Below are 57,671 nucleotides of genomic sequence, written 5' to 3' on the forward strand. Positions count from 1 at the left end.
CCCGTTGCTCCTGTGGCTCCTGTCGCTCCGGTTGCGCCTGTATCTCCTGTAGCACCGGTCGCTCCTGTTCCTGTGGCACCCGTGGCACCCGTATCTCCCGCAGCTGCTAACAATGTATAATCTGGAGACGTACCTGGCGTACCTGTTGGTGAAGCTGTATTCGCCACATACGTACTTCCATCAAATGTCACCACTTGACCTTCTGGATAGGTTGGGGCATCCGCTGGATCAAATGCCACGATACCGGTTAAACCTACACCGGTGGCGCCTGTTGCGCCCGTTGCTCCTGCTGGACCCGCTGGGCCAACTGGACCCACTGGACCCACTGGACCTGCCGGACCTGCTGGGCCTCTCCTTCCTCTTCCCCCTGGCGGTCCTTGAATGACACACACACAAGGATCTTTTCCACAGCATGGATTTTTTACTGGTTTCCTTGGTTTGTCTGATTTACCTTTCTTACAACTATCACATTCCCAGCCATCATCCTTATACGCATCATACCAGCTTCCTTTTTGGTAGTGGTCTGTCGAATGAGTTGGGTATATCTTTCCGCATTGTCTACATTTTCTCATAGAATCACCCCAATCCATCGTATTCATCATGATCGATAAAGGTGTATGTACAATTTTATTTTTATCAAAAAATTTGAAAGGCCTTGCACTCTACGTGCAAGGACCTCTCTCCATCGTTAAAATATCATCGTCATTTTTAAATCTTTTCCTACCATACTATATTCAATATTCGCTGGACGGATCGCCTTTTTTAGTTTTTTTACACCTTCTCCTTCAAAAAAAGTAGGTGCATCTTTCCCTCCAATCAACAAAGGTGCCATATAGATAACAGCTTCGTTCACAAGGGATGCTTCTAAAAATGAAGCACTCACACTGCCTCCTGCCTCTACAAGCACTGACATCACAGAGCGCTTCTTCAACATGCGTAACACATCTTGAATATCTGTCCGGTGTTCTCCGCTTGTGACAAATACTTGATGACCTTTTTGTATCAACTGTTGATACTTTTGATGATCATAATTTTGTGATGTACAAATCATGGTTTCTGCCATATGATCTGTTAAGCATTTGGCATGAAGCGGTATCCTTAATGTTGAATCTAAAATGACACGAATGGGCTGATGGTTCAATGAATCCTTTACAATTAAGCCGGCATCATCTTCAATAATCGTCTCCACTCCTGTCAGCACCGCATCTGCTTCTTGACGTAAGCGCTGCACTTCTGTTCTCGCTTCTATTCCAGTGATCCATTTGCTTTCTTGATCAGCCGTGGCAATTTTCCCATCTATTGAAATAGCTGATTTTAAAATGACATATGGAAGGTTCGTTTGCATTAAATGAAAAAAAGGAGCATTTAAACGATCTGCTTCCTGTTTGCATATTCCTTGCACTACTTCAATTCCAGCCTTTTTCAAAAAAGCAATTCCTTTACCTGCAACAACCGGATTCGGATCTTGGGTGGCAATCAGCACTTTCTTCACTCCACTTTTGATGATCGCTTCGGTGCAAGGGCCTGTTTTTCCGTGATGTGTACAAGGTTCGAGCGTTACATACATGTCTGCTCCCTTCGCCTTTTCTCCTGCCATTTGCAGCGCATGAATTTCAGCATGAGGCTCTCCCGCCTTCAGATGAGCACCTATTCCAACGATCTCACCGCTCTGAACAATTACTGCACCAACAAGCGGATTGGGTGAGGTTTGTCCTTTCATCGCCTTCGCGTTGGCAATCGCCAGCTTCATATAAAAAACATCGTCTTTCATCTCGGACTCCTTTCTTCTCTCAAGGGAAAGAACTCCTTCAGAAAATGAAGGAGTTCTATTCTCATGGGCTATATTTTCTCCATCCGTTTCTTTTCAGTTCGATCATAGTAAGGCAAGGAATAAAACAGTTTATATGATGCTCGTTGTTTACAAAAACAGCATTTGCGACATTCATATTTATTAATGAGGAGCACATGCGGACAATTGAGTACAGTTAGGCCTTTTTTCATATGTTCCTTGCAAACACTTATCATGAGAATCCCCCGCTTACATTCTTTTTCTTAATGAGAGATTACTTCTTTCGGAAATTGTTCAAATAAGCGCAGTACTTCTGTATGTGTACCATCTTCTCGAATATGATAAATACCACCGTCATATGAACTTGCATACACATCATTTCCTAGTTGCCTAATGGCACTAATACCATTCTTAGCAATTCGAATCGGACCAGTATTGACATCTAGCTCTGGATTCCATGCCACAATATACCCCCAATAGTCTCCGCTCACGATATAGCCAGAGTCTGTCACAGTGATGGATTTAATGGAATATTGATGCTCGTTGTGCTGATTTAAAATTCTGCCTGTATGCAAATCAAACAATCGGACGTTTTTATCACGGCTGACAATGGCAATACGATCTCTTTTGCTATCAATAAATACATCATTTAACAGCTCTGTCGCCCCGATATATTCTGCTGTTAAGGACAAGCTCTTTTTATCAAGAAGACAGATGGTTCCTTCAACTGCCGCTGTGATGATATGATCCCCTTCTACCTTTAATGCTTTGACCGCGCAATCATGTGCTTTAGAACGGCCGATTTCCTTTAAGTGTTCTGTCGAAATGACATGCACATAACCGCCATAAGTGCCGATATAAAATTGACGATCCTCTTCATGAAAATACACACTATTGACAGGACCTGTGTTGAGATCAAAAGAGACCATTTGCTGCAATGACTCGTGTACAATATGCACCTGACTCGCATGATCGCCCCATGCATAATAGCTTCCATCCCGAGCAACAGCCACTCCATTTGTGAGAACACCTGTTGATTTTGCGATTTCGATTCCATTTTTTCTGAATTTTCCGTCATCTGATGCAGTAATAATATCACCCGCTTCAGTCAACGCAATATCATTAATAGAAGGTGTCGCCAATTCCTGCTCATCAGAGATCACTTTTCCTTCTTGAATGGACCATTCACAATACGTTTTCCCAAAGCTGGCGCCTAAAATGGCCTGCTCATCTTCTGTCCAAACAAGCGAGCGCTCCCATTGATATTTATGAGGCAGCAGTGTATCAATTAAATCACCGGTTTCATAATTCCAGAGCTTAATTAAATGGTCATATCCCGCTGTGAGCAAGTAGTTACCGCTCGGTGAAAAATTCACACGTTTCACGCCTTGTAAATGAGCTTTGATGATTTTTTTCTCCTGTAATGTAGCGGCATCATAAATGATGACCGTGCCATCGTCTCTGCCGAGGGCGAATACTTCTTTTTGATTGCTTCCGCTGATGGTATCCAGCTCATAATCAAACGGGCCAATTTCACCTACAATTTCTCCTGTTTCATAGAGCCATACAAGGACATAGCCATCGTCACCAGTTGTATAAGCTTTATCCTCATGAATCCATACAGCTAATACATCCTTGCTATGTCCATGAAATTCTCTTAAAATGGCTCCCGTTTCAATATCCCAAACTAAGCATCTTCTATCTCTGGACACCGATACAAGAAGCGTATCCTGCTTCGCAAATGCGACAGCTTCCACATCATCCGCATGACCATATAGCGTACGAATTCTTGTATGGGTGGCAGTATCATATAATTGAATGGTATAGTCTGACGATGCACTCGCTAAATACGTTCCATTTTCCGAAAGGGATAAAGAGTTGATGATATGCTCGTGACTGCCAATGAATGTTCCTTCTCCCGTGGCACGGTCCCATTTATAAATACAGCGGTCATAGCCACCTGTGTAGACAATTTGGTCATGCTGAGTTGATAAAACGGATGTAATCGGTCCTCTATGCATGGTTTTACACTCCCACCTTTATATGTTGTTTTTGACGAGTAACTAAACGAAAACCAGTAAATCGAAAAACAGGGTCTGGGTGTTTCCCGTGTCTTCTTGCGACTCTGCATAAATCTCCGCCTCTTGCGAAGGAGCCACCTTTTAAAATGTAGTAATCACTGCCGAGTGTCTCGGTTAAATCATCTACAACCTCAATCCCGCCTTCATATATGTGATACTTGGTGTTGACCCATTCTTCGACATTGCCACCCATATCATATAGTCCAAATAGAGATCTTCCTTTTTCGTAATGACGGACAGGTGTCGTTTTTTCAATATTTGATTCGTGCGTATTACAGTAAGAGGGATCAAACTCATCTCCCCAAGGATATTGATGTCTCGTATTGCCCCGGGCAGCATATTCCCATTCTTCCTCAGTAGGGATCGATACCTCATATCCAAGCTTCCCGCTCAGCCACTGACAAAATGAGAAAGCTTCCTCGATGTCCATGCCCCAAGCTGGATGGTCTTTTCCCCCGCCAAGTTCTAGGTTCGTCAAGCTCTCTGGATAAGGCTTTCCTGTCTCGTCGCAATAGCTTTGATACCATTCATTGGTGACGACCGTATCTGAGATGAAAAATTCACTCATATACGGCTGATAAGATGGAAATTCTTTGTACAGCCATTTTTGAAATTTTTTCTCACGGCCATAGGCTGGATTCAGAAGTTTGTCCTTCCAAAATTCTGATGCCTTTTTCATATCTTCTTCATTACTTCCAATCGTCGCATAGCCGCTTGGGATTTGAATCCAATTGATATCAGGTTTCACGCTTTTCTCCCGCCTTCTTTAAATAAACTCATCTACTGATTAATTAATTTCTTCTCATCGACCATATGCCCTGATGCTGCTTTTGCCTTTAAATACGCCTCATTATAGAGAGAGGCTTCTACCGTATGATCAAACCGTAAAACCGGAAGACCGTAAGCAGCAATGGAATCGACTTTATCTGGATTATTGGTTAAGAGATGCAATGGTTTCCCTTTGTTTAAATAGTGCAAGACAGCCGCTGCTTCCTCGTAATGCCGATCATCATCTCCGCAGCCGATCAACCTGTTCGCCTCAAATGTATCCAGTTTCATTTCCTGTAATTTATACGTGAAGGCTTTGGCCATTAGCCCAATAGAGCGCCCTTCTTGATTGGCCATATACACAAGCATGCCTTTTCCGTAATCGGTGATTTTTTTTAGCGATGATGCAAGCTGTGGACCGCAATCACATTTCAGTGACCCAAACACATCCCCTGTTTGGCAGACACTATGAATTCGCACAAGCGGCGGCACTTCATTTTCAAAGTCGCCAAAAAGGAGACAAGAGGAAAATGTTTGCTGCTCGGTACTCATTTGTACAATAGACTCAACCGTTGGCGTTGTATCAGCTTCTACAGACGCAAAGGCATACCATGTAAACTGCACTTCTTCATGTTCAATAGAGATCGGCAGGTTCACTGGCCCCACGAGCAAATAGTGTTTTTCTTGAAATGTAAAATGATGAATCATTGATTGTAGTTCAGCTACAAACTTGTTCATTTGTCTCCCCCTATTCATCACTGCACCCCATTGAACTCTCTCAGCGCAGTGATGGCGTGATGAATATGTGTATGCACTCCCTTTGCATCCTGAGCACCGGTTCCAGCTAGAATCATGGCTCAGGAGAAATTTCCTGTCATACTGGCTGAATAGATGTGCGATGCCAATCATCCATCAGTACCTTTCATAAAGACTCTTTTTAGACTGTCACTTGTCCAGTACAAAGGAGCAGAAATCGAGCTTCATACGCTGTATTCTCTGTAAGAGAGCAACACCATTGGATGATTCTTGAATGGAAACTGACATGCTCTTTCTCTAAAAGAATATCTCTGCTAGCTTCGAGCTGCTTTCTCCTTTACTAGAAGCTCTGGTTCTTCAAATGCACGTCATCCGGTTGTACCCTTTGATTGGATGAATAGTCCGTACTTCAATTCAGCTACATTGATTGAAGCATGACACCCGCCTAGGTATGCACCAAGAACCATCACATCAAACATCGCGTTTATCCTCCTTTGCACTAGATTTTGACAGCAATGACATGATGCTGGCTGATCCCAGCCTTCGCTTGTAATGGTGTAATCGAAACGAGCTCAAGTCCTGATGTACAAATCTTTTCTCCAAGCTGAGTATCTGAGAATGAAAAATGGAAGCGTCCATCTTCTCCGATTAAGCCTGTTTTCCACTCTTCTCCCCATACAACAAGGGAAAACACACCACCTTCATGAAGCAGCGAGGAAATCTGCTTTAAGTATCGTTCGTGGTCATCAGGGTGCTGATGGTGAAAGCAGCCATGATCTAAAATCAGATCAAACGTCAGCTCGCGCCCTTGATTCATCGACCAGGACATAAAATCTTGATGATAAAAATGGACAGGAACCTCTTTTCTCTTCTTTAATCCTTGCCATTCCTCATGCTCATAAAGATCAATGCCGGTATATGCCGACAGTCCTTGTAAATGTTCAAGAACCCTGCCGTTCCCGCAGCCGATATCCAGCACAGAAGCAAGTGCATCCTTTTCCCTGGAACGCCATGCCTTCAGAGACATCACAGCAGCATCTGTTAACGATGGATCAGTGGACCACATATCTGTTCTTTGCTCATAGTGTTCTTGAAAAGCCATACGCATTTTTTCTAAATACAACCCGCTGTCTTCATGATACAAAGCCTTTTTCATCACGTGACCTCCTTCAATTCACAATCACCTTTCCTAACAAAGGTGGTTTTCAAGCAAAAAGCCTTATGATAAAATGAAAGATGGATTTTTTAGGAAATCTGTTTTCTGAAAAAGGAGAGAAGCATCCCACATGTCACTCTTCTTTTTCAGCACTCATCTTCACATACAACCACAGCCATTCAACTGTTACAGCGCCTCAGTTTGTTATACATTTTCTTCATATGGGTTCACCTCCTTAACATCGTTTAGAAAGCGCTTTCTTTATGATGATCCTCTGAATACCTTGAACAATATTATTGAGAAATAGGCATAGTAGAAAGACGAATCTACTATTCTAAGCTATCTTTCATCTATTCTTTTTTGTCTAATAGATATTTCTTCCGTATCGCTTTGCCCCAGAAGTGCTCTTCCTTAGGTCTTAATGCATCATCATTTACAGAATTGATCCTGAAATCCACCTATCAAAAATTTAACAACTACTTCCATAATGACTTGATTAAGCCAAATATATTGTTTTTAGATTATTTTGTCAACAAATTATTTCCTAAACATTAGAATGATTTTCTAATTGAAAATACAGGTATATTTCGTGGTTTTTTGACCTTAAAACACTTATTTCTACACAAGAATACAACTTAAACCAATAGAACTAAGAAATTTATCTACTAAATTACACAAGATTTTTATTTCATTTTGAGATAAAAATAAAGATATCATAATTATTTCCCGAATGGTTTTTTGTGATATTTTCACTACTTTTTTCATTTTTTTGATGGTATCCTTTGATGTTTCTATATTTTCAATTAGACATTTTACTGTTTATCCCAATTTTTCAACCTTTCTTATTATAGTGAAAAAGACAGATGGTAGATTTTAATTATCGCAGCATGAAAAAAAGCCCCTTACAAAAGTAAGAGGCTTTCAGCGTGTAGACAAACCCTCGCATTCTTTGTCAGTCCTGCGTGCTGGTGCTCACGAATGTGAAATTCGCTCCGCGTCAGTACTCGTCCTTCCTAGACTGCAAAGATTTTCTATCACGCTGAAAAGAAGACAAAGGACTAAAATCAAGTTCATTTTAGCCCTTTGTCAAAAATCTGAAAAAAGCCCCTTACAAAAGTAAGAGGCTTTTTACGATGGCGTTTATGCCCAATTTTTCACTTTTTCATGGTCAGTCACAAAGAGAAGAACTTTTCCTTCGTCTAAATGTTCTTCGAATGTCTCAGCTTCTTCTTTTGAGAAACCAATTTCGTGAATCTTATTGCGGAGTTCATCTCCCTTTTTGCTAAAGATGTTTCCAACCGCATGCTTGAGTCCAACTTCTTTTGGACCTATCGTATTGGCATCTGCGTTGCTTGCAATACGCTCAGTTCGATCATCGTCATGGGACAGAACATAAATGTCCTCTCTTGCAACACCGAGTTGTTTTAATTGCTCCACATCTCTTTGAAGTGTTTCATCATTTGAATACTCTCTTACAACAGGTTTCATTTATTATTCCTCCTTTAACGTCTTACGAATCTTTTACCCGTCACTTTTGTCATTAAACCTTCCTCCAGCACATCCATTTTTACTCTGTGAACTTAATGCGTCTATGGACTTATTTTTGACAAAAAGACTGCGAATATGACTAAATTTTCTGAAAAATTGTATGCTTTCCTTGTCATTTGTTGTACAATTCTTATACTGGAGGCTAGAAATGGGGTGGAGCTGATGTATTATTTTTCAGCTGAGCAGCAGTTTAATGCATGGGTTGTCAGTGATTTGGTGAAACAGCTTTTTCAAAAATGGAATCCTGAAGAATCAAAAGCAAAGCCGCTTACTTTGTTTGCTGAACAGCACTTTCACATCTGCATCGATTATCTCTTTTCTATTATTATTAACATTGGAGATATCGAGTCAATCGAACAAGATCCACAAGACCTGTTGTCCTCATATTTAAATATCCTTTTTCCTTTTGTGACGCACGATATGATGAAAGCCTCCATGCAAAATGCAAATGAATATTTGTTAAAAGAACGTGATGCGGATGAGTATCAACTGTTTGGTTGTCTCCCGCCGCTCCTTTCTGTCTCTCTTCAAAAAAAGTAGTCCCCTTCTTTTAGATGGTGGCTGCTTTTTTGTATGTGCTTGGAAAAGACCGTATGTTTTGAACGAAAAGAAGCATCATGTTAATGTAAATCTAGGTTGCAAGTGAAAGGGAGGATTTGACATGAGTCAACAAAAACAAATTCAATTAGCAAAACGTCCAAAAGGGTTACCTACTAAAGATGTTTTTCATTTTGAAACAGTTGATATACCAACGCCGCAAGATGGCGAAGTCTTGATTCAAACGAAATATGTGTCTGTAGATCCTTACATGAGAGGAAGAATGCAAGATACAAAATCCTATACACCTCCGTTTAAACTCAATGAAGTGATCCAGGGTGGTGTGGTCGGAGAAGTCGTCGAGTCCAAATCTCCTCAATTTGAGAAAGGTGATTTTGTACTTGGATTCCTTGGCTGGCAGGAATATTCTACTGCCAAAGCAGAGTCTCTGACAAAAATTGATCCATCCATTGCGCCGTTATCTTATTACTTAGGGATTTTGGGCATGCCAGGACAAACCGCCTATTTTGGACTTCTTGCGATTGGTCAGCCAAAAGAAGGCGAAACGGTTGTCATTTCTGGAGCCGCAGGTGCCGTTGGTTCTGTTGTCGGACAGATTGCTAAAATCAAAGGTGCCCACGTCGTTGGAATTGCCGGATCTGATGATAAGCTGGCTTATTTAAAAGAACTGGGCTTTGATGAAACCATTAATTATAAAACAACAAATGATTTAGATGACGCCATTGCAAAAGCCTGTCCAAACGGTGTCGATGTGTATTTTGACAATGTGGGCGGCGACATCTCTGATGCTGTGATGAATCATTTGAACCGTTTTGCACGTATTCCAGTCTGCGGCGCCATTTCTTCTTATAACATTAGTGCAAGCGAAGACATTGGCCCTCGTGTGCAAACAAAACTCATTAAAACAAGTGCATTAATGCAGGGCTTCATTGTTGCCAACTACTCTGATCGTTTTGAAGAGGCGGCAAAAGATCTCGCACAATGGGTAAAAGAAGACAAACTCACATATAAAGAAACAATCATTGAAGGCTTTGACAACATTCCTGATGCATTCCTTGGACTATTCAAAGGGGAAAATGTCGGAAAACAACTTGTCAAAATTTCATAACAAAAAAGGACCCTGCCAATTATGGAGGGTCCTTTTCTTATGCCTGCTTGGGCGCAAGGTGCAGCTGGCCTTGCTTATACACAATTTCTTCAAGCGAAAGATTCAGCTTTTTCGCCATTTTTTTCAGCATTGATTGCTCTTGAGGTGTGACAAGACTGATGACTGCGCCTTCTTTTCCTGCGCGTCCGGTTCTACCTGAACGGTGGATGTAGCCCTCTTCATTTGGCATATCTGCATGAATCACATATGGCAGATCATCAATATCGATTCCTCTTGCTGCAATATCTGTTGCAAGGAGGAGCGGGAATTCACGTTGTTCAAATGCCTTTAAGATGACAGCACGCTCTGCTTTTTTCGCTTCACTGTGAAGCACACCAAGGTCGACATGGTGATACGCTAATTTTTCTGCATAAATGCTCAAATTCGTAATATCTCGCACAAAGACAAGTGCCTGCATGTCCTCAAGCCGTGATAGCTTTTGCAGTAATTTCACCTTGTCGCGCTGATCACATAACAGGTAATAATGCCCTACCTTCTGCGCTTCTTCTTGGCTTCTGCTAATTCTCAATACCTCTGGTTCAGATGCAATGTCTTTGATCAGTTGAACGGTTTCCTCTTTCAACGTCGCAGAGAAACAAAGGATTTGTCTTTCTTTTAATGTGGATTTAATGATCGCTTGGATCGTTTTCATATGCTCTGGGACAAGAAGCTGGTCTGCCTCATCTAACACGATCGTTTTCACTTCATGCATTTTCAGTTTCTTGATTTTAATTAACTCTTGTACGCGACCCGGTGTCGCCACCACGATATTCGGGTGTTTTTTTAGCTTTTCCTGCTGCTTCTTGATGTTTGCCCCGCCTATTAAGGAAATAGCTTTGATGTCTGAACCTTGTTTGAATTCTTGCACGACATCAAAAATTTGCATCACAAGCTCTCTTGAAGGTGCCAAGATTAAGACTTGCGGGTGTTTGATAGTCACATCAATTTTATTTAAAAGCGGCAGAACATACGCAAGTGTCTTCCCTGTTCCAGTCGGTGATTCTGCGATCACATCGCGTTTTTCCGTAATCCACTCTGCTGTTTGTTCTTGTATCGCTGTTGGCTTCTCAAAGCCAGCCGCTTCAAAGTTCTTTTGAATAAATGGCTTTGCTTCTTTCAAAAATGCCCAATTTTCCGTCATGTTGATCTCCTTTATCCTCATTCAATCTATCCTTAAGTATCTCAAAATCAGCTTTGAAACGCAATTTTTCTTTTGATGCTTTTATCGAGCCGGACAGTTCGATATAATCATGAGAGGCACTAGCCGTTTTGAATCTATTTGAGGTGTAAAAAATGATATTATCTGTTAAAGATTTAAGTCATGGCTTTGGCGACAGAGCCATTTTCCACGAAGTCTCCTTCCGGTTATTAAAAGGCGAGCATGTCGGCTTGATCGGCGCCAACGGTGAAGGAAAGTCAACGTTTATGAATATTATTACTGGCAAGCTTGAGCCAGATGCAGGAAAAGTCGAATGGGCAAAAAATGTCCGTGTCGGCTACCTCGATCAGCATACCGTGCTTGAAAAAGGAAGAACCATTCGTGAAGTCCTTCAAGATGCATTCCATTATTTATTCTCGATGGAAGCCTCAATGAATGACATTTACGAAAAAATGGGTGAAGCAGATCCTGATGAGCTAGAAAAGCTTTTAGAAGAAGTAGGCGTCATTCAGGATGCCCTGACGAACAATGATTTTTATATCATTGATTCCAAGGTAGAGGAAATTGCAAGAGGTCTTGGGTTGACAGATCTCGGGCTCGATCGTGATGTGACAGAGCTGAGCGGCGGACAGCGTACAAAAGTACTGCTTGCGAAATTGCTGTTAGAGAAGCCTGAAATTCTTCTTCTTGACGAGCCGACCAACTATTTAGATGAACAGCATATTGAGTGGCTGAAGCGCTATTTGCAGGAATATGAAAATGCGTTTATCCTCATTTCACATGATATTCCGTTCCTAAACAGTGTCATTAACTTGATTTATCATGTCGAAAATCAAGAACTCACGCGCTACGTTGGTGATTATGATCAATTTAAACAAGTGTACGAAGTGAAAAAGCAGCAACTAGAGGCAGCGTATAAAAGGCAGCAGCAAGAAGTGGCTGAATTAAAGGATTTTGTCGCGAGAAACAAAGCACGTGTCAGCACTCGAAATATGGCGATGTCTCGTCAAAAGAAACTGGATAAGATGGATATGATTGAACTGGCGGCCGAAAAGCCAAAACCAGAATTCCACTTTAAACCGGCACGTACGTCTGGGAAACTGATTTTTGAAACGAAAGATTTAGTCATCGGTTATGATGAACCGCTCTCCCGCCCATTGAATTTGAAAATGGAACGCGGTCAAAAAATTGCGTTATACGGTGCCAACGGTATCGGAAAAACGACACTGCTCCGAAGCCTGCTTGGAGAAATCTCCCCCATTTCTGGTGAGGTGGAACGCGGAGAATTCCTGCATATTGGCTACTTTGAGCAAGAAGTAAAAGAGCAAAACAGCAATACTTGTATCGAAGAGGTGTGGAGCACCTTCCCATCGTACACACAATATGAAGTCAGAGCCGCCCTTGCCAAATGCGGTTTAACGACAAAACATATTGAAAGCCGTGTGTCTGTTTTAAGTGGTGGTGAAAAAGCGAAGGTCCGCCTTTGTAAGCTGATCAATGAAGAAACCAACCTACTTGTTCTCGACGAGCCGACAAACCACTTGGATGTCGATGCCAAAGAAGAATTAAAGCGCGCATTAAAAGAATATAAAGGCAGCGTCCTATTGATTTCCCACGAACCTGAATTTTATCAAGATGTGGCCACTGAAACTTGGAATTGCGAATCTTGGACAACAAAAGTATTATAACGACAAAAAAGCCTTATATCGTTTGCAGATATAAGGCTTTTTTCTATTAATGACCTGCCTGGATATTCACCAAATGCTTACGGCCAAGAAGCAGGATGACCATTCCTAAGAGAACAACAGCCGCCCCTACATAATAAGGGGTACTTGCTGTGTAAGTTTCAGCGAGAACTCCCGCAATCCAAGGAGCAATCGCACCACCAATAAATCGTACAGCACTGTATGAGGATGATGCAATTGAACGCTCAACAGGAGCTGATCCCATCACAGCCGTCGTCAGCACCGTATTGATCATGCCTAGAATTCCCCCAGCAATCACAATACCGCAAATGACCACGACCACATGTGATGTCCATATTCCAATGCCGAATAAAATCACAGCAAACGAAGCAAAGAGAACAACAAGAGCTATTAATGTACCCAATTTGCGATGAATGACCGGCGCTGAGAAGACAGATGTCACAGCCAAAAATAATCCCCATCCAAAAAAGACGTAGCCAAGACCATGCTCATCAAGATGAAGCACAAATGGCGAATAAGCTAGAAGAACAAAGAATCCAAAGTTATATAAGAAAGCAGCAGATGCCATCGTTAAAAGCCCCTTATATTTCAAGGCTCCAACAGCTTCAAATAACTTCACCTTTTTCTGCGGCTTTTGTATAGGTGGAAGCATAAAAATAATAGCTAAAAGAGCAACGAGCATTAACACTGCCACACCAAAGAATGGCCCGCGCCAAGAGATCGTTCCAAGCTCACCGCCAAGGAGCGGCCCAACAGAAATCCCAAGACCTAGTGCCGCCTCATATAAAATGATGGCTTTCGCACTTCCTCCAACAGACACACCGACAATCACTGATAATGCCGTTGAAATAAATAAGGCATTCCCAATGCCCCATCCGCCTCTAAAACCAATTAATTCATTAATGGTTGAAGAAGTACCGCCTAAAGCAGAAAAGACAATAATAAAGATGAGTCCTAATAATAACGTCCATTTGGCACCAATACGACTAGAAATAAAACCGGTAAAAAACATCACAAAGCCAGTCACAAGTAAGTAGCTCGTAAACAAAAGAGACACCTGACTTGGAGATGCATGTAATTGTGATGCAATGGCTGGCAAAATCGGGTCTACAAGCCCTATGCCCATAAATGAAATCACACAAGCAAAGGCCACCGCCCAGACGGCCTTCGGCTGTCTAAGCAGACTCGTACGCTGTTTCAAAACTTCTTCTTCCTTCATTCCATCAGAACCTTTCCTACAGTTGTTTAACAAAATAAAATAAACACGCTGAGGTGTTTATTTTATTTTGTTGACAAAGAGCTAAAATGAACTTTATTTTAGCTCTTTGTCTTCTTTTTCAGCGTGATAGAAAACCTTTGCAGTCTAGGAAGGACGAGTACTGGAGCGGAGCGAATTTGACATTCGTGAGCACCAGCACGCAGGACTGACAAAGAATGCGAGGGTTTGTCTACACGCTGAAATAAACACGCTGAGGTGTTTATTTTTGTAATTGCTCAATGGCATGAGCCGCTCTTTCTTTCATCATTTCAAGATCCTTTTTAAAGGATTGAATCGTTTCTAGCTTTTTTGTAATCAATTGATGCTGCACAGTCAGCTGCGCATCAATATCTAACAGTTTCTCTAATCGTTCCTTCGGGTCAAGAGATAACAGGTAGCCTTCTTTATTCAGCTCAAGCTGTTTTCCTATTTCCATAAACGACTGAAGCTCTTGTAAAGAAAAGCCAAGTACTTCTTTGGCCTGCATCACTTTCTCCAGTTCTTCCATGTCGTCCTCTGAGTAAAGTCTGACACCGCCCTCTGTCCGCTTTGGTGCTGATAATAAACCAATCTCTTCATAGAAACGAATGGTCCGTTTCGTCAGACCGCTTCTTTTCGCCACTTGATCAATTTTCATCCATTCCATCACCAGTGCCTCCTGCTCATCAATTCATGTTTTATTATACACCTTTGTGACCTTAACGTAAACGTTAATGTTTGATCACTTGATTTCTATTGTGGTTTGATGCAGAATAAATAGGAATCATTACGTTTTAAAGGAGGTACCCTATGTGTTCATTTCCATCCAAAAAAGAACGACACGCACAATTCGGTTCTGTCCCGCCAAGCGCTAGAACAAAACCTTGTCAAAAAGAGGACATGATAGACATCCAACAAACCGAACAGGACTTTTATTTTGATCTGGAACAGGTCGGAATTTGCCGTGTGTCGTACCCTGTACATATTTTGTCTAAAACGGCTCCACAGCACCAAACCGCTTCCGCTGATTTTACGCTGAGTACATATTTGCCAGCTCATCAAAAAGGCATTCATATGAGCCGTCTCACCGAGCAGCTTCACTCATTTTATGAGAGCGGAAAGCCGGTTGATGTGGATTCCTTAAAAGAATTGACAGCACAGCTTGCCAAGCATATGAATCAGCCATCTGCCTCGATTCAAGTTTCCTTTCCGTGGTACATGGAAAAAAAGAGTCCCATCAGCGGAAAGTCCGGTTTGATGCATGCAGACGTGCAATACGACATCCACTTTCATGAAGAAAACGGATGGATTTGTCATATTGGCTGCACTGCTCAGGTGACAACGTTATGTCCTTGTTCAAAAGAAATCAGTGAATACGGCGCACATAATCAGCGCGGCACTGTATCGATTCAGGTAGAGCTGTTTGAACAAGGTCAACTCCCTGATGACATGAAAGCAGATCTACTGCAGATCATCGAGTCTAATGCGAGTGCGCCTCTTTACCCTGTACTCAAAAGACCAGATGAAAAACAAGTGACAGAAGAGGCCTATGAAAATCCACGTTTTGTAGAGGATGTTGCGAGATTAATTGCAGCAGAGCTATATGAACAAAACTGGATCAAAGGCTTTCAAATTGAGTGTCGAAATGAAGAATCCATTCATCAGCACGATGCTTATGCCAAATGTTCTTATCAAAAAAAACTGTAGATCGTCTCTACAGTTTTTTTGCTAACCTTTATTTTTCATTACTTTCTAATTCTTCAATCATCATCGACAGTTCTGTCCAGCGATCCATCGCTTGTTCTAATTCTTCAGCGACGGCTTTTTGCTTGTCCATCAGCTCTTGAATTTTCCCAAAATCACTGCCAGCCTCTGCAATGCTGGCTTCGAGCTGTTGGTGTTTGTCCTCTAAAGCTTGTATCCGATCTTCAATGCCATCCCATTCAAGCTGGTCCTTATAGGATAGTTTTTTCCTCTTTTTCGGTGCAGCTTCTACTTGTTTTTCTGCAGGTTTTGTCTCTGTTCGCTTCTGTTCTTTTTCTTGTTCCATGTAATCGCTGTAAGCACCTTGGAAGTGTGAAATACGTCCATTCCCTTCAAACACAAGCAGACGATGGACGACTCGATCTAAGAAATAACGATCATGCGACACGGTGATGACTACGCCTGGGAACTGCTCCAAATAATCCTCTAAAATGCTCAGTGTCTCTGTATCCAAGTCGTTCGTCGGCTCATCTAAAAAGAGAACATTCGGCTCTTCCATCAACACCTTCAATAAATACAATCTGCGGCGCTCTCCGCCTGACAGCTTGCGAATAAACGTGCGCTGCATGGATCTAGGGAATAAAAATCGCTCCAACATCTGCTCTGCTGTCACAATGACGCCATCTGCCGTTTTGACAATTTCAGCTGTTTCTTTGATGTAATCAATGATATTCAGCTCTTCATTCATTTCGTTATGGTCCTGCGTGTAATAGCCAATGCGGACTGTTTGTCCAATGGTCAATTGTCCGTTCGTCGGTTCTATTTTACCCGCTAGGCAATTGAGTAAAGTTGTTTTGCCCACTCCATTTGGTCCGATAAATCCGATGCGATCACCTGGCACGACTAAATCGCTGAACTGATCCACAAGGGTTTGACCAGCAAATGTGATGCTGATCTCTTCTGCCTCAATCACTTGTTTTCCAAGCCGGTGAGAACCGATCGCAAAATCAAGCTCTCCCTTTGCATCAGGTCCCTTTTGATCCTTCAGCTCTTCCACTCTGCCGATACGCGCTTTTTGCTTTGTCGTTCGAGCCTTTGCCCCTCTTCTCAGCCATGCAAGCTCACGTCTAAGCAAATTTTGACGTTTCGTTTCTTTTACTTGAGCTTCCGCTTCTCGTTCCGCTCTTTTTTCTAAAAAGACTTCATAATTTCCTTTATATGTGTAAAGCTGCCCCTGATTTAATTCATAAATCCGATTGGCGACACGGTTTAAGAAATAACGATCATGGGTGACAAGAATGACAGCCCCGCTGTATTGACTCAAATATCCTTCAAGCCATTCAATGGTTGCGTTGTCTAGATGGTTTGTCGGCTCATCTAAAATCAGCAAACCCGCAGGCTGGATTAAGTTTTTGGCGATCGCCACACGCTTTTTCTGTCCGCCTGATAACGCATGAACAGATCGGCTCACATCTTTGACGCCAAGCTTTGTCAAAATCGTTTTCGCCGAAAGGTTCGCATCCCATGCGTCGTCCTGATCCATTTTATTTTGCATACGCATAAGCGCTTCTTGTTTTGCCTCGTTTTGTGGATCATGCTCTAAATCAGCCAGCGCCTTTTCATAGGCTTTCATCGTTTGAATCATTGGTGCTGTTCCTGAAAAAATATAGTCGAGAATCGTTTCATCCCCGCTCATTTCAGGATCTTGCTCGAGAAATTCGATATCAAGTGTCCCTGCCTTTGTGATGTCGCCTTCCTCAAATGATTCAAGTCCTGCAATGACTTTTAAAAGCGTTGACTTCCCTGTTCCATTCGGTCCAATTAACCCGATGCGTTCCTTTGGTTCTATATGAAAAGAGATATGATCAAACAGCGTTTTTTCGCCATAGGTTTTATATAATCCTTCTACATTCAATAAACTCATTTTATCAGCCCTTACATAGATTCTTCCTTTATTTTAAATCAGCCAGTAGCAGAAAACTAGTTTTAAAAAAACCCGCTGCTGAAAAGAATGTTTCCTTTTGATGCTCGATACACTATGAAGAGGTGATCTAAAGATGATAACCATTAGTTTATGTATGATTGTGAAAAATGAAGAGGAGGTTTTGGCTGACTGCCTATCTTCTGTTCAAGACATTGTAGATGAGATGATCATTGTTGATACAGGATCAACGGATCAAACAAAGGACATTGCTCACTCCTTTTCAGCAAAGGTGCTCGACTTTGAATGGGTCCAGCATTTTGCAAAAGCACGCAATTTCGCTTTTTCCCATGCGACTAAAGAGTATATCTTATGGCTGGATGCCGACGATGTCCTACTTGAAGAGGACCGGCAAAAACTGCTTCAGCTCAAACAGACGCTAGATCCCGCAGTAGATGCCGTCTCGATGTTTTACCACGTTGGATTTAGCGAGGACGGTCAGGTGAATTTTAAATATAGAAGAAATCGGCTCGTCAAGCGTGCCTTGAACTTTCAGTGGTATGGGGCCGTTCATGAATTCCTTCAAGTGTATGGCAACATTTTTCCCGCTGATATCGCCGTCACCCATCAAAAGCGTAAGAAAACAACCGCCGGAGAGCCCGGACGCAATCTGCGCATTTATGAAAACATGCTTGCAAAAGGCGAAGAGATGACGCCTCGTGATCTCTTTTACTTCGCTAATGAATTACGAGATAACAAGCAGCATGTGAAGGCGATTCGCTTTTATCACAAATTTTTAGCCACAAAACAATGCTGGATTGAGGATGAAATTCGCACATGCCAAAATTTAGCTGACTGCTATTATGCAGTCGGATTTGAGGAAGCCGCCTTATCCTCCTTACTGCGATCCTTCTTATATGATCAGCCCCGTCCAGAATTTTGCTGCCGGATTGGGGATCATTTCAAAACACAAAATAAATACAAAGCGGCCATCTATTGGTATGAGCAGGCACTGAAGGCACCTGAAATCGAAACAGCCTTTACACTGACACAATATAAAACATGGTATCCTCACCTTCAGCTTTGCTATTGTTATTATCAGCTCGGTGATTTGGCTCAAGCCAAAACCCATCATCTTGCATCCTCAGCCCATTACCCAACCCATCCGAGTGTGCTGTACAATGAAAAAATATTTGCTGAAGAAACGTAAATCTCCTGTTATCACATCCGCCTGTCACATGACGGCGGATGTCTTTTGATACACATTAGACTTTTGTGACATTTAATACTTTAGTGATTTAAAGCGTTTTTCAACCAATTGACTAAATTGTCATTTACGCATATACTAACATTCGTCTTACGAAAAGATTTATCCATTAGGAGGTCAACATGAGTTCTTTATTTAGAAAAAAGTCTCTCGACCAGCTCATGCTTGAAAGTCAAACGAAGCGGCTGAGCCGTTCTTTGAATACATTTGATTTAATCTTGCTTGGCATTGGCTGTGTGGTCGGGACTGGAATTTTTGTGATAACGGGGGTTGCGGCTGCGAAAGATGCGGGACCTGCGATTATTATATCTTTTATTTTGGCTGCGATCGCATGCGCCCTTGCTGCTTTTTGCTACGCTGAATTTTCCTCGTCCATTCCAGTGTCAGGAAGTGTCTATACGTATTCTTACGCAACACTTGGAGAATTCCTCGCCTTTTTAATGGGCTGGGATTTAATGCTTGAATATGTTGTTGCGCTCTCTGCTGTGGCAAGCGGATGGTCATCCTATTTTCAATCACTGCTCAGTGGATTTGGTCTGCACATACCGAAGGCTTTATCGGCTGCACCCGGAGCCGCTGATGGGGCCATCTTCAACCTGCCAGGCGCACTCATTATTTTACTCATTACCTTTATTGTCTCAAGAGGCGTAAAAGAGAGCACGAAGCTGAATAACATCATTGTGCTCATCAAAATTGCCATTGTCCTCCTCTTTATCATTTCAGGCTTTGCTTACGTTAAACCTGAAAATTGGACACCTTTTATGCCAATGGGCTTCCATGGCGTGATTGCAGGAGCGGCAACTGTCTTTTTTGCTTACCTTGGATTTGATGCAATCGCTAATGCATCAGAAGAAGTCAAAAACCCGCAAAAAGCGATGCCAATCGGAATTATTGGCGCGCTCGGTGTTTGTACAATTTTATACATCGGGGTGTCCTTTGTCTTAACCGGCATGGTTCACTATACGAAACTGAATGTCAGTGACCCTGTCGCTTTTGCTTTACAAGTGGTTGGACTGAATAGTGTCGCTGGTATTATATCGGCAGGTGCTATTATTGGGATTACGACCGTGTTAATTGCACTTGTCTACGCTCAGGTTCGTTTAACCTTTGCCATGAGCCGAGATGGACTCATGCCAAAAATCTTTTCAAACGTTCATCCAAAATCGAAGACACCGGTTGCCAACACTTGGCTGACAGGCGCTGTTGCGGCATGTATCGTTGGTTTCGTCAACTTATCAACACTTGCTAATTTAGTCAGCATCGGTACACTTGCGGCCTTTACGGTGATCTCGATCGCTGTGATCATACTCCGGAAAAAACATCCGAATATGAAAACAGCGTTTAAAGTACCCTTTGTTCCTGTTCTTCCCATCATTAGTGCGGTCATTTGTATGATCTTGGCTGCCACACTGAAATGGGAGACATGGCGAGCCTTCCTCATCTGGGTAGCCATTGGTGTCGTTGTGTATTTTACCTATGCAAGACGCAAAAGCCACTTGAATCAAACACAATAGAAAAGAGACACGGGGAATCCCGGTCTCTTTTTTGTTTAAATCACACTGTTTTTCACTGAATTCGAGTCCACCATATCTGGATCGAGAACGCTTGAAATTGGAATGACAAGCGGTGAACAATCTCCATTGTCCTCACCAAAACCCTGGTTCAATTTCATCGAGAGAAAATAATCGATCTGCTGATAAGGTCCTAGCGTCAGTGATGCCCCCCGATCCATTGCATTGATTTTAAAAGCACCGACATTGACGACTGAGGGTGAGAATAACATCACACATCACTTCCTTGGAATAGGTTTAGCTGCTGGCGAAAAAGAGGCAGGTGAGTCCACTTGATCTCGATCATCTACATGGCTCTTTGTTCCGACAAAACCGCTGGCATCTCCAAAATTCTGTCCGTACCCCTGATTTTTTTTATCTGAGTTTTGCCACTCTGCTAACAAATTTTGTCCGACATTCACCGCCGACGCATTTTCAAAGGAATTAATTTTTAACATGAAAATATTAATATTGATATACGGAGTTGGTTGAACCACAGATAAACCTCCTTTTTATAGGTATATGCGAGCACCCATCAAGTATGTTAACAGGAGGTCTTCACATGGACTTCGAAAAAATGAAGCAGTGGATGGACATTGCCCAGCAAATGCATGGAGATGATTTTTGGAAAATGATATTCGATGATGAGCAAAGATCTCCCTTTATGGCAAATGGTCCGTCTCCATTTACATTCTCGCAGCAAGATCAGCGAGGAACAGATGCATCGTTTCCACCAGTCGACATTGTGGAAACCCCTACTGAATTTCAGTACTTAATTTATCTGCCTGGCTACCGGAAGGAAGATGTTCAGGTGCTGTCATATGGTGAATATTTAGTTGTAAAAGGACAGCGTTTTTCCTTTTTTAACGAACAGGATTTTCGCCAAAAACAAGGAAAGTATGGTCCGTTTGAAAGAAAAATTCGGCTCCCAGATATGATTCTTGGTCAAATGAATGCGGCCTTTAAAGACGGCGTGCTATACATTCGCCTGCAAAAAGATGAAGGTAAAGCAACTGCGATTATCATAGATGACGAATATTGATACTGACTGCGTCTATTAGATCACGATCATCAATCGTTTCAATCGGCAAGATCGTGATCACGCCATCGGCATTTTGTTCACCAAAACCATTGTTTCTTTTGATCGTCGAGCAGTGATTTCGTACGATCGTTGAGCCGAATGTCATCGAGGACCCTGTACCAATCGTATTCGTCTTCATATGGGTAATCTGAATGCGTGTAGGCAGCATGCCCTTCTCCCCTTTCATGTATCTCTATAAGTATATACCGGGCAGCTTTTCCATAGACTAGAGCAAGGCGAAAGAAAAGGTTGTGGTCCACTTGAAACATTTCATTCAATCACTCTTAAAAAAAACCGAAGCCAGTCCATCCCCCTCTGTCGTCGAGCTGGAAAAAAGACTCACCGCTCTTGAGCAGAAAATGTCTGCACCTGCTCCGCCTGTCTCTGAGGATACGCACATTCACATTGAATCACTGCATGTGGACAAAATTGATTACCATTTAGAGTTTGGTGAGCTTTCCATCGACCAGCTTCAAGGCAGACTTAATATTGGGGCCACCTATTACACACCAAAGAACACACATCTCAAAAAGTCCACCCCAGTACCGAAGCCAAAAGAAACAAAAACACCAAAAGTCTCCATTCGATCAAAGTCTTCATCTCAGCACGACCGGCAGCCAGAAATAAACCGCAAGCACAATCGCTACAATACTGATCACATTTAGCCAAAAGCCAGCCTTGACCATATCAGATATTTTCAGCACATCTGCACTAAAGACAGCCGCATTTGGCGGTGTGGAGATTGGCAGCATAAACGCACATGAGGAAGCTAACGCAGCCGCAGCCATTAAGCCGTACGGCTCCATGCCAATTGCAAGTCCAAGCCCTACTGTAATCGGAATGATCATGTTCGCAACTGCTGTATTAGACATAATTTCGGTCATAAATAAAATTGAAGCCGTTAAAATAATCAGCAGCATGAGGTAAGACAGCCCATTTAAATGCTGTAAATTTTCCCCGATCCATCCTGTTAGATTCGTTTCCGCAAATCCTGTAGCGAGCGAAAGCCCGCCTCCAAACAAAAGCAAAAGCCCCCATGGCAGCTGCTTCATATCCTGCCATTCTAGTATTCTCTCTCCATTTGTCGCTGGAATAAGAAATAACAGCATCGCCCCAAAGATTGCGATCGACGTATCCGAGACAGGAAGCCCGCCAAACAAAAAAATTTTAAAGATCCATAAAAAAGCCGTCATAAGAAAAATAGCAAAAACCCATTTTTCTTCTTGTTTCATTTTGCCTAAATCCTCTAAACCCTTCCGTATAAACGCTGCTCCCATTTCCCCTGTGTGCTCTACCTTGAACTGTATCTTGGTCAAATACAGAAATAAGAGAATAAGCAGAACAGCCGCCACCGGAAAACCAAACAAAAACCATTCAAAAAACATAATTTCTCGATCTAACAGCTTTTTTGACATCGCCGCAAAAACAGCATTTGGCACAGACCCAACGAGTGTCGCCAGTCCGCCAATTGAGGCTGAATAAGCGACCGATAATAGGATGCTTTTACTGAATCGGTCAAGAGATGCACCTGACAAAATATCGTTCGCCTTCACCTCTTTAATCACAGCCAGTGCCACAGGCAGCATCATCAGTGCTGTGGCTGCATTTGAAATCCACATAGATAAAAAAGCCGTTGCTATCATAACCCCTAATACAATGCGGTCACTTCTTGTGCCAATGATGTTTAAAATATGTAAAGCCATTCTTCTATGTAAATTCCATTTTTCAATGGCAATGGCAATCATAAATCCACCCATGTACATAAAAACAATCGGGTCTCCATAAGCTCTTGATGTTTGCTCCATCGATAGCCCGCCAAGTGTAGGCAAAAGGATGATGGGCAATAAAGAGGTCGCCGGTATAGGCAAAGCTTCTGTGACCCACCATGTCGCAGTCCATGCTGTAATGCCAAGTACCACTCTCGCTGCATAGGTCAATTCACTTTCTGGAATGAGCAAAAAAATAAGCAAAAAGAAGATTGGTCCAAGAACAAGTCCAGTTAGATTCACTTTTTTATAAACGATCTCAATTCCTCCTTCATGAAAACGCTTTTAATTTTTTCTAATTTTTCACATTCGATGATCACATAAAAAATCCTTTAAATCATAAGAAAAAATGAAGAGATTCTTCAGCAGCAACTGTGTCTTGATTCATATTTCCACTTCATGTCTTGGTCTATTTTCATAGGAGAAACTATACAAATCCTACACAGTAACTGTAAACTATAGAGGATCTAATCAAAAATTGAGGTGTTTTCATTGTATACAGATCAACGAAAATCATTTTGGAAACAGAAAAAAGTCATCATTCCCCTTCTTAGCATCATCGTGATTGCTGCTGCTCTCTTTTTCTTAAAAGATTCGCTTTTCTCAAAAGAAAAAGAGGCGCTGAAAGCCGCTGAATCCTTTACGAAACATCTGGAGAAAAAAGAATTCACGAAACTGGCAGATGAGGTCACAAGTGGCTCTCTGAAAGCCAGTGACTTTTCTAAAAAACAACTTGCCGAAAAATACGATAAGATCTTTAGCGGCATTGGTGCAAGTGATCTAAACGTCTCAAACGTCAACGTAGAAAAACAGGACAAAGGAAATGGGTATCAATTCACCTATGAAGTCACGATGAAAACGTCACTTGGAAAACTGAACAAACTCTCTTACAAGGGCGTTCTCTCCGAAGAGGATAACAAGTGGAAAGTAGATTGGAAACCAAATCTCATCTTCCCGCAAATGGAAACGGGTGACACCATCAAAGTGACAACGGATCCTGCGGTACGCGGAAATATTGTAGATCGAAAAGGGCGCACGTTAGCAGAAACAACTGGTGGACACGCACTTGGCATCATCCCTGGAAAGCTCGGGACAGGTACGGAAAAAGAAAGCAACATCAAAAAAATCAGCAGCGCTTTTGATATAGATGAAGAGCTGATTCAAAATCAGCTGAAACAAGCATGGGTCACAGATGACACATTTGTCCCGCTAAAGTCTATGTTAGAGCAAAAGCCGATTCCAAAAGACATAAATGGCGTCACCTATCAAACGAAGGAAATGCGCTACTATCCATATAACGAAGCCGCTGCTCACCTGACAGGCTATGTGGGAAAAGCAAATGCGGATGATATCAAAAGAAATCCAGCTTTAAAGGCGGACCAAATCATCGGCAAAACCGGCCTTGAATTCACATTTGACAAGAACTTAAGAGGACAAGATGGCGGAAGCATCCTCATTATCCATGATGAAACAGGTATTGAAGAAACATTGCAAAAAACAGACCGAAAAGACGGAAAAACAGTCAAGCTGACCATTGATGCATCTTTACAGAAAAAAGCCTATCAACAGCTGAAAGGTGAAAAAGGGGCTGTCACCATTATGAACCCATCATCAGGTGATTTATTAGCGCTTGTTAGCACCCCTTCTTACGATGTCAATTTAATGACCAACGGGATCACGCCTAAACAATATCAAGCATACAGTGAAAATCCTGATCTCCCATTCCAAGCTCGATATGCGAGCAGATATGCACCAGGATCTACATTCAAAACCATTACAGCAGCGATTGGACTGGAAACAGGTGTCACAAAGCCTAATAAAGTACGCACCATTCATGGACTGAAATGGCAGAAGGATCAATCTTGGGGAAATTATCGCATTACACGGGTTCATGACAAAGAACAAGTCAATATGGTCGATGCCCTCGTGTACTCAGATAATATTTATTTTGGACAGGAAGCCCTTGAAATCGGCAAAGATACTTACGAGAAAAAAGTGAAAACATTTGGGTTTGGTGATGATTTAAACATGCCGTTTACAATGAAACCGGCACAAGTGTCTAACGACGGAATCAAATCAGACATCTTACTTGCCGACTCAGCATATGGCCAAGGAGAATTACTCATGTCACCAATTGAACAAGTACATGCCTATTCTCCATTTGCAACAGGAGGAAAGCTTGTGTACCCTCGAGTCATTCAGGATGAAAAAACAGCATCACCAAAACAGATCATCAAAGAAGATACAGCAAATACGGTGAAGGACGCACTCACTCAAGTCGTCACCAATTCAAACGGAACCGCTCACTCGTTGCAAATAAAAGGGGCTGATATAGCCGCTAAAACGGGAACAGCGGAACTAAAGAGCAAACAAGGTGCGACAGACGGTACTGAAAATGGATTTTTACTTGCTTTTAATCCTAAAAAAGAAGATTATGTCCTCGTCGGTATGATTGAAGGTGTGAAAAACCGTGGAGGCAGTGGACTTGTCATTCAAAAAATGAAGCCTGTCATCGCTTCTTTCTATAAATAACCCTTTAGAGACACACGCTCCATCAAGCGCATGTGTCTCTTTTTTTCTAAATCATGACAATTTGCTATTGTTTTATAGTTCACCTTATGAATAAAATGAGGAGAATGAAAAAAGAAACAAGTTGAATGAAAGGAGGAAGTCTCATTGGCTATTGCTGCTCAAACAAAGGATAAACCTCAAAAAGCGGTCACCGGTTCAACGGTTTATCCTATTTTATTGATTATTGGTATTTGCCATATGCTCAACGACACATTGCAAGCCGTGATTCCTGCCATGTTCCCTATTTTAGAACGCTCAATGGGGCTGACCTTTACTCAATTAGGGCTAATCGCCTTTACATTAAATATGGTCTCCTCTGTCATGCAGCCTGCGATCGGGTGGTACACAGATAAACGGCCGATGCCCTATGCACTGCCTATCGCATTATTTTCAAGTGCTGTCGGCATTTTCGGCCTTGCGTTTGCGCCATCATTTGCGACCATCCTGCTGTGCGTCGTCTTTATTGGACTCGGCTCTGCGATTTTCCATCCAGAAGGCTCACGGGTTGCCAACATGGCAGCTGGTCCTAGACGCGGTCTTGCTCAATCCATCTATCAAGTCGGTGGAAATACAGGTCAAGCCTTTGCTCCGCTAATCGCTGCATTCATGCTCGTCCCTCTCGGTCAGCCAGGTGTGGCTTGGTTTACGATTGTTGGAATGATTGCTGTCGGTTTCCTTCTTTATATTTCGAGATGGTACGCAGGAAGACTTCAAACCATTCGAGCACAAGCGAAAAAAGCGCCTGCAAAAGCAGCAAGATCTGAACTTCACCGCAAATCAGCGCTCACAGCACTTGGCATTATCGTCTTTCTTATTTTCGCACGTTCTTGGTATGGAAATGCGATCTCGAATTTCTATGCGTTTTATGCGATTGAGCAATATGGTTTGACGATTAAAGAATCACAAACTTATATTTTCTTATTTCTTATATTAGGTGCGATTGGGACATTTTTAGGCGGGCCGCTTGCAGACCGCTTCGGCAAGAAAACCGTCATTTTAATTTCTTTATTAGCATCCTTTCCGCTTGCCCTGCTTCTCCCATTTGCCGGACCAGTTGTTGCTTATGTTTTACTTGGACTTATTGGGGTCATTCTGACTTCAAGCTTCTCTGTCACCGTGGTCTATGCCCAAGAACTATTTCCCGGGAAAATTGGCACAATGTCTGGTTTAACTGTTGGACTTGCGTTTGGTATGGGAGCGATTGGATCCGTTGCCCTCGGCTCATTAATTGATGCAGTCGGTTTAACGCCTACCATGATCGGTGTCGCCTTTTTACCGATATTAGGCATCCTAGCCTTCTTACTGCCAAGCGATCAGACCATAGCGAAATGGAATGAATCGTAAAATGAAGAACCGCTCATTTACTGAGCGGTTTTTTTCATATCTCATAAAAATGTGTGTCGGGAACATGTTTCTTTGCTATAAACCCCTGTTGAAAGTCTGGAAAGACCTTTTGCACCTGTTTAATTTTCAGATGAATCAAATCCGCATACGGAATATACAAATGATCCACAAGAGTGTGTTCTGTCATATAGTAATACCAATTCAGATTAAAGTTCTTTTCATCAATGATCGTAAAGGCAGAAAAATGATAGAACAGCAGTGGACATTCGTCGAGATACATATCTCCTTTCACAACGGAAAGCTTATAGTTTTCAATATTCCAAATTGCTGCATTGGCACCTTTAGATGCCACCACATGGACACCCTCAAAATCATCGACCCATCTTTCAACATACCGCTGATCACCATATGTCTTTTTTTCCGTATCCATTTCTACTGTACAGTGCGCAATGCAGTTCTCTTTCCACTGCGTGACTGCCTGTTTGGCAATATCTGTGTTACGACAGCCTACAAACCCAGTATTAAAGCGGCCAGACAACTCGTAATAACGATAGAATCGCTTGGAATTCATATGATCTGTCAAAAATACATGAGCGAGTGGATTTTCTGCAAATATCGCCTCTGGATCATGATAAAAATACAAATCCGTATCCAAATGAGCGAGATAATCTGCATCAGAGGACTCAAGAATTTTGAGTAGAAACGCAGGCTTAAGCGTCCAGCAATACTCATGGAACGTACGATCCGCCTTTGCTTTTCGCAGCGAATCATCTTCCACATCTTCAAGCTGTTCATATTGGACATGTGGATGAGGAAACTGACTTAACACCTTGTAAGCCAAAGGATCAGCACATAAGACAGAAAGTTTGTATGATTGAGCCGTCTGCTCAAGTGAATGAATCAGCGCCAGCAGCTTAAATACATGGGTATTCGACACAATGGTTGTGAAATGATAGGATGCCATCTACAACACATCCACTTGGAACAAGTCAACATGCAGCAGCTCTTTTGTGAGCCCTTGAATGGCTTCTACCAGCACCGTGCATCCATGTTCCTGCTTGGCAAGCTGGGCCGCCTCTGACAGCTTTTTCAAAGGGAAATGCTTTGCCGTCAGCACGTCCTTTTGATCACGTTTAATGCCCACATTCCGCTCTGTGATCATATGAAGCAGCTCCAAAAAATAAGCAAGCAGATCATCATATGCTGCATTCTTACGCAGCTGGCGAATGTCTTTCACGATATCATTTGTCACGGTATGAGAAAACGGACCAGAGAAAGCCAAATGAACATCAATCGAATCAATATTGTTGTACTTCTCGCACATATACAAAATGTTATATTTGATGTCATCGAATGACGTTAAATTACTTGGATGTTCCTGATGCACACTTAAAATATCCTCACGCAACTCAAATGAGAGGCCAAGCTGATGCAGACGAATGCCTAAATCATAATCCTCAAACCCGTATCGAACGATTTTTTCATCAAACATCCCTAGTTCCATGACATGCTTTCGCTTGACGGAAGAGTTATTTGTGATAAAAAATCGCCACGGCAATTGATAAGAACTTAAATCATAGTCGTACGTGTTTAAAATGTCTTTCAGAATATCAATAAATTCGGACTGCAAGTCGAAGCTTCTCTCTAGAAATGCTCCGTTTTTTATTTCCTCCATCGACACAAGAGACGTTTTGTCTTTCATTTTCCGCTGATACAGCCCTTGTTTTTTTAATCGTTTCACATGATCTTTATCAAAACCGGTGTAAAAATAACGGTAGATTCGCTTCCAGCATACACCGCAAATGACACGGTCCTCATGATCAGCATGTGCCTCTGCGTGCTTTTGAATAAATTGGGGCTCTGCCAACATATCGCTGTCATGGAATATTAAGAGGTCTCCCTCTGCCTCACGAATGGCATGATTGCGCCCCTTGGCAATTCCTTGATTGACAGGAATACGCACCTTTTTGAATGGAAAGTTCACCTCAATGTTTTCGAGCATTTCCATCGTGCCGTCCGTTGACCCATTATCAGCAACAATGACCTCAAATGGAATATCGGTTTCCTGAAGCGTTAAGGAAAAGAGGCTCCCTTCTAAACGCTCTTTCGCATTATAACTCGGAATAATGACGCTGACCTTCGGCTTTTCATTCATGCGCCATCCTCCTCCAGTTTGGCATAGCCGTTAAACATCGGATTGACTTGTTCTACCGATTCAATCACATGACGCAGCACTTCTCGATAGGCTTCTTGGAAAAATGGCAAATCATCTCTTCCTTTTTCATGGATTTGCTGCATATCATCTTTGCTTAAGATCCGAAAACCACTGAAATGATAGCAAATGAGTGGGCTTCCATCCTCAAGCAAAATACGTCCATTCTCTTCCTGATAAGAATGCTGGCCATAATTCCAGTGACCAATATTCACACCCTTTGTTTGAATATCTTCTACTTTTTCAAACAGCATCGGCATATGATCCAAATACCCTTGATCGCCAAATTTTCCTTCTCCAGGCGCATTTTTGCATTCCTTTAGACATTCTTCTTTCCACCAGCTAAGGCACTTTCGGCCGGCTTCATCTCCTTTAAAATGCAGGAAGCCTGAGTTATAACGCCCTAAAAGCTTCTGAAGCATCTTCACTTCCTCTGGATCAAAGCTTGGAATGACAATATCCCCTCTTGATAGCAGCACAGACGCATCAGGCTGATTTTGAAAAATCACTTGTGGACGCTCATAAAAGAACAAATCCGCATCAAGATACGTCACTTCCTCCGCCTGGCCCTGCTTAAATAGCCACTCAATCCAAATCGGTTTTAATGTCCAGCAATATTCCGAATCATTTCGTTCCTTTTTGATCTCTAGAAGCTCCGGCGTTTCAAGCTCACGCACATGAACAAGATCGACATGCTTGAAATTCATTTGATGAAGCAAATCAAATGCAGCATCATCCATACATAACGTCTTGATGACAGCATCATCTTCTACTTGCTTCAACGATAAGAAAAACGCAATGGCTTGATAAAGTCTTCCACTTGATAGAACCGTACAATATATGCTGTTCATCTGTATACACCTCTATTTTTGAAAGAATTCGCGATACCATTCAATTGTCTTTTCTAACCCTTCATCAATGGAGTAATCAGGCTTCCAATCAAGCAGCTTTCTCGCCTTTTCTGCTGATAAATATTGATGCTTAATCTCATGCGTTCCTTGATTCAAAATACACGGCTTCAGTTCACTGCCCATCGCCTTTAAGATTTTATCAACGAGCTCAAGCACGGTCAGCTGAATTTCATTACTAAAGTTAAATGCTTCTCCTGCAAGCCCTTTTTCCTCCATTTTTTCAGCTAGCAGTAAATAAGCCTTGACCGCATCTTCAATATAGAAATAATCACGGATAAAGGTTCCGTCACTTCTAATTTCTGGCGCCTTTCCCTCTAACACAAGCTGGATGGTTTGCGGAATGATTCGGTTAAAATTCAAATCCCCGCCTCCATATAAATTACCGCAGCGCGTAATACAAACCGGAAGACCATATGTGTTGTAGTACGTGTGAGAAATTAAATCTGCACAGCTTTTTGACACATCATATGGATGCTTGCCGTTAAGCGGCATGTCTTCATCATAAGGAAGCTGCTCTTGATCCCCGTATGCTTTATCACTCGATGCCACAATCACTCGTTTGATAAGCGGCTGCCTTCTGCATGCCTCCAGCACATTCCATGTTCCTAAAATATTGGCTTCAAATGTAGAGACCGGGTGACGATTTGCGACCCCAACAATCGCTTGGGCGGCCAAATGAAAGACCGTATCAATCTCATATTCTCCTAACGCACGTTCTATCGTTTGCATGTCCTCAAGTGCGCCTTGGACGACATTCATCTTTTCAAATTGACTGCCTTGATATAAGTTCGATCTTGGCACCTGATCACGTACAAGCCCTGTTACGTTTGCTCCTTGATCTATCAATTCCTTGACGAGGTAACTCCCTAACAATCCCGTACACCCGGTCACAAATACGTTTTTCCCATTCCAAAATCCGCTCATGCTGTCACCAAACCTTCCATGGTTGTTTTCCTTCAGTCCACATGCCGTTGATTTCTTTCAAGTTTTTATACGTATCAATTGCTGTCCAAAATCCGTGGTGCTCATAGACTGCAAGCTCGCCATCATTCGCCAAGTTCTGAAGAGGCTCTGCTTCAAAGACGCACTGATCATCATCTGTTAAATAATCAAAAACCTTTGGAGACAACACAAAAAATCCTCCATTGATCATCCCGATACTGTCTGTCTTCTCAGAGAAGGATTGTGCCATCCCGTTATACACCTTCAGCGTGCCGTACTGTGATTTCTTTTCAATTCCTGTGACAGTGGCAGCTGCTCCAAGCTCTTGATGGCGCTTGAGCAAATGAAACATATTGATATTGGCAAGTCCGTCACCGTACGTCATCATAAATGTCTCATCACCAATATAATCCTGTACCTGCTTTAACCGCCCGCCTGTCATCGTATTCTCACCCGTATCTAAAAAGGTGATTTTCCAATTCTCCGAATTCCCTAAAAGCTTCATTTCCCCTGTCGACATATCCAGCTGCATGCTGTGATGCCGCCAGTCGTAGTTGAGAAAATACTCTTTGATTTTCTCTCCTTTATATCCAAGCAATAAGATAAACTCGTCTACACCGTAATACTGATAGATTTTCATAATATGCCATAGAATAGGCCGATCTCCGATCATAGCAAGTGGTTTAGGAAGCGCTTGTGTGACCTCACTCATTCTCGTTCCCTTTCCTCCGCAGAGAATGACTGCTTTCATCTTCTCCCCTCATCTCTCTATGAAAATTTTTGATTGAAAACCCTATCTTCATGCGGAAAATCAGTACATGTACCCTTATACTTTGTCCGACATCAGGTTTTGAATCTACTCTATTCATATGTTGGAATAAGAGAGGGTGCCACCTAGCATTTAACTATTTTTACAAACAAAAAAGAGCGAGATTTGCATTCTCGCTCTTTCAAAGTTTAAATTGTATATTTTCAGGGTAGATGGTATGATAAACATGTGCATATACAGCACAAACAGCCTCTTTCAATAAAGAGACTACTAGATTGAATGAACTCAAGTGGCAGCTTGCTTCATTCTTAATATGAATCACGGAGGTGAATTCCCATGGCACAAAATGTACTTTGTGAAGTGAACTCTTGCCGTTTTTGGGCTGACAACAGCTGTACAGCCTCTACAATTAAAATTGGTAAAAGCACAATGACTGACGTGACTCGCAATGCTGAAACAGATTGCGAAACATTTGAAACAAAATAATACATGATTTTCTGAGATGAAGGAACTGGCAGGTTCCTTCTTTTCTTTTATCATTCTATCAAGAATGATAATTATTATCAAGCGTTTTTCACGAAACATTTCTCGGGAAATAATGACACGATATTTCTCCATTCGTTGACGATTTTCACTCCTTTTTCTATACTCAACATATCCAAAGAAGAAAAAGTGGTGACCAATCAGTGGATTTTACGATACGTTTCCTATCATTCTATGTGGTTGAAGTAGAAGGCAAAGAGGAACAAGCAAATAAACGGTTTAAACATTACCAAACATTAAACCAAGAAGAATTTGAACATAGTGAGCTGAAGGACTTTCTAGACGGTGAGCTAAAAAAAATCGTCAAACGAAAAGTGGACAGACACCCTAAGTCTGAGCAAGTACCGACTAAAATCGGACGTTTCATTGTCGAACCCGGCCATGAACTCGATTCAAATCCAAACTACAATTTATTTCATCAGACGAGATTTGCAGATACAAAAGAAATATTTAACGAATGCAGTGAACAATTTGTTCGTACCTATTTAGATACAAGTGCTGTCAGAGGCGGCGTGTTTTTGGTTGCATCTGCGGTTCCTAAAAAGTATTTCGATGACTCTTTTGTCTTTATCATGAAATGCGATTTTGAACAGAAAGTCGCTTCTATTGCTGATACATCTACCTTGATCAAAAAAGTAGAAATGGCGATTACAACAAAAAACATGAAATCGATTCAATACCCGTTTATGCCAGAAGAAGGTATGACAGAGGAAGCTGAAGTGAAAATTCACCAATCCTCCCACGCTCGTTATTTTGAAGACTTTCTAAAATTCGTCGAATACGGAGAATCAATGCCTGAAATCATGAAATCACAGGTCATGAATATGGTGCAGGAACACGTATTTGAAACATTACAGGATGAAAGTGAAGAATTAAAACAATTTGAAGAGGACCTTGAAATATGGGAAGCAAGTGAAAAGCGGGAGATTCGGGAAACACTAGATACAGAACAGGTCACACTAGCGGCTTCACATATTGTGGAACAAACCCCTGATATCACAATGAAGATGCGTCTAGGCGAAACAGAAATCAAAGGGCTTTTAGCCGACTTCGGCCACTCGATTCATATTGCAAAGGTCAACAATCGATATGTCGTGCTCGTTGAAGCAGATCAAATTGTATTTGAAAAAGGAAGCACACCTGTTGAATTCCATAAACCCAATGGATTGAAAGAGGTCGTCAGCCAACTCACGCAAAAAGCCTATGATTCAGACTTAGAATAAGAGAATATGACTGCCTCCTGCGATTAGCTGCATGAGGCAGTTTTTTATATAACGCTTTATTTTTTACACTGCACTAGAAGAAACATGCTGCCCGCTTCTTATCCACATGCTGACGAGCATTAAGCTTATGATAAGCATCAGCCAAAAGACGCTGTTTGTTCCGAAAAACTGGATCAACGTATACCCACACAAAGGTCCTAAAGCAGCCCCCATATCTTGAACAAAAGAATAGCTGGCGAGAAAGCGGTTCTTATCTGTTTGAGCAGAAGCTTTTTGAAAGGCAAGTGTATCGGTGAACGTTGTGACAATTGTTGCCATTAGTTGAATCAAAAGCAGCATCAATAGGAACCAGCCGCTTACCTTCAGCATGATCACAAGAAAACTGAGCCCTCCAAATGAAAGAAGCATCCAGCATAACATTCGTTCCTTCATCACAAGACGATCAAACCATTTGCCCGTTCTCGGTGCGAGAAATGGTTCCCATCCCCACCTGAGTGCTTGAATAACACCGCTTAAAGCCGAAGCTCCGATGACAAAGCCAAACAGAGTCAATTCATCTTGGGCAATCTTTGCTTCAATGACATGACTCAGCGTGGATGCGAATAAACCTTGGATGATCAGTGCGATCAGCATGCCTGTTATCAGTACTTTTACCACATCTCGTGTCAACCACTTCTGTTTGATGCCGTGATACACCTGCGTGCCTTCTCTCTTTTCAATTTCATCCAACGATACATAAAAAATGCAGCCCATTAATGTGAGTAAGCCAAAGACAAGCGTCATGGACTGAAAACCGATCAAGCTGGCAAGGATTCCACCAAATAACATGCCAAATAAACTGCCAAGCCGGTAAAGCCCATTATAAAGACCCGTCAAATGTCCTTGTGAGCCTTCGTCCATTTCAGCCAAGACCCTCATCCCACTCATACGGAGTAACGTCCAAGCGAGACCCCATGCACAGCGGCAAATCAATAGCAGCCAAAATCCACTCATACCATATAATATTGTGGTCACTGACGCGATCATAATTGCGATCAGTACACCGGTCTTCATTGGAATATATCGATAAAGCCACCATACGACAGGTGCTAGCGGGATACGAATGAATCGGTTGATAGACAGCAGTAACCCCACCTCCCAAATGGATGATAAACCAATCTCTTTCCAATAGACCGGGAGAACAATATAGAGCATTGAATCCCCAATAAGGGCAAATGCTGTGATGAGCGCAATTGACACCACTTGCTTTTGACGACGATCCATTTTTTTCTTCCCCCTTCGCTACCTTTACGATAAGGGATACCTTATAATAAATCTAATGAATGTTTTTGATTGAATCATCAAAATAATTGATAGGCGGTGCAAAGATGAATTTACATGCCCTCCGTATTTTTGCAAAGGTAGCCGAAACAAAAAGTGTCACACAAACGGCAGACGTGCTGTCTTTGACGCAGCCGGCTGTGACGGCACAATTACGAAGCATTGAACGAGAGATCGGCTTTCGTCTTTTCAAACGAAACGGCCGGGGGATTACACTGACAGAGATGGGAAAAATCCTGTATCCATATGCCCGGCAAGTATTCGAGGCGGAAAAAGAAGTAGAATATCAGATCACCCTTCTGCAAAACGGAAAAAAAGGAAGACTTAGAATTGCTTCTACCTACGTACCACTTAACTTTTTACTGCCTGATTGGCTTGCCTCTTTTAAAACGGCATCGCCACAGACAGACATTGAATTAAAAAGCGGAAACTCCGCTCAAGTGATCGAAAGCCTGCTTCAATATCAATCAGATGTGACAATCGCCGTAATAGAGGACCTGCACCACGAAGATCTTCACACCTCTCACTTAACTGATTTAAGTTATGACTTTATCGTGCCTGTGGATCACCCGTTAAATGGACAAACCGTCCCCCTAGAACGCCTAAGCCATGAACCTTTTTTAATGCGAGAAGAAGGCAGTTCGACGAGAGACAAACTTTTTTCCCTTTTTACCGCTAAAGGAATTAAAAAACCGACCGTTGATTTACAATTCAGTGGTGTCCACGAAGCCATTCAAATGATCAAAGCTGGCTATGGCATTACCCTTGTTCCTCGTGACGCCGTTCAGCGAAGCTTAGAACGCGGAGAAATTGGGCGCGTGTATATCGAAGGAATAGACATTATCAGACCTGTTGTGGTCTGCAAACGGGCGAATGACCTTGAGGAAAATAGGACGGTGAATGCTTTTCTGCAAATGAAAGACATCGGACCCTTTATAGCACCTGACTCCAATTAAAAAAGTGCCTGCTACAGCAACAGGCACTTTTTCTATTCGGATGGCTGAACAAGATCAAATGGGACCGCTTTTGAGGCTTTTACTAGTTGTTCTGGGGTCATGAGGATTTCATTTCCCCATTCTCCCGCTCCAACGCCTAATATCTCTTCTTCTAATAGCGATGCTTCGATAATCGTGCGGAACCCTTCAGGCTGCCAACAAAATGGCGGAATCGAGCCAATCCGATAGCCCGTCACTTCAAGCACTGTGTCTGGTGAAGCCATTTTGATATTGCGAGAGCCTGCGGCTTTCTTTAGTTTCCCTGATTTGATGTGCTGGTCAGCACCCACCATTACAAGCAGCTGCTCCCCTTCCCCTGTTTCAAAGATCAATGTCTTGATCATTTGTCTTTCTCTAAAACCAAGAGCAGCCGCTACATTCGCTGCGCCCTTCTCTGTGTCGGCAGAAAATGTTTTGATGTCATACGGGATGCCATACTTGTCCAAAAAGTCATGTGCTGGTAATTTTTTCAATGGATTGAACCCCTTTCCTTACGATGTTCTTTCATTTAGCTTATCACAATCCTCTCATCCTTAAGATGTATTTTTCAATGGAAAACCTCTGCACACTTCGCCAACATGCTATACTGAACTTGTTTTTGAAAAGGAGTCGGTTGGATATGGGAAATAAGTTTTGGTTTTATACAGGCAGTAAAAGCCTTCTCATGCTAAGTGATATTCTATTTTTGATGACAGTCACATTGGTTATTTATCAAGATACACAATCTGTCGCCTATGCGGCTGTATTTCCGCTCATAAGAACACTATGTCAGCTATTGGCTGGGCTCCTCTCTCCTGTTTTGACAGAACTCTTTCAAGCCAAGCGTCTATTGAAATGGGTCCCTCTTTTACGTATTGGAATGCTCGTCGTATTCACGACCCAATTTGATTTCTTTCAGCAGCACCTGATCTGGCTGTTTAGTGCGTTCGTATTGATTTCCATCACAGGCGGGTTCATCAGCCCTTTATTACAGGCCATCATGCCGATGCTTGTATCAGCAAATCAGCTTGTGAAAGCGAACAGTACAGCCTCCGTTTTTTATCAATCTGTTCAAATCGCCGGCTATTCGTTTACTGGAATGCTCGTCCTGTTGATTGGTCCATTTTATTTAATGTGGGCCTCTTGTTTCATGATTGTGTTGTCCTATCTATTGATCATCCCTGTTTTTCCTCTACTCAAGCAAGAAGACACGGTTCAAAAAGAAAATAAGATGAACGGGTTCAAGGATGGCTGGAAGATCATTTGGACAAACAAAACGGTTCGCATCCTGACTTTCATGGATGTTAGTGAAAATATTGCAGGTGCTTTGTGGGTCGGACCGGTTACGCTTGCCTTTGTCACACTTGTTTTAAATGAAGGTGCGGAATGGTGGGGATATATCAATGCCGCATATTATATAGGTGCCATTATAGGCGGACTCATGGCCGCATGGCTAAGTCAGTTTATTCAAAAACAACTTCTCCTCTTTATGGCAGCGGGCTCTTTTATTTATGCAGTGCTGACGATCCTATTTTCGCTAAACAGCCTGCCATGGCTTGCATTGCTGCTCTGTATTTTAATGGGGCCTGCCTATCAAATTCGGGATGTTTCGCAGCAAACCATCCTCCAAACGGAAACGCCAGTCCATGAGTTATCAAAGGTGTATTCGGCTCAATACGTTCTCTCTTCTATGTCTGTCAGTTTATCTATTTTCTTTGTTGGATTAATTGCGGATACATTCGGAGCGAGATTTGTGTATTTGTTAGGCGGACTGTTTGTACTCATCTGCTCAAGCATTGCCATCACCACTTTCATGATGCAGAAAAAAAGAGCCGCTGTTTAAGGCAGCGACTCTTTTACTTTTCTTTTAACATCGCAAACATGTCACGCGCCATTGCTTCTAGGATATAGACAACGGGTGTCTGTGTAGTAATGTTGGCTCTATGGACTCGTTCGTCTGTAACGTAATAAGCAATATTTAAGTCAGAAATACGAGAAATTGTACAGTGCTGATTGTTTGTAATACTAATGATCGTGCTGCCTTCTCTTTTTAGTTTCGAAATATGATCAATCGTAATACTGTTCTCTCCTGATACCGACAGCACAATGGTGACACTATTGTCTAAATACTGCATATTCATCGGGAAAAACGGATCGTTGATGTAAAACGAAAATTTCTCCAGACTTGAAAAGTACCTTGCCCCATACTGCGCCAAAATACCAGAACTGCCCGTCCCAATAAACAGCACATTCTTTGCATCCGCAATGAGCTTCGCTGCCTCTTTAATCTTTTCCTCAAAATCTCCTTTAAGTGTCCGTTCGATAAATTCATACAGGAAATGCTGCGTGCTTTTCAAAGAAGGTGTTTGTTCTGCTTCTAAATACATTTTGAGCTTCACCTTAAATTCTGAAAAGCCTTCACAATTCACTTTTCGACAAAAGCGAAGGACAGATGAGGTCGATATATGTGCGGCATCTGCCAAATCACGAATTCTCATATAGACGACTTTTTCACTGTTTTCCATAATGTATCGGTATAAAGCGCTTTCTAGTTCATTAAAGCTGGAAATGACCTCACTTGAAAACATCTGACTTCCCCTTTCTCCAACAACATGACACAACACGTTTCTTTTATGTAACAAATCTCTAAATAGGGCACCCTTGCCTAAAGACGCTGAAACCGTTTACGCACAAGGTACTCTCACGATAAGCTATAGATGTACAAACAAATGATAAAAGATTGATTCACTCTATTATAACATTGTGCGTTACATTATTCGGAGGTGCAGAACATGGCAAAAGGATTAAAGGTTGTCACAATCGGCGGAGGATCAAGCTATACACCAGAACTTGTCGAAGGATTCATTAAACGGTACGAGGAATTTCCAATTAGCGAACTTTGGCTCGTCGATATCGAAGCAGGTAAAGAAAAGCTTGAGATCGTCGGAAATCTTGCAAAACGCATGGTGAAAAAAGCGGGACTTCCAATCGAGGTTCATTTAACTTTAGATCGCCGGAAAGCACTGGTAGACGCTGATTTCGTCACAACACAATTCCGCGTCGGATTACTGGAAGCACGTATGAAGGATGAACGTATTCCTTTAAAATATGATGTCATTGGTCAAGAAACAAACGGTCCAGGCGGTCTATTCAAGGGTCTGCGCACCATCCCTGTCATTCTTGAGATTGTGAAAGATATTGAAGAATTATGCCCGGATGCTTGGCTTGTGAATTTCACAAATCCAGCTGGTATGGTCACAGAAGCCGTACTTCGCTATTCAAACCACCGCAAAGTCGTCGGCTTATGTAACGTACCAATCGGCATTCGCATGGGCATCGCCAAAGGACTTGATGTCGACGCAAGCAGAGTCGAAGTCAGCTTTGCTGGATTAAACCATATGGTCTTTGGACTGAATGTGTTCTTAGATGGCAAAAGCATCATGGATCAAGTGATCGAAGACATGGCAGATCCAAACTCCACCATGTCCATGAACAACATTCAAGCGATTCCGTGGGATGCAGATTTCTTAAAAGGGCTTGGTGTGATTCCTTGTCCATACCACCGCTACTATTACAAAACAAGTGATATGCTGGCTGAAGAGAAGAAAGCAGCAGAAAATGAAGGAACTCGTGCAGAAGTCGTCCGTGCACTAGAAAATGACCTGTTCGAACTTTACAAAGATCCTGATCTTGATATTAAGCCGCCACAGCTTGAAAAACGAGGCGGTGCTTATTACAGTGATGCAGCATGTAACTTAATCGCATCCATTTATAACGACAAGCACGACATTCAGCCTGTAAACACAATCAACAATGGCGCCATCAGTGACATTCCAAATGATTCTGCCGTTGAACTGAACTGTGTCATCACAAAAGACGGCCCAAAACCAATCGCTGTTGGTGAAATGCCGGTTGCTGTCAAAGGACTTATTTCTCAAATTAAATCCTTTGAACGTGTAGCCGCTGAAGCAGCTGTAACAGGTGACTACAACACAGCCCTTGTTGCCATGACCATCAATCCGCTCGTCCCATCAGATGCCATTGCAAAAAGCATCCTAGATGAAATGCTAGAAGCACACAAAGACTACTTACCACAGTTTTTCAATAAAGTTGAAGCATAAAAAGAAGCCGCACTTGTCAAAAGTGCGGTTTTTCTTATTTCCCGGCAAACAACTGATCCATCTGAGCACGGTCATAGTCTAATAGCCAGTGCTTTAAACCTTCATAAACTGGACGCAGATGTTCTGGATCTGCCGCAATAAGATCACAGCCTCGATCATCATATAAGTGGAAAATCATCTGTTTTGAGAGATTGATGAGATAAATGTCATAACCAAGCTTTCCTTTCAAGATTTGATTCGGTTTGTAGAAATCCTCTTCGCATATGGCTTGTAGAAGCGGGCGCAATCGAATATCTTGCAGCTGACACTTGAGTGTAAATCTCTCTATTTTCATTGTTTCTTCTTGTTTTGGTTGTATATAGGTCAAACGCTCGTGACGCAATCGGTGACGCACTTGTCGGTCGGCATATTTTTGATAAACAAGGAGCTTTTGCCTCGTTAATTCATGTTCATGCTGCGTATAGACATCCGTGACAAGTAGAATATCGTCTTCTGGATCAAAAGCATATCTAACGATTTTCAAAGCCCGATTGCCTGCTTTTTCTAATACAACCGATTCTTCTCCTAATGACCAATCTGCCACTTCAAAGCGAAGACCAAAAGGCCACTTATAAAAAAGAGGCGGTGTGAGGACAAGTTCAGGAAAATGACTTTTTAAAAAACGATTGGTTTGATCGCTCATCTCATGTCCTTCCATTGGTTTTATTTCTTATTTTACCGTTGAAACTAATGGAAATTCAATTGGAAATAAACTGTCATTTCTTATATGATAGAAAGAGATGGAGGTGTGGCCAATTGAAAAAATGGTTTTTACAGGTGTTCCTCACCGCATTGATCACGATGTGGATACAGACTGGACTTGATCAGGCGAACATCATTCAAATCACCAATGTATGGGTCGATGTCAGTAGCTGGATCCTAATCTTCTTTGTCATCTACGCACTTTTTGAATGGACTGCTCACGTCTTAGCAAAACGGAAAATCGCTCATCGCTGAACATCTCTTTTTACAGAGATGTTTTTTGTTGAAACTCTTCCTGCACAAGTTCATGAATCACGCCCATTCCTGCCTGACTTCCGGCTGCTGCTGCAAGAACAAGCTGAGCAGGCCCGCCTAAATTATCACCACATGCAAAAATACCGCTGACGGTTGTACGCCCAAGAATATCTGCTTCAATGCCCCCATTTTTCGTCATTTGACAGCCTAGTTTTTCAGCAAAAGGGGTTGACTGCTTGAAATCACTTGCGACAAATCCGCCTTCTCTTATCACTATCTCTCCATTTGCAAGCTGAAGAGAGCGTAGCTGACCATTGTCATGATGGATCGCTACAATTGGCACATCAATAACTTGAATAGAATGTGCTGATAACAGTGCTTTCTCCTCTTCAGCTAACACTTGCTGTCCATTTGTAAACACAATCAAATCCTTTGTCCAATTGGAAAGAAGTTTCGCCATATGCAAAGCACGCTGGTTCTCTGCAATCAGGGCAAGTGGCTTGTCCTTCAGCTCCCAGCCATCGCAGAAAGGACAGCTAAACAACGTCTTTCCATACACATCATGAATCCCGTTGATCTTTGGCAATATATCCTGAAGTCCAGTTGCCAAAATGATTTTTTTCGCTTCGAATCTTTCTCCTTCTTGTGTCAGTAACGCGAAGTTGTCCTCATGATTTTGTATCTCCACAATTGTGCTTCGTTTGATTTGGATATTGGGGTAGTTTTGGAGATCCGCTTCTCCTGCTTGTCTGATCTCAAACGGTGTCATTCCATCGTTTGTAATAAATCCATGTGATTCCTGAGTCACTCGATTTCTTGGCATCTCGTCATCGAATATCATGACCTGTTTTCTGCCCCGCCCCACAACAAGAGCTGCATTTAATCCGGCTGGCCCGCCTCCAATAATGGCACAATCTAATAACATGTCAATCTCTCCTTTTTATCCAAGACTTTAAAGACTCTTAATATCTATAATTTACTCAAAAAAATCACATCTTGAAAAATGGATTTTTTTCTGTCTGCTCTATTTGGCTTGCAATATCAACTAACCGCTTTTGACTTAACGTCTCCTGCATTTTCATTTCAACATCCTGCATGACTTGTTCAATCAAACAGTCATCATGAGACATGAAAGAATCATGTGCTAAGGAACAACGAAATAAATTGGTTTGTCCTTCTACCGCCTGAATGACGTCTAAAAACGAAATGTCCTCTTTCTTTTTCAGAATGGTGTAACCGCCTTTTGCGCCAGATGTTGATTCAATCAATCCCGCCTTCACAAGCTTTGTTAAAATTTTGGATAAGTAGGTAGGTGAAAGATCTTGCATCTTGGCGAGAGGCTCAACGCCTATTGCTTTCCCCTTTGGTGCAAGGGTTAAAAATACCATCGTATGAAGCGCATAGTTGGTCGCTTTAGAATATTTCATCGAAACATTCCTTTCTATCTATTGTAGACCTTTTATATCTGTAATTGATCATAAAAGATTCAAGATGAAAAAGCAAGTATTGTCGATCTGCTTCTTTTTTCATTCCACATTTCGCATTTCCTTCCGATAATAGAAGTAAGCACGAATAAAGCTTGATGAAGACTAGAAGGAGTGAAAAAAATGTCAGATCAACAGCACAATGCAGCACACGAAGAAGAAGAGGAATTTAACGTATATGACATGCTTCCACCCGCAGGAACAATCATTGGCGAAGCAACAGAAGAAGAAATGGAAGCTGCGGCAGCATTAGAAGTGAGACATTACGCCTTTATGCGTCTGCAAGACTCGTACATTCAATTTGATGGATCTTCTTATAAAGAATTGCTTAAAGACTTTCAAGAACTAGAATTTGATTCTGCAAAGTTTTGGCGAGCCATCGCACGACGCCTGCAAGTCCCATACGAATGGCCCATCCGAATCGACCATGCAAACGGTCCTATTTATATTGGTGAAACAGAAGATAGCCGTGATGTTGAGGAGAGTGCGGAGTAAGGACATGGTGACCCCCTTTTGGTGAGGGGGTCTATTTTAAAAATAATAGATACTTATTCCTCTAAATCAAATTCCAATGCGATTGATATATTAAAGGCAATGTGGGGCATTTCATCTATTTCTGATTGACTCAAATGCTTCGCAAAACGACGTGCATGCTCGACAACATCAGCATGCTGCTTAATCATTTCGTCATTCATTATAAAGATCGTATTGATTGCCCAGCCAACAGTCGTTAACATTTCTTCGTCCTGAAGGGTATCCATATATGTTTCTACTTCAGAAAAAATCCACTTAACATCATCTATTTGTTCCACTTGAAAATTCGCGATTTTTGAAAGCTGTTCAGGGTCTTTAGTTAAGAATATGTCTTTCACTTCTTCTTTTGATAATGGCGGATTCTGCTTTTCATATTCAGCCTGCCACTCTTCATCTGACATCCCATCTTCTTCGCTATCTTCTGCGGTATAATGCCCTGCAATCAGTTCATCAAACGAATCCGCTAATTTGAAATCCGTCTCATATTCTAGATCAAAGTAATGAATCGGCGGATGCTCCTTTGTTTCTCTATAATCCAAAGCGATCCACGTATGACCATCCCCACAAATAAGCACAAGCCCCTCAGGCAATTCCCATTCTTCTATTAAATAATCACTATCCATAATACCTTCGCCTTTGGCAATTCCTCTTAAATGATCAAATGACACATGATCCTCTGCCCATCCATTCGGCTGGTCTGTTGGAAAAGCATTATGCAAGGTATAACCGCCATTTTGTTCGAGGATAAGCTTCTTATATGTATCAGGCAAGATGACGCCTAGTTTCTTTTCTGCTTTTGCAATGCCTTTTTCATTGATTTTCTTAAATGTCTCTTCACTTTCTCTGTCTGTATCCCAAAATGGTTTCAAATAAAATACCTCCAATTGTTATTTCTATCTCATTTTACCATTCGAGAGAACTAGTTTAATAGTCCTATTCATAAAAAAAGAGAAGGGTTACCCCTCCTCTTTTTGATTATGATTGTTCCTGATTTCTCGCCTCAAATTCATCCAACATCTCACGCACTTCATCTGTTGACGATGTATTCATTAATTGATTTCTTAAGAAACTCGCTCCTCTGAACCCTTTCACATAAATCTTAAAGAAACGATGCAACGCCTTAAATGGACGCAAGCCTAATGAGGAATATTGATCATGAAGATCAAGATGCAATCTTAAAAGACCAAGCAATTCATCACTCGTATGCTCCTTCGGCTCTTTTTCAAAAGCAAATGGGTTATGAAAAATCCCACGTCCAATCATCACTCCGTCCACTCCATACTGCTCAGCGAGCTTTAAGCCCGTTTGACGATCAGGAATATCACCATTGATCGTCAAAAGCGTATCAGGTGCTATTTCATCACGTAGTTTTTTAATTTCAGGAATGAGCTCCCAATGCGCATCTACTTGGCTCATTTCCTTTCTTGTACGAAGATGAATCGATAAATTCACAATGTCTTGCTCCAAAATGTGTCTGAGCCAACTACGCCATTCATCGACCTCTGTAAACCCTAGTCTTGTTTTCACACTAACAGGTAATCCCCCTGCTTTTGCCGCTTGAATCAGCTCTGCCGCAACGTCTGGGCGAAGAATTAATCCACTACCCTTCCCGTTTTGCGTGACATTTGGGACAGGACAGCCCATATTAATATCAAGCCCCTGAAATCCTAACTCCGCCATTCCAATACTCATTTGTCTGAAGTTCTCAGACTTATCTCCCCAAATATGAGCAACAATCGGCTGCTCATCCTCTGTAAATGTTAAACGGCCTTTCACACTTTGAATGCCATCAGGGTGGCAGTAGCTCTCACTGTTCGTAAACTCTGTGAAAAACACATCCGGTCTCGCCGCCTCACTCACAACATGACGAAACACAACATCTGTCACTTCTTCCATTGGTGCTAATATAAAGAATGGCCGTGGTAAATCACGCCAGAAATTTTTACTCATCTTTCATCCAATTCCTCTCATGACATAGCACCTAAAGGGCATGTCCTTCTATAAAATATCATTATATACTTTAGTAAGAAGCCAACGCAAACGTTCATTCTTGGTGTTAAAAACCTTATTATAACAGGCCTTGATCATAATCAACTATGACCAATAATTGCAAATCATTTTGCAGTTAAAAGTATTCTTTTGGGTAATATTATGTTTTTTTTATAAGCGACAATGCAAAAGAAGCGTAAAACAAACGTTAACAAAATACGATCAGCACTATATAAAATATCAAAAATTTCAGAAGGCGTAAACGTTGTTCAAAAAGGAAACTTTCGGGAATCGTGTTATACAACGTGCTGTCAATAAAGCACATGGCAAGCTTGTGAGAACGTACACCTTTTCAAACTGTTCCACTTGTTATTTGAACAACTAGTCTTTATCACCTAAGCAAATCGGTTCAACTTCATGAAATTAAGTATTTATTCCCCAATCATTCTCCGTATAATGGTAAAATCTCTATTGATTGCGACCAAGCATTAAAGGAGAATACCATGAAAACGTTAGATGTTAAAACTTTGCACCATGCAATTGATCAAACACTGACACAGTTAAAACAACAATCACTACATATCAAATCCCTTGAAAGCCAAATCAATCGAATCATTTCATTGGATGGCGCACTAAAGGGGGAAGCTGGAGAAGCGATTCGAGCGTTTTACTCAGAGTGCCATATCCCTTTCTTGCAATTCTTTCAAGTCACGATTGGAGAATACACCTCCGTACTCCAAAAGGTACAGAATGCACTTCATGCATTTGAATCAAATGAAAATGGCTTTATCTCACAAGCATTTCTCGAGCATGAGCTTGATCAAGGTTTAAAAAATGCCGAAACAGCTGTATCTGATATCATGTCAGATGTGAGCAGTGCCATCGGCAAAGTCAGCCATATTATTCATTTACCAATTGTGGACGAGTCTGCTTTTCAAGTCAGTTACCAAAAAGCCTGGATGAACATCTCAAAAACCATCGGTACGCTCCATGCCTTTGACAGAGAACAAGCCAGTGCTTTGAATGAAACCAAGAACTCCATACAAACAATGAAAGAATACATAGACACTCTAGGCACAATGTTCACTGGTGCAAAAATCGGGATCACCACCTATCAAAAAGGGTCCATTCTCAAAGATAAGGAAGACAAAAAGATCAGCAGTAACCTAAACGAATTGAATAAAAAAATAGACAATCCCGATGGAAATCCAATGGCGATCATGCTGAATAAGCTGAATGATAAAGAGCGATCGAATGTGGATACGGTTGTAAATAGGAAACCCTCTAATAAAATTAATCAAGACGCCGTGTTCGTAAATGGAAAAGTATATAATACAGATGAAAAGATTGACTTCGCAAATGCCAAAATAGTTGACGTTATTCGAGATGGAATGCTCTATCGGTTACGAATAACGGACCAAAACAAAGTGAATATTGAGAGCATCACAAAGATTTCCGACTTAAAACAAACCCCAAAAATCTTAAATACAGCGGTTGAATTTACAGGAATAAATGATGCAATTCGAATCATAACAGGGAGAGACCCTGTATCAGGTGACAAAGTCGCTGACATGGACCGTCTAGTATCAAGCTTGTACATGATACCCGTAGCTAAAATCGCTAAAGTTGGAAAATACGTATTTAAAATCATGAAAGGAGAGAAAGTAGCCAAGAAGATTGTCAAAACACCTTCCTTCGGCAAACACTCCGTACCAAAAGGTCCGTATCGTGAAGTAAATGGGTTCCCGGCAAAAGTAAAACCAGGCGCTCAAGAGAAACATATTCCTGATGCACCTAACTATAAGCAAGAAGTTGCGAATGGTAAAACCAAGAGTATATTCTATGGAGACAATAAAAAGGCACAAGAATTACTAGATAAATTTGCAGGAAAAGGTGATATGTTCACTAAAAATAGAGAAAGAATAAATTTTGGTCAAGTAATAGGAAAATACTATGATCACAAATCCAAAACGTATCTAGAAACTACTAACGGATTGATACATTACGGAAAAGATGGAGCTCACATAGTACCAGCGAGACCATAAAAATCATTATCAGAAGGGGATATACATGGGATACGATTCATTAATTAGAACATTAATAGATTTTGAAAAAAGTGATATGATACTAGAATGGGAAAATGGTTTTAGAATTATCGGTAAACTAGATACTGTTTATGAAACAGACAATGGATTAGAAGATGACGATGTAAATTACACGGAATACCATGCTGCTGGATTTAAAGCGAATAAAATATTAGCTAATCCTACCAATAATTGTGGTATTGTTTATGAATGGCTGAAAGAAGGTAATGCTTTTACTGAAATTTCCCTTTATAACGATCCACCAACAGCAGTATATTTACCGGATGGTCAAAAAATATGGGATTTGGACAATGATAAATAACAGACGGATAACAAAAGAAAGCCCCTCTAATAAAGAAGAGCTTTCTTTTGTTTTAACTGAACATATTTCGTAAACTTTGTTTTATTTGAAGATACCTTTTTAAATCCAACGGCTATTTATCGTAATTCCTTTCGCATGCCCCTCGGCCAACAAATCAAGGAAATATTCTTATTTGATCAGCGCATCATCTCTTTTCGATCAATAAAAAGGTTTTCTGTCAAAATTTCTTGCATTTCCCGCGGTCTGCTGTTTTTTCTTTAATTTTGTTATAAATCGTAACTTGTACACTCTTAAACCCTTATTTATATAAAGACGCCACGCACTCCACATGACTCGTATGCGGAAACATATCCACAGGCTGCACTTCCTCCGTCACATACCCACCATCTTCAAGAATACGCAAATCACGAGCAAGCGTCCCAGGATTACAGGACACATATACAACACGGTTTGGTTTCATCTTTAAAATCGTATCAAGCAGTGCTTCGTCACAGCCTTTTCTTGGCGGATCAACCACTAGCGTATCTGCTTTGATGCCTTCTTTGTACCAATTTGGGATAACGATTTCTGCTTCGCCGACTGCGAATTCAACGTTGTCAATCCCGTTTAAGGTAGCGTTGCGTTTTGCATCTTCAATTGCTTCTGGCACAATTTCCACGCCATATACTCTGCCTGCTTTTTGTGCGAGAAATAAGGAAATTGTACCGATTCCGCAATACGCATCGATCACGGTTTCTTCTCCTTGCAGCTCGGCATATTCAAGGGCTTTGTCGTAAAGCACCTTTGTTTGAGCTGGATTCACTTGATAAAACGAGCGGGCTGAAATAGCAAATTTGATGTCGCCAATCGTGTCATAAATGTATTCTTCTCCCCATAAAACGGTCGTTTCGTCTCCGAAAATGACATTTGTCTTCTTTGAATTCACGTTTTGCACAATTGACCGAACGTGTGGGAAGCGTGCTATAATCTGCTCAATCACTTGTTGCTTTTGCGGAAAATCAGACGTTCTTGTGACAAACACAACCATCATTTCACCTGTTGCCATGCCGTAGCGAACCATGACATGACGCAGCCAGCCTTTATGCCGCTCTTCGTTATATGCTTTTATGCCAAACGCATTGCAGATGTCTTTTACTGCCTGTACCACTTCGTCATTTTCTGATTGCTGGATCAAACATTTTTCCATATCAATGATTTCATGGGTACGCTGCTGATAAAATCCTGCAACAAGTCCGCCTTCTCGTTCACCAACTGGTACTTGTGCTTTGTTTCGGTAATTCCAAGGGTCTTCCATGCCGAGTACAGGATGAACTTTTACACGGCTCATATCAAGCTTGCCGATCCGCTCCAATACGTCCTTTACTTGTTTCTGTTTAAAAAGCAGCTGGCCTTCATAGCTCATGTGCTGAATTTGACAGCCTCCGCACTGCTTATAGATAGGACATGGCGCATCTTGCCTGTGCTGACTTTCCTTTGTCAGCTCCATGAGTCGTCCAAAAGCAAATCCTTTTTTGACACGTGTGACTTTGATTTTCCCTTGCTCGTCAGGAAGGGCATTCGGTACAAACACAGGGAAACCCTCAATTTTCGCTACACCTGCACCTTCGTGCGTTAAATCTTCGAAGGTTACATTGTAGTATTCATTCTTTTCAACAGGCGGTTTCATTTTCACCAATTTTATCACCTCATTTGCAAAGAAAAACTTGGTCGCCATAAGGAACCAAGTTTAGTCTTCACCCTATTTTTTCAGCTGTTGCTTTTGGCACAATAAATTCAATATGGCGATACAGATTTTCAAATTCACCTGGCAGCATGCCGCCGTATTCACCATCTAAATTCAATTGCATTTTATCTTTTACATCTACCTTCACGCGATTCGCTTTTGCGTAGATGACATTGTTATCATGAATATGCTCGCCTCGAAGTGCAAGGCTGACCACTCGAATGGCTTCTGCTAGATTGACCTTCTTTAGAATGATCAGGTCAAACATCCCATCATCTAGAATGGAATCTGGTGCCAGCTTTTCAAAGCCGCCTACTGAGTTTGTTAGTGAAACAAGAAACAGCATGATTTCTCCATGAAACAATTTGCCGTCATATTCAATTTCGACTTCTGTCGGGCGAATGGAAGGAAGCATCTCCATGCCTTTCAAATAATACGCAAGTTGTCCTAGCATGGTTTTCAGCTTACTAGGCACTTCATAGGTCAGCTCTGTTAATCGGCCGCCTCCCGCAATATTAATGAAATACTGTCCATTCACTTTACCAATATCAAGCGGCTTTGCTACACCATCAATGATGGCATCTGTCGCTTTTAAAATATCTTCTCTTGGAATGCCAAGTGCTCTTGCGAAGTCATTGGTCGTTCCAACTGGAATGATTCCTAATTTTGGTCTTTTTTCAAGCGGTGCTAATCCATTGACGACTTCATTAATCGTGCCGTCTCCACCAGCTGCTACAATTAAATCAAAATCTCTCTGTGCGGCTTTTTCGGCTGCTTGTGTTGCATCTCCTGCACATGTCGTCGCATGACAAGATGTTTCATAGCCAGCCTGTTCAAATTTTTGCAAAACCTGCGGTAAATTCTTCTTAAAGAGTTCACGTCCAGATGTCGGATTGTATATAATTCGAGCACGTTTCATTCATCATCATCCTATTATCATTATGCAATCTATTTTCACCACTAACAACCTTTAATTATACTATGAGATTTGAAAATGGCAACAGAACACCCCCCTAATATTTGAAATCTCATGGTACGTTTCCCTCAGCAGATCAGCATTCTGATAAGATAAAAGAAAACGATGAAAAGGATGGTATGCCATGAAAAAGCCTGTCTATTTCAACCATGACGGCGGTGTTGATGATCTCGTGTCCTTATTTCTGCTTCTTCAAATGGAACACCTGAAAGTGATCGGGACGTCTGTGATTCCTGCTGATTGTTATTTAGAGCCTGCGCTGAGCGCCTCTCAGAAAATTATTGATCGATTTAGCCCATATGAGATTGAAGTTGCCGCTTCCAATTCTAGAGGTGTGAATCCATTTCCAAAGGAATGGCGTATGCATGCCTTTTATGTAGATGCCCTGCCGATTTTAAACGAAAAAGGTGCTGTTGATACAAAAGTATCTAAGCTTCCTGCACATCTTCACCTGATTGAAACGGTGAAAAAGTCAACCGAACCTGTTACGCTGCTCTTTACAGGACCGCTCACAGACCTTGCACGCGCCTTAGAAGAAGATCCTTCCATCTCAAATAAAATTGAGAAACTGGTGTGGATGGGCGGCACATTCCTTGAAAAAGGCAATGTCGAAGAACCCGAGCATGATGGAACAGCAGAATGGAATGCTTTTTGGGACCCTTATGCTGTGAGCACCGTATTTCAAGAGCGTTTTCCAATTGAAATGGTCGCACTGGAAAGCACGAATCAAGTCCCACTCACACTCGATGTGCGTCAACGATGGGCTTCCCTTCGCTCTCACATCGGGATTGACTTTATTGGACAATGTTATGCCTTTTGTCCGCCTCTCATTCATCACGAAACGAACTCGACTTACTACTTATGGGATGTGCTGACAACCATTACTCTTGCTTCCACCTCATTTATTCGTTCAAAAGAAATGAATGCAATTGTTTATACCGAATCGCCAAGACAAGGACGTACCGAAGAACATCCAGATGGAAAATCGATTCAAGTCATTGACCACGTTGATCGAGATGCCTTTTTCGAGGCCTTTGAAGAGCTTATGAGAAAAGCGGTTTGTCAGATTTCATCATAAAAAAGACCCGCTTATTAGCGGGGCTCAAATTGTTGACACAGGGCTAAAATGAACTTGATTTTAGCCCTGTGTCTTCTTTTCAACGTGATAGAAAACCTTTGCAGCCCTAGGAAGGACGAGTACCGGCGCGGAGCGAATTTGACATTCGTGAGCACCGGAACGCAGGATTGACAAAGAATGCGAGTGTTTGTCTACACGCTGAAGCCCCGCTCATTAGCGGGGCTTCCTCTTACTCTTCTTCAGCGTACTTTTTCTTACGTCTAAACTTGCTTAAGATTTCATACACGATTGGCACGATGACCAATGTGAGAAGTGTAGAACTTGTTAAACCGCCAATAACGGTGACGCCAAGTCCTTTTGATACGATCTGACTTCCGCCTTCAAAACCTAATGCGAGTGGCAGCAATGCACCAATTGTCGCAAGTGCCGTCATTAAGATTGGGCGTAATCTTGTTGTACCTGCTTCAAGTAAGGCTTCTCTTGTTGAAAGTCCTTCTTTTTCTTTATGAATCACTCGGTCAATCAAGACAATGGCATTTGTTACAACGATTCCGATCAGCATCAGCAATCCAATCATGGCATTTAAGCTGATGGTTTCTTTCGCTACAAATAATCCAACGAGTGCCCCAATAACCGTAAATGGAAGTGAGAACAGAATCGCAAATGGTGCAAGACCTCCGCCAAATGTAATGACGAGAACGAGGTATACAATCGCAATCGCTGCAAGCATTGCGAGTCCTAGCTGTGTAAAGGATTCCTCAATATCCGCACTTACACCGCCTGTATCAATCGTAACGCCAGATTTCAAATCAAGCTTGTCAACTTTCTTCTGAACATCTTGTGTCACACTTGATACGTCGTCTGTTGTCATGTCACCAGATACTTCAGCGTAAATCTTCCCATCACGCTTTGTCACAGTGTTTGCTGTTGTGCCATCTTTCACTTTCACCACATCGCCAATTCGGACTTGTTGTCCTGTTGGTGTTGTGATCTTTTTATTCTCTAGATCTTTTTTACTCTTGTATTCATCTTTTTCTGTTTGAAGCTTCACATCTAGTTCTTTGCCGTCCTCTGTTACTTTCGTCAACGTTGTTTCATTACTTTGAGGAGCGATCGCCTGTGCGATTTGTGAAGCGGTCAAGCCTAGTTTCGCCAGTTTTTCTTGATCTGCATTAAACGTATATTCGTCATACTTCTCAGATAAGCTTGTGCTGACGTTTTTCAAGTTCTTCTCATCTTTTAAAATGTTCTCGACATCTTTGACTGTGCCTTCAATATCACTTGCTTTGTCACCGTACACATAGTACGTCACTGTATTGCTTGCGCCAGCAGATGAGAAGTCTTGTGATTTCCATTCCCCTTTAGACGTTTTGTCTTGAAGGGCTTTAACCACACGATCTTTTTCTTTATCAAAGTTCGGTGTGTCCTCGTCGTATTGTACGAAGAATAATGCACCGTTAGAGTTTCCACCAACACTTGCTGTCAGTGCATTTGAAGAGCCTAATGAATATTGAACCGTATTGACATGATCACGTTTCATTAAGTAATCTTCTGCCTTTTTCGTTTCAGCAACGGCTTGTTCTCTCGTTTGTCCAGGCTCTGGCGTGTATGTCACCATTGCCGTTTTTTCTGCTTCCTGTGGTAAGAAGCTGACACCGACAAGTGGTGCGAGGAATAAGCTTCCGACCAGCATCAGAATCGCAATTCCTGACGTGATCCATTTATGGTTCAATGTCCAATTGAGTACACGTCTATAACCACCAGCAAGTTTGCTTGGTTTGTGTTCTTTCACCTTTTTCGCTTTGCCATACAGGTTCTTTTTAAATAGGCTGTGAGCCATCATTGGAACGATTGTAATGGCAACAAGTAGTGAAGCCATTAGAGCAAACACAATGGTTAATGCAAATGGGATGAATAGTTCACCAATCATTCCACCCACTAGCGCTAATGGCAAGAACACCGCAATTGTGACAATCGTCGAAGACATAATCGGAATAAACATTTCTTTTGTGGCTTCTCTAACGAGTGCTTTGCCTTTTAACGGTTCATCTTTTAACGCCATTCGTCGATAGATGTTTTCTATGACAACAATCGAGTCATCGACAACACGTCCAATGGCGACTGTCATGGCACCAAGTGTCATGATATTTAATGTGATATCTAGCTGATTTAATAATAAAACAGCAATCAACAGGGATAACGGAATGGAGATGACCGAAATTAATGTTGATTTGATATCTCGAAGGAACAACATGATGATAATGATCGCAAAGATTGCTCCGATGATCGCCTTGTTCAGCATTGTGCTGACAGATTCTTTAATCGGCTCTGCTTGATCATATGTCGTGCTGACTTTGATTCCTTTATTGTCTTTTTTGAATGTTTCAAGTTCTTTTGTGACTGCTTCTGCTACACTCACTGTGTTGGCATCAGAGCCTTTGACAATTTGCAAACCGATACTGTCTTTTCCGTTCGTTCTAGAAATTGATTCTGCATCTTTCACGACTTTAATATCTGCTATCTCAGAAAGTTTGATCGTCGGCAGTTCTACAGATTGACCGCTTGCTGCACCAGTTTGTTGCTGAGCTGCTGCTGCTTGCTGCTGACTTGCACTTCCAGCCTGCTGATCGGTACCTTGAGCACCTGCATTTCCTGAGCCGCTAGCAGATGCACCAGCTCCTGCGCTTGCACTTGGTGTGACAGGAATTCGCATGTTTTTCAAATCTTTAACACTTAAAATATTGCCATCCACTACGACTGATTTTTGCTTGTTGCCAAATGTGTATAACCCTAAAGGTACATTGACATCAGAGCCTTTGATCATGTTTTGGACAGTTTCTTCATCTAAACCATATTCCTTCAATTTCTTTTGTTTAAAAGAAAATTCTACTTCTTTGATTTGTTGTCCAGAAGCTTCGACAGACGAGACACCCTCTAAGCTTTGAAGAGAAGGAATAAGGTCATTTTCCACTTTTTGTGTCAGGTCTTGTAATGATTCTTTATCACCGGAGACACTTAGAGCTAAGATTGGAATCGCATTGATGCTAAAACGTGTGATTTTTGGTTTTTCTGCATTTTCTGGAAAATTGATATTGCTAATGGCATCTTCAATTTCCTTCTTTGCTTCATCCATATCTTTATTGTAATCGTACTCGATTTGAATCGATGAGGCATTTTCAAAAGAATTAGAAGTGACCACATTCACCCCATTGAGATTTTGTATCGACTTCTCAATTGGGTCTGTCACCTTATCTGATACTTCGTCCGGCGTTGCGCCAGGATACGTTGTAGAAACCGTAATGACTGGAGTGTTGATATTCGGGATTGATTCTTGTTTCATATTCAATCCGGCATATAGACCAGCAACTGTTACGATAATCGTCATGAGCCATACAGCGAACTTGTTCTTTAATACAAAATTGATGATCGAATTCATTATGTCCTCCATTTTCCTTTATGTATTGACTGACTGGTCATTCTATATCATAATAAACGGTGATATACAATGCCGTCAACCATTTCACTTGCGTTTGACGTAACATTCTAAAGCTGAAGGGGCCTTATTTCATGAACGAAAAAAAAGAAAAAATCATTAAAGCAAGCATTCAGTTGTTTGCGAAAAAAGGTTTTTCTTCTACGACCATTCAGGAAATTGCAGATGAATGTGGAATTTCTAAAGGTGCATTTTATTTGCATTTCAAATCAAAAGAACAGCTTTTCAACAGAGCGTTTGAATATTATATCGACACGTCTATGCAAAGTATTGAAAAGATTCGAAAAGAAAATCAACATCTTGCGCCTAGAGATATCTTTCAGAAACAAATCGCTGAACAGTTCCAGCACTTTGCTGAGAATAAGGATTTTATCATTTTGATCCTTAGCGAGAACATTATTCCGGAAAACCAGCAAATTAAAAAGTATTCCAAAACGGTTAAAAAGCAGATGAATGATGAAATCCAAATTTCTATTTTGACCACGTATGGACAGGAGATCGAACCATACATAACTGACCTGTCAGTCATGATTCAAGGAATCATCCAATCTTATGTGCAGGTACTGCTTTTACAAGATCAGATGCAATTATCATGTGATGAGCTCTCATCCTTTATTCTCGACCGATTTGATGATTTGGTGCATGGGCTTCTCCATTCTCATGCGAAGCCGATTCTAAAGCAAAACATTTGGGATGATGAAGCGCCAAATGCCGCTACTCTTCAAGAAGAGCTTCGATTGTTAAAATCTGAGCATCTGCTTTCGGATGATACCCTTGTATCCATTGAAGTTATTGAAGAAGAATTGGCCAAAAATGAGCCTCGCAAGCCGGTCATTCAAGGGATGCTGACAAATTTAGAAACGTGTGAGGACTCCGCTGTCCAAAGAGCTGTGGAACAATTGAAGCTATTCCTCCAATGACAATACGTGGCGATGTTCACTTTAGTTCACCTTTATCCCCTTCGAATATGTGCTAAAGCTTATGCTTCATTATAAAAAAAGAACCATTGAATTGATATACGGCGGTGGTCTGAATCTGTGATAAGACCCTGTCATATCCATCAACAAAAAAACCGCCTCAATGAAGAGGCGGTTTTTGCGATTTATCGTTTTTTAATTTCTTCAAGAAGAATCTTGTTGACCATCGGTGGGTTTGCTTGTCCCTTCGATGCTTTCATGATTTGTCCGACTAAGAAACCAATTGCGCGGTCTTTTCCATTTTTGAAGTCTTCAATGGATTGCGGGTTGTTATCAAGAGCTTCTGTGACAAGTTTGAGCAGTGCACCTTCGTCAGAAATTTGGACAAGTCCTTTTTCTTTGACGATTGTTTCTGCGTCGCCCCCATTTTCGATAAGCTCTTTGAATACCTTTTTGGCAATTTTAGAAGAAATCGTTCCTTTTTCGATAAGCTTGATCATACCAGCCAGTCCTTGCGGCGTTAGCTTCGTATCTTCCAGCTCTTTTTGGGCCGAGTTTAAGTACGCAGATACTTCACCCATGAGCCAGTTTGATGCTTGCTTCGCTTCTGCACCTTCTGAAATGGTCGCTTCAAAGAAATCAGACATTTCTTTTGTCAGCGTCAGTACCATTGCGTCATATGCAGGAAGTCCTAGTTCATCAATGTAGCGTTTGCGGCGCTCGTCTGGAAGCTCTGGAATGGATGCTCTTACACGTTCTTTCCACTCGTCATCAATATACAGCTCCACCAAATCTGGTTCTGGGAAGTAACGGTAATCATCAGAACCTTCTTTGACACGCATGAGGATCGTCTTTTTAGACGCCTCGTCATAGCGGCGAGTTTCTTGTTCGATCAAGCCGCCAGAAAGCAATACTTGCTCTTGACGTTTTTCTTCAAACTCAAGACCTTTTTGGACGAAAGCAAATGAGTTTAAGTTCTTCAGCTCTGTTTTTGTTCCAAACTCTTCACGACCGATTGGACGAAGAGAAATGTTGGCATCACAACGTAGTGAGCCTTCTTCCATCTTACAGTCAGAAACGCCTGTATATTGAATAATGGATTTTAATTTTTCTAAGTAAGCATACGCTTCTTCTGGCGTACGAATGTCAGGCTCAGATACGATTTCAACAAGTGGTGTACCTTGACGGTTGAAATCGACGAGTGAATAACCGTCGCCTGTGTGCGTCAGTTTTCCTGCATCCTCTTCCAAATGAAGACGTGTAATACCAATTCGTTTTGTCTTGCCGTCTACTTCAATTTCAATCCAGCCGTTTTCACCGATCGGTTTATCAAATTGAGAAATTTGATACGCCTTTGGGTTATCAGGATAGAAATAGTTTTTACGGTCAAATTTTGTATCAGTTGCAATCTCACAGTTCAGTGCCATTGCTGCTTTCATCGCAAAGTTCACCGCTTCTTTGTTCAGCACAGGCAGTACGCCTGGATAACCAAGATCGATGACACTTGTTTGCGTATTGGCAGCCGCACCAAAAGGCGTCGGTGAGCTTGAGAAAATTTTTGATTGTGTTTTGAGCTCTACGTGGACTTCAAGTCCAATTACCGTTTCAAAGTTCATTCTGATTCACCCCTTACAGTTCAGGTTTTGCTTTATGATGATCTGTTGCTTGTTCGAAAGCGTGAGCCACGCGGTAAACGGTTCCTTCATCAAAGTGTTTACCGATGATTTGCAGTCCTAACGGAAGACCATTTGCAAATCCACAAGGCACACTGATTCCTGGGACGCCTGCAAGGTTAACAGGGATCGTTAAAATGTCGTTTGCATACATCGTCAGTGGATCGCTTGTCTTTTCACCAATGTTAAATGCCGGAGTTGGTGTTGTTGGTCCTACAATGACATCATACTTTTCAAAAACATCTTCAAAGTCTTTTTTGATCAGCGTACGGACTTTT

53 protein-coding genes and 1 pseudogene (1 of these 54 cut by a window edge) are annotated in these 57,671 nt (G+C 41.7%); 21 read left to right on the forward strand and 33 right to left on the reverse strand.

Going from position 1 to position 57,671, the window contains the following annotated elements; all coding sequences use genetic code 11:
* The 7 genes and pseudogenes from ACRRMM_RS14600 to ACRRMM_RS14630 form a co-directional block, all read right to left on the reverse strand.
* Window positions 1–572: pseudogene (locus tag ACRRMM_RS14600) on the reverse strand (exosporium glycoprotein BclB-related protein); the annotation flags it as partial.
* Between the two features lie 116 nt (window positions 573–688).
* A complete protein-coding gene (ribD, locus tag ACRRMM_RS14605) occupies window positions 689–1,771 on the reverse strand; it encodes a bifunctional diaminohydroxyphosphoribosylaminopyrimidine deaminase/5-amino-6-(5-phosphoribosylamino)uracil reductase RibD (protein WP_428828818.1) in 1,083 nt (360 codons plus the stop codon).
* Window positions 1,772–2,052: 281 nt separating this feature from the next.
* The gene (locus tag ACRRMM_RS14610; protein ID WP_428828817.1) at window positions 2,053–3,810 is read right to left on the reverse strand and encodes a WD40 repeat domain-containing protein; all 1,758 of its coding nucleotides are present in this window, start codon (window positions 3,808–3,810) and stop codon (window positions 2,053–2,055) included.
* Between the two features lie 4 nt (window positions 3,811–3,814).
* On the reverse strand, window positions 3,815–4,618 hold the full coding sequence (locus ACRRMM_RS14615; RefSeq protein ID WP_428828816.1) for a formylglycine-generating enzyme family protein: 804 nt from the start codon (window positions 4,616–4,618) through the stop codon (window positions 3,815–3,817).
* Window positions 4,619–4,650: 32 nt separating this feature from the next.
* Window positions 4,651–5,376 carry a GTP cyclohydrolase II gene (locus ACRRMM_RS14620; RefSeq protein ID WP_017360404.1) on the reverse strand — a complete coding sequence of 242 codons (726 nt, stop codon included), beginning with the start codon at window positions 5,374–5,376 and terminating at the stop codon, window positions 4,651–4,653.
* Window positions 5,377–5,893: 517 nt separating this feature from the next.
* Entirely contained in the window at window positions 5,894–6,550 is a 657-nt protein-coding gene (locus tag ACRRMM_RS14625; protein WP_035391380.1) for a class I SAM-dependent methyltransferase, read from the reverse strand.
* Between the two features lie 1,140 nt (window positions 6,551–7,690).
* On the reverse strand, window positions 7,691–8,038 hold the full coding sequence (locus ACRRMM_RS14630; protein ID WP_007496775.1) for a general stress protein: 348 nt from the start codon (window positions 8,036–8,038) through the stop codon (window positions 7,691–7,693).
* A gap of 222 nt (window positions 8,039–8,260) precedes the next feature.
* Here ACRRMM_RS14630 and ACRRMM_RS14635 point away from each other — a divergent pair, with 222 nt between their 5' ends.
* Both ACRRMM_RS14635 and ACRRMM_RS14640 read left to right on the forward strand, forming a co-directional pair.
* Complete coding sequence (locus ACRRMM_RS14635; RefSeq protein WP_017366799.1) at window positions 8,261–8,638, forward strand: YfmB family protein; 378 nt, start codon at window positions 8,261–8,263, stop codon at window positions 8,636–8,638.
* 121 nt (window positions 8,639–8,759) lie between these two features.
* A complete protein-coding gene (locus ACRRMM_RS14640; RefSeq protein WP_099496381.1) occupies window positions 8,760–9,764 on the forward strand; it encodes an NADP-dependent oxidoreductase in 1,005 nt (334 codons plus the stop codon).
* Window positions 9,765–9,801: 37 nt separating this feature from the next.
* Here the strand turns inward: ACRRMM_RS14640 and ACRRMM_RS14645 are convergent, their stop codons facing one another.
* Entirely contained in the window at window positions 9,802–10,944 is a 1,143-nt protein-coding gene (locus ACRRMM_RS14645) for a DEAD/DEAH box helicase (protein WP_213406497.1), read from the reverse strand.
* A 152-nt stretch (window positions 10,945–11,096) separates the two neighbouring features.
* On the opposite strand from ACRRMM_RS14645, the gene ACRRMM_RS14650 reads away from it, so the two are divergent.
* A complete protein-coding gene (locus ACRRMM_RS14650; protein WP_007496783.1) occupies window positions 11,097–12,650 on the forward strand; it encodes an ABC-F family ATP-binding cassette domain-containing protein in 1,554 nt (517 codons plus the stop codon).
* Between the two features lie 46 nt (window positions 12,651–12,696).
* Here ACRRMM_RS14650 and ACRRMM_RS14655 read toward each other — a convergent pair whose 3' ends face one another.
* Both ACRRMM_RS14655 and ACRRMM_RS14660 read right to left on the reverse strand, forming a co-directional pair.
* Entirely contained in the window at window positions 12,697–13,887 is a 1,191-nt protein-coding gene (locus ACRRMM_RS14655; RefSeq protein ID WP_428828815.1) for an MFS transporter, read from the reverse strand.
* Between the two features lie 259 nt (window positions 13,888–14,146).
* Window positions 14,147–14,572, reverse strand: coding sequence for a MerR family transcriptional regulator (locus ACRRMM_RS14660; RefSeq protein WP_017366797.1), 426 nt, complete (start codon window positions 14,570–14,572; stop codon window positions 14,147–14,149).
* Between the two features lie 143 nt (window positions 14,573–14,715).
* On the opposite strand from ACRRMM_RS14660, the gene folE2 reads away from it, so the two are divergent.
* On the forward strand, window positions 14,716–15,612 hold the full coding sequence (gene folE2, locus ACRRMM_RS14665; protein ID WP_057078344.1) for a GTP cyclohydrolase FolE2: 897 nt from the start codon (window positions 14,716–14,718) through the stop codon (window positions 15,610–15,612).
* Between the two features lie 28 nt (window positions 15,613–15,640).
* Here folE2 and ACRRMM_RS14670 read toward each other — a convergent pair whose 3' ends face one another.
* Window positions 15,641–17,533, reverse strand: coding sequence for an ABC-F family ATP-binding cassette domain-containing protein (locus tag ACRRMM_RS14670; RefSeq protein WP_041506629.1), 1,893 nt, complete (start codon window positions 17,531–17,533; stop codon window positions 15,641–15,643).
* A gap of 133 nt (window positions 17,534–17,666) precedes the next feature.
* On the opposite strand from ACRRMM_RS14670, the gene ACRRMM_RS14675 reads away from it, so the two are divergent.
* Both ACRRMM_RS14675 and ACRRMM_RS14680 read left to right on the forward strand, forming a co-directional pair.
* Entirely contained in the window at window positions 17,667–18,740 is a 1,074-nt protein-coding gene (locus ACRRMM_RS14675) for a tetratricopeptide repeat-containing glycosyltransferase family 2 protein (RefSeq protein WP_125591024.1), read from the forward strand.
* Window positions 18,741–18,919: 179 nt separating this feature from the next.
* Window positions 18,920–20,311: an amino acid permease gene (locus tag ACRRMM_RS14680; protein WP_008344176.1), complete on the forward strand. Its 1,392-nt coding sequence runs from the start codon at window positions 18,920–18,922 to the stop codon at window positions 20,309–20,311.
* A gap of 35 nt (window positions 20,312–20,346) precedes the next feature.
* On the opposite strand, the gene ACRRMM_RS14685 is transcribed toward ACRRMM_RS14680, so the two are convergent.
* On the reverse strand, window positions 20,347–20,580 hold the full coding sequence (locus ACRRMM_RS14685; protein WP_008344178.1) for a hypothetical protein: 234 nt from the start codon (window positions 20,578–20,580) through the stop codon (window positions 20,347–20,349).
* Window positions 20,581–20,586: 6 nt separating this feature from the next.
* The gene (locus ACRRMM_RS14690; protein ID WP_008344180.1) at window positions 20,587–20,844 is read right to left on the reverse strand and encodes a hypothetical protein; all 258 of its coding nucleotides are present in this window, start codon (window positions 20,842–20,844) and stop codon (window positions 20,587–20,589) included.
* 65 nt (window positions 20,845–20,909) lie between these two features.
* Between ACRRMM_RS14690 and ACRRMM_RS14695 the strand changes: the two genes are divergently transcribed.
* Window positions 20,910–21,389: an Hsp20/alpha crystallin family protein gene (locus ACRRMM_RS14695; RefSeq protein ID WP_008344182.1), complete on the forward strand. Its 480-nt coding sequence runs from the start codon at window positions 20,910–20,912 to the stop codon at window positions 21,387–21,389.
* On the opposite strand, the gene ACRRMM_RS14700 is transcribed toward ACRRMM_RS14695, so the two are convergent.
* A complete protein-coding gene (locus ACRRMM_RS14700; protein WP_017360415.1) occupies window positions 21,370–21,597 on the reverse strand; it encodes a hypothetical protein in 228 nt (75 codons plus the stop codon). The two genes, ACRRMM_RS14695 and ACRRMM_RS14700, sit on opposite strands and share 20 nt — an antisense overlap.
* Before the next feature lie 82 nt (window positions 21,598–21,679).
* On the opposite strand from ACRRMM_RS14700, the gene ACRRMM_RS14705 reads away from it, so the two are divergent.
* Complete coding sequence (locus ACRRMM_RS14705; protein WP_432450829.1) at window positions 21,680–22,093, forward strand: hypothetical protein; 414 nt, start codon at window positions 21,680–21,682, stop codon at window positions 22,091–22,093.
* Here ACRRMM_RS14705 and ACRRMM_RS14710 read toward each other — a convergent pair.
* A complete protein-coding gene (locus tag ACRRMM_RS14710) occupies window positions 22,025–23,437 on the reverse strand; it encodes an SLC13 family permease (RefSeq protein ID WP_083693062.1) in 1,413 nt (470 codons plus the stop codon). The genes ACRRMM_RS14705 and ACRRMM_RS14710 overlap by 69 nt on opposite strands.
* 249 nt (window positions 23,438–23,686) lie before the next feature.
* Here ACRRMM_RS14710 and ACRRMM_RS14715 point away from each other — a divergent pair, with 249 nt between their 5' ends.
* Window positions 23,687–25,726, forward strand: a complete 2,040-nt coding sequence (locus tag ACRRMM_RS14715) for a penicillin-binding transpeptidase domain-containing protein (RefSeq protein ID WP_224559729.1) — start codon at window positions 23,687–23,689, stop codon at window positions 25,724–25,726.
* Between the two features lie 144 nt (window positions 25,727–25,870).
* Entirely contained in the window at window positions 25,871–27,109 is a 1,239-nt protein-coding gene (locus ACRRMM_RS14720) for an MFS transporter (RefSeq protein ID WP_224559730.1), read from the forward strand.
* A 34-nt stretch (window positions 27,110–27,143) separates the two neighbouring features.
* Here ACRRMM_RS14720 and ACRRMM_RS14725 read toward each other — a convergent pair whose 3' ends face one another.
* From ACRRMM_RS14725 to rfbF, 5 genes are read right to left on the reverse strand one after another with little or no spacing between them, the layout of a single operon-like run.
* Complete coding sequence (locus ACRRMM_RS14725; RefSeq protein ID WP_268359139.1) at window positions 27,144–28,073, reverse strand: putative nucleotide-diphospho-sugar transferase; 930 nt, start codon at window positions 28,071–28,073, stop codon at window positions 27,144–27,146.
* Window positions 28,074–29,264 carry a glycosyltransferase family 2 protein gene (locus ACRRMM_RS14730; RefSeq protein ID WP_017360421.1) on the reverse strand — a complete coding sequence of 397 codons (1,191 nt, stop codon included), beginning with the start codon at window positions 29,262–29,264 and terminating at the stop codon, window positions 28,074–28,076.
* Window positions 29,261–30,172, reverse strand: coding sequence for a putative nucleotide-diphospho-sugar transferase (locus ACRRMM_RS14735; RefSeq protein ID WP_035391402.1), 912 nt, complete (start codon window positions 30,170–30,172; stop codon window positions 29,261–29,263). The genes ACRRMM_RS14730 and ACRRMM_RS14735 overlap by 4 nt, the downstream gene beginning before the upstream one ends.
* A gap of 12 nt (window positions 30,173–30,184) precedes the next feature.
* Window positions 30,185–31,156: a GDP-mannose 4,6-dehydratase gene (locus ACRRMM_RS14740; protein ID WP_017360423.1), complete on the reverse strand. Its 972-nt coding sequence runs from the start codon at window positions 31,154–31,156 to the stop codon at window positions 30,185–30,187.
* A 4-nt stretch (window positions 31,157–31,160) separates the two neighbouring features.
* A complete protein-coding gene (rfbF, locus tag ACRRMM_RS14745) occupies window positions 31,161–31,925 on the reverse strand; it encodes a glucose-1-phosphate cytidylyltransferase (RefSeq protein ID WP_019743935.1) in 765 nt (254 codons plus the stop codon).
* A 354-nt stretch (window positions 31,926–32,279) separates the two neighbouring features.
* Between rfbF and ACRRMM_RS14750 the strand changes: the two genes are divergently transcribed.
* Together ACRRMM_RS14750 and ACRRMM_RS14755 are read left to right on the forward strand one after the other, a co-directional pair.
* On the forward strand, window positions 32,280–32,429 hold the full coding sequence (locus ACRRMM_RS14750; RefSeq protein WP_008344201.1) for a DUF1540 domain-containing protein: 150 nt from the start codon (window positions 32,280–32,282) through the stop codon (window positions 32,427–32,429).
* A 200-nt stretch (window positions 32,430–32,629) separates the two neighbouring features.
* Entirely contained in the window at window positions 32,630–33,709 is a 1,080-nt protein-coding gene (locus ACRRMM_RS14755) for a DUF3900 domain-containing protein (protein WP_046527045.1), read from the forward strand.
* Between the two features lie 63 nt (window positions 33,710–33,772).
* Here the strand turns inward: ACRRMM_RS14755 and ACRRMM_RS14760 are convergent, their stop codons facing one another.
* Complete coding sequence (locus ACRRMM_RS14760; protein WP_065459965.1) at window positions 33,773–34,972, reverse strand: MFS transporter; 1,200 nt, start codon at window positions 34,970–34,972, stop codon at window positions 33,773–33,775.
* Between the two features lie 104 nt (window positions 34,973–35,076).
* On the opposite strand from ACRRMM_RS14760, the gene ACRRMM_RS14765 reads away from it, so the two are divergent.
* Window positions 35,077–35,985, forward strand: a complete 909-nt coding sequence (locus tag ACRRMM_RS14765; protein WP_048002034.1) for a LysR family transcriptional regulator — start codon at window positions 35,077–35,079, stop codon at window positions 35,983–35,985.
* Window positions 35,986–36,017: 32 nt separating this feature from the next.
* On the opposite strand, the gene ACRRMM_RS14770 is transcribed toward ACRRMM_RS14765, so the two are convergent.
* Window positions 36,018–36,497: an aminoacyl-tRNA deacylase gene (locus ACRRMM_RS14770; RefSeq protein ID WP_048002033.1), complete on the reverse strand. Its 480-nt coding sequence runs from the start codon at window positions 36,495–36,497 to the stop codon at window positions 36,018–36,020.
* Between the two features lie 146 nt (window positions 36,498–36,643).
* Between ACRRMM_RS14770 and ACRRMM_RS14775 the strand changes: the two genes are divergently transcribed.
* Window positions 36,644–37,846, forward strand: coding sequence for an MFS transporter (locus ACRRMM_RS14775; RefSeq protein ID WP_025206889.1), 1,203 nt, complete (start codon window positions 36,644–36,646; stop codon window positions 37,844–37,846).
* 13 nt (window positions 37,847–37,859) lie between these two features.
* Here the strand turns inward: ACRRMM_RS14775 and ACRRMM_RS14780 are convergent, their stop codons facing one another.
* Window positions 37,860–38,591, reverse strand: a complete 732-nt coding sequence (locus ACRRMM_RS14780; protein ID WP_017366780.1) for a MurR/RpiR family transcriptional regulator — start codon at window positions 38,589–38,591, stop codon at window positions 37,860–37,862.
* Window positions 38,592–38,795: 204 nt separating this feature from the next.
* Between ACRRMM_RS14780 and ACRRMM_RS14785 the strand changes: the two genes are divergently transcribed.
* Window positions 38,796–40,124: a 6-phospho-beta-glucosidase gene (locus tag ACRRMM_RS14785; protein ID WP_017366779.1), complete on the forward strand. Its 1,329-nt coding sequence runs from the start codon at window positions 38,796–38,798 to the stop codon at window positions 40,122–40,124.
* 34 nt (window positions 40,125–40,158) lie between these two features.
* Here the strand turns inward: ACRRMM_RS14785 and ACRRMM_RS14790 are convergent, their stop codons facing one another.
* Window positions 40,159–40,806: a DUF3885 domain-containing protein gene (locus ACRRMM_RS14790; protein ID WP_025206888.1), complete on the reverse strand. Its 648-nt coding sequence runs from the start codon at window positions 40,804–40,806 to the stop codon at window positions 40,159–40,161.
* Between the two features lie 113 nt (window positions 40,807–40,919).
* Between ACRRMM_RS14790 and ACRRMM_RS14795 the strand changes: the two genes are divergently transcribed.
* A complete protein-coding gene (locus ACRRMM_RS14795) occupies window positions 40,920–41,120 on the forward strand; it encodes a hypothetical protein (protein ID WP_017360433.1) in 201 nt (66 codons plus the stop codon).
* A 10-nt stretch (window positions 41,121–41,130) separates the two neighbouring features.
* Here ACRRMM_RS14795 and ACRRMM_RS14800 read toward each other — a convergent pair whose 3' ends face one another.
* Both ACRRMM_RS14800 and ACRRMM_RS14805 read right to left on the reverse strand, forming a co-directional pair.
* Window positions 41,131–42,045, reverse strand: a complete 915-nt coding sequence (locus tag ACRRMM_RS14800) for an NAD(P)/FAD-dependent oxidoreductase (protein ID WP_212339352.1) — start codon at window positions 42,043–42,045, stop codon at window positions 41,131–41,133.
* Between the two features lie 64 nt (window positions 42,046–42,109).
* Window positions 42,110–42,547 carry an Rrf2 family transcriptional regulator gene (locus ACRRMM_RS14805; RefSeq protein ID WP_098680478.1) on the reverse strand — a complete coding sequence of 146 codons (438 nt, stop codon included), beginning with the start codon at window positions 42,545–42,547 and terminating at the stop codon, window positions 42,110–42,112.
* Window positions 42,548–42,727: 180 nt separating this feature from the next.
* Here ACRRMM_RS14805 and ACRRMM_RS14810 point away from each other — a divergent pair, with 180 nt between their 5' ends.
* Window positions 42,728–43,099, forward strand: coding sequence for a hypothetical protein (locus ACRRMM_RS14810; RefSeq protein ID WP_007496834.1), 372 nt, complete (start codon window positions 42,728–42,730; stop codon window positions 43,097–43,099).
* A 53-nt stretch (window positions 43,100–43,152) separates the two neighbouring features.
* Here ACRRMM_RS14810 and ACRRMM_RS14815 read toward each other — a convergent pair whose 3' ends face one another.
* Window positions 43,153–44,007 (reverse strand): SMI1/KNR4 family protein, encoded by an 855-nt coding sequence (locus tag ACRRMM_RS14815; protein WP_241511790.1) that lies wholly within the window; start codon window positions 44,005–44,007, stop codon window positions 43,153–43,155.
* A 106-nt stretch (window positions 44,008–44,113) separates the two neighbouring features.
* Complete coding sequence (locus ACRRMM_RS14820; RefSeq protein WP_335358287.1) at window positions 44,114–45,088, reverse strand: tRNA dihydrouridine synthase; 975 nt, start codon at window positions 45,086–45,088, stop codon at window positions 44,114–44,116.
* A gap of 542 nt (window positions 45,089–45,630) precedes the next feature.
* Between ACRRMM_RS14820 and ACRRMM_RS14825 the strand changes: the two genes are divergently transcribed.
* Window positions 45,631–47,172, forward strand: coding sequence for a T7SS effector LXG polymorphic toxin (locus ACRRMM_RS14825; RefSeq protein ID WP_035703579.1), 1,542 nt, complete (start codon window positions 45,631–45,633; stop codon window positions 47,170–47,172).
* A gap of 25 nt (window positions 47,173–47,197) precedes the next feature.
* Window positions 47,198–47,533 (forward strand): hypothetical protein, encoded by a 336-nt coding sequence (locus ACRRMM_RS14830; RefSeq protein ID WP_035703576.1) that lies wholly within the window; start codon window positions 47,198–47,200, stop codon window positions 47,531–47,533.
* 298 nt (window positions 47,534–47,831) lie between these two features.
* On the opposite strand, the gene rlmD is transcribed toward ACRRMM_RS14830, so the two are convergent.
* Window positions 47,832–49,205, reverse strand: coding sequence for a 23S rRNA (uracil(1939)-C(5))-methyltransferase RlmD (gene rlmD / locus ACRRMM_RS14835; RefSeq protein WP_212047314.1), 1,374 nt, complete (start codon window positions 49,203–49,205; stop codon window positions 47,832–47,834).
* A 61-nt stretch (window positions 49,206–49,266) separates the two neighbouring features.
* A complete protein-coding gene (locus ACRRMM_RS14840; RefSeq protein ID WP_007496845.1) occupies window positions 49,267–50,175 on the reverse strand; it encodes a diacylglycerol kinase in 909 nt (302 codons plus the stop codon).
* Between the two features lie 181 nt (window positions 50,176–50,356).
* Between ACRRMM_RS14840 and ACRRMM_RS14845 the strand changes: the two genes are divergently transcribed.
* On the forward strand, window positions 50,357–51,310 hold the full coding sequence (locus tag ACRRMM_RS14845) for a nucleoside hydrolase (RefSeq protein WP_212047312.1): 954 nt from the start codon (window positions 50,357–50,359) through the stop codon (window positions 51,308–51,310).
* Between the two features lie 229 nt (window positions 51,311–51,539).
* Here the strand turns inward: ACRRMM_RS14845 and ACRRMM_RS14850 are convergent, their stop codons facing one another.
* Window positions 51,540–54,746, reverse strand: coding sequence for an efflux RND transporter permease subunit (locus ACRRMM_RS14850; protein ID WP_428828813.1), 3,207 nt, complete (start codon window positions 54,744–54,746; stop codon window positions 51,540–51,542).
* A gap of 131 nt (window positions 54,747–54,877) precedes the next feature.
* Between ACRRMM_RS14850 and ACRRMM_RS14855 the strand changes: the two genes are divergently transcribed.
* Window positions 54,878–55,723, forward strand: a complete 846-nt coding sequence (locus ACRRMM_RS14855) for a TetR/AcrR family transcriptional regulator (RefSeq protein ID WP_035391424.1) — start codon at window positions 54,878–54,880, stop codon at window positions 55,721–55,723.
* A gap of 182 nt (window positions 55,724–55,905) precedes the next feature.
* On the opposite strand, the gene gatB is transcribed toward ACRRMM_RS14855, so the two are convergent.
* A complete protein-coding gene (gene gatB, locus ACRRMM_RS14860; RefSeq protein WP_007496855.1) occupies window positions 55,906–57,336 on the reverse strand; it encodes an Asp-tRNA(Asn)/Glu-tRNA(Gln) amidotransferase subunit GatB in 1,431 nt (476 codons plus the stop codon).
* Between the two features lie 13 nt (window positions 57,337–57,349).
* Window positions 57,350–57,671 carry the end of an Asp-tRNA(Asn)/Glu-tRNA(Gln) amidotransferase subunit GatA gene (gene gatA, locus ACRRMM_RS14865; RefSeq protein WP_007496857.1) on the reverse strand. 1,136 nt of this gene lie beyond the right edge of the window, so the window shows 322 of its 1,458 coding nt (coding positions 1,137–1,458); its start codon lies off the right edge, out of view; its stop codon occupies window positions 57,350–57,352.

Origin of the sequence: Bacillus sp. XT-4, assembly GCF_050864245.1 — a bacterium.
Lineage (GTDB): Bacteria > Bacillota > Bacilli > Bacillales > Bacillaceae > Bacillus > Bacillus altitudinis.

Coding starts and splice junctions, on each gene's coding strand:
- ACRRMM_RS14825 (WP_035703579.1), top strand. CDS start 45,631: ATGAAAACGTTAGATGTTAAAACTTTGCACCATGCAATTGATCAAACA.
- ACRRMM_RS14730 (WP_017360421.1), bottom strand. CDS start 29,264: ATGAATGAAAAGCCGAAGGTCAGCGTCATTATTCCGAGTTATAATGCG.
- ACRRMM_RS14670 (WP_041506629.1), bottom strand. CDS start 17,533: ATGAGTTTATTGAATGTAGAAGGATTATATAAAACCTATGGCGAAAAA.
- ACRRMM_RS14845 (WP_212047312.1), top strand. CDS start 50,357: ATGAAAAAGCCTGTCTATTTCAACCATGACGGCGGTGTTGATGATCTC.
- ACRRMM_RS14740 (WP_017360423.1), bottom strand. CDS start 31,156: ATGAGCGGATTTTGGAATGGGAAAAACGTATTTGTGACCGGGTGTACG.
- ACRRMM_RS14775 (WP_025206889.1), top strand. CDS start 36,644: ATGGGAAATAAGTTTTGGTTTTATACAGGCAGTAAAAGCCTTCTCATG.
- ACRRMM_RS14655 (WP_428828815.1), bottom strand. CDS start 13,887: ATGAAGGAAGAAGAAGTTTTGAAACAGCGTACGAGTCTGCTTAGACAG.
- ACRRMM_RS14725 (WP_268359139.1), bottom strand. CDS start 28,073: ATGGCATCCTATCATTTCACAACCATTGTGTCGAATACCCATGTATTT.
- ACRRMM_RS14855 (WP_035391424.1), top strand. CDS start 54,878: ATGAACGAAAAAAAAGAAAAAATCATTAAAGCAAGCATTCAGTTGTTT.
- ribD (WP_428828818.1), bottom strand. CDS start 1,771: ATGAAAGACGATGTTTTTTATATGAAGCTGGCGATTGCCAACGCGAAG.
- ACRRMM_RS14630 (WP_007496775.1), bottom strand. CDS start 8,038: ATGAAACCTGTTGTAAGAGAGTATTCAAATGATGAAACACTTCAAAGA.
- ACRRMM_RS14800 (WP_212339352.1), bottom strand. CDS start 42,045: ATGTTATTAGATTGTGCCATTATTGGAGGCGGGCCAGCCGGATTAAAT.
- ACRRMM_RS14610 (WP_428828817.1), bottom strand. CDS start 3,810: ATGCATAGAGGACCGATTACATCCGTTTTATCAACTCAGCATGACCAA.
- rfbF (WP_019743935.1), bottom strand. CDS start 31,925: ATGAAAGCAGTCATTCTCTGCGGAGGAAAGGGAACGAGAATGAGTGAG.
- ACRRMM_RS14635 (WP_017366799.1), top strand. CDS start 8,261: ATGTATTATTTTTCAGCTGAGCAGCAGTTTAATGCATGGGTTGTCAGT.
- ACRRMM_RS14810 (WP_007496834.1), top strand. CDS start 42,728: ATGTCAGATCAACAGCACAATGCAGCACACGAAGAAGAAGAGGAATTT.
- ACRRMM_RS14840 (WP_007496845.1), bottom strand. CDS start 50,175: ATGAAACGTGCTCGAATTATATACAATCCGACATCTGGACGTGAACTC.
- ACRRMM_RS14700 (WP_017360415.1), bottom strand. CDS start 21,597: ATGCTGCCTACACGCATTCAGATTACCCATATGAAGACGAATACGATT.
- ACRRMM_RS14750 (WP_008344201.1), top strand. CDS start 32,280: ATGGCACAAAATGTACTTTGTGAAGTGAACTCTTGCCGTTTTTGGGCT.
- ACRRMM_RS14850 (WP_428828813.1), bottom strand. CDS start 54,746: ATGAATTCGATCATCAATTTTGTATTAAAGAACAAGTTCGCTGTATGG.
- folE2 (WP_057078344.1), top strand. CDS start 14,716: ATGTGTTCATTTCCATCCAAAAAAGAACGACACGCACAATTCGGTTCT.
- ACRRMM_RS14760 (WP_065459965.1), bottom strand. CDS start 34,972: ATGGATCGTCGTCAAAAGCAAGTGGTGTCAATTGCGCTCATCACAGCA.
- ACRRMM_RS14660 (WP_017366797.1), bottom strand. CDS start 14,572: ATGGAATGGATGAAAATTGATCAAGTGGCGAAAAGAAGCGGTCTGACG.
- ACRRMM_RS14685 (WP_008344178.1), bottom strand. CDS start 20,580: ATGTTATTCTCACCCTCAGTCGTCAATGTCGGTGCTTTTAAAATCAAT.
- ACRRMM_RS14650 (WP_007496783.1), top strand. CDS start 11,097: ATGATATTATCTGTTAAAGATTTAAGTCATGGCTTTGGCGACAGAGCC.
- ACRRMM_RS14830 (WP_035703576.1), top strand. CDS start 47,198: ATGGGATACGATTCATTAATTAGAACATTAATAGATTTTGAAAAAAGT.
- ACRRMM_RS14625 (WP_035391380.1), bottom strand. CDS start 6,550: ATGAAAAAGGCTTTGTATCATGAAGACAGCGGGTTGTATTTAGAAAAA.
- ACRRMM_RS14620 (WP_017360404.1), bottom strand. CDS start 5,376: ATGAACAAGTTTGTAGCTGAACTACAATCAATGATTCATCATTTTACA.
- ACRRMM_RS14820 (WP_335358287.1), bottom strand. CDS start 45,088: ATGAGTAAAAATTTCTGGCGTGATTTACCACGGCCATTCTTTATATTA.
- ACRRMM_RS14765 (WP_048002034.1), top strand. CDS start 35,077: ATGAATTTACATGCCCTCCGTATTTTTGCAAAGGTAGCCGAAACAAAA.
- ACRRMM_RS14680 (WP_008344176.1), top strand. CDS start 18,920: ATGAGTTCTTTATTTAGAAAAAAGTCTCTCGACCAGCTCATGCTTGAA.
- ACRRMM_RS14785 (WP_017366779.1), top strand. CDS start 38,796: ATGGCAAAAGGATTAAAGGTTGTCACAATCGGCGGAGGATCAAGCTAT.
- ACRRMM_RS14735 (WP_035391402.1), bottom strand. CDS start 30,172: ATGAACAGCATATATTGTACGGTTCTATCAAGTGGAAGACTTTATCAA.
- ACRRMM_RS14640 (WP_099496381.1), top strand. CDS start 8,760: ATGAGTCAACAAAAACAAATTCAATTAGCAAAACGTCCAAAAGGGTTA.
- gatB (WP_007496855.1), bottom strand. CDS start 57,336: ATGAACTTTGAAACGGTAATTGGACTTGAAGTCCACGTAGAGCTCAAA.
- ACRRMM_RS14805 (WP_098680478.1), bottom strand. CDS start 42,547: ATGAAATATTCTAAAGCGACCAACTATGCGCTTCATACGATGGTATTT.
- ACRRMM_RS14695 (WP_008344182.1), top strand. CDS start 20,910: ATGGACTTCGAAAAAATGAAGCAGTGGATGGACATTGCCCAGCAAATG.
- ACRRMM_RS14675 (WP_125591024.1), top strand. CDS start 17,667: ATGATAACCATTAGTTTATGTATGATTGTGAAAAATGAAGAGGAGGTT.
- ACRRMM_RS14780 (WP_017366780.1), bottom strand. CDS start 38,591: ATGTTTTCAAGTGAGGTCATTTCCAGCTTTAATGAACTAGAAAGCGCT.
- ACRRMM_RS14790 (WP_025206888.1), bottom strand. CDS start 40,806: ATGAGCGATCAAACCAATCGTTTTTTAAAAAGTCATTTTCCTGAACTT.
- ACRRMM_RS14645 (WP_213406497.1), bottom strand. CDS start 10,944: ATGACGGAAAATTGGGCATTTTTGAAAGAAGCAAAGCCATTTATTCAA.